Annotated in this window: 56 protein-coding genes and 2 rRNA genes (2 of these 58 only partly in view); 30 read left to right on the top strand and 28 right to left on the bottom strand. The window is 69.6% G+C overall.

What is annotated here, in order from left to right; genetic code table 11:
- The 6 genes from OG607_RS24385 to OG607_RS24360 all read right to left on the bottom strand — a co-directional run.
- Window positions 1–808: the 5' portion of a sulfurtransferase gene (locus OG607_RS24385; protein WP_405727237.1), read on the bottom strand. Its footprint begins 38 nt before the window's first position; the window shows 808 of its 846 coding nt (coding positions 1–808); its start codon is at window positions 806–808; its stop codon lies off the left edge, out of view.
- A 139-nt stretch (window positions 809–947) separates the two neighbouring features.
- On the bottom strand, window positions 948–1034 hold the full coding sequence (locus OG607_RS24380) for a putative leader peptide (RefSeq protein ID WP_405737004.1): 87 nt from the start codon (window positions 1032–1034) through the stop codon (window positions 948–950).
- 188 nt (window positions 1035–1222) lie between these two features.
- The gene (locus OG607_RS24375) at window positions 1223–1936 is read right to left on the bottom strand and encodes a DUF2993 domain-containing protein (RefSeq protein ID WP_405727234.1); all 714 of its coding nucleotides are present in this window, start codon (window positions 1934–1936) and stop codon (window positions 1223–1225) included.
- Between the two features lie 108 nt (window positions 1937–2044).
- Window positions 2045–2944, bottom strand: a complete 900-nt coding sequence (locus OG607_RS24370; RefSeq protein WP_405727231.1) for a hypothetical protein — start codon at window positions 2942–2944, stop codon at window positions 2045–2047.
- A 5-nt stretch (window positions 2945–2949) separates the two neighbouring features.
- Window positions 2950–3216 (bottom strand): MoaD/ThiS family protein, encoded by a 267-nt coding sequence (locus tag OG607_RS24365; protein WP_405727228.1) that lies wholly within the window; start codon window positions 3214–3216, stop codon window positions 2950–2952.
- Between the two features lie 43 nt (window positions 3217–3259).
- Window positions 3260–4075 (bottom strand): alpha/beta hydrolase, encoded by an 816-nt coding sequence (locus OG607_RS24360; protein ID WP_405727225.1) that lies wholly within the window; start codon window positions 4073–4075, stop codon window positions 3260–3262.
- Window positions 4076–4266: 191 nt separating this feature from the next.
- On the opposite strand from OG607_RS24360, the gene OG607_RS24355 reads away from it, so the two are divergent.
- From OG607_RS24355 to OG607_RS24315, 9 genes are all read left to right on the top strand, one after another.
- Window positions 4267–5058: a response regulator transcription factor gene (locus OG607_RS24355; protein WP_405727222.1), complete on the top strand. Its 792-nt coding sequence runs from the start codon at window positions 4267–4269 to the stop codon at window positions 5056–5058.
- Window positions 5059–5146: 88 nt separating this feature from the next.
- Complete coding sequence (locus OG607_RS24350; protein WP_405727219.1) at window positions 5147–6169, top strand: LacI family DNA-binding transcriptional regulator; 1023 nt, start codon at window positions 5147–5149, stop codon at window positions 6167–6169.
- Window positions 6170–6291: 122 nt separating this feature from the next.
- Window positions 6292–7434, top strand: coding sequence for a S1C family serine protease (locus tag OG607_RS24345; protein ID WP_405727216.1), 1143 nt, complete (start codon window positions 6292–6294; stop codon window positions 7432–7434).
- A gap of 30 nt (window positions 7435–7464) precedes the next feature.
- Window positions 7465–7668, top strand: a complete 204-nt coding sequence (locus tag OG607_RS24340; RefSeq protein WP_405727213.1) for a hypothetical protein — start codon at window positions 7465–7467, stop codon at window positions 7666–7668.
- A gap of 66 nt (window positions 7669–7734) precedes the next feature.
- On the top strand, window positions 7735–8472 hold the full coding sequence (locus OG607_RS24335) for a response regulator transcription factor (RefSeq protein ID WP_405727210.1): 738 nt from the start codon (window positions 7735–7737) through the stop codon (window positions 8470–8472).
- A 9-nt stretch (window positions 8473–8481) separates the two neighbouring features.
- Entirely contained in the window at window positions 8482–10116 is a 1635-nt protein-coding gene (locus OG607_RS24330; RefSeq protein WP_405727207.1) for a sensor histidine kinase, read from the top strand.
- Between the two features lie 166 nt (window positions 10117–10282).
- The gene (locus tag OG607_RS24325; RefSeq protein WP_405727204.1) at window positions 10283–10579 is read left to right on the top strand and encodes a cupin domain-containing protein; all 297 of its coding nucleotides are present in this window, start codon (window positions 10283–10285) and stop codon (window positions 10577–10579) included.
- Between the two features lie 95 nt (window positions 10580–10674).
- Window positions 10675–11244 (top strand): dienelactone hydrolase family protein, encoded by a 570-nt coding sequence (locus OG607_RS24320; RefSeq protein ID WP_405727201.1) that lies wholly within the window; start codon window positions 10675–10677, stop codon window positions 11242–11244.
- A 46-nt stretch (window positions 11245–11290) separates the two neighbouring features.
- A complete protein-coding gene (locus tag OG607_RS24315) occupies window positions 11291–11962 on the top strand; it encodes a PH domain-containing protein (RefSeq protein WP_405727198.1) in 672 nt (223 codons plus the stop codon).
- On the opposite strand, the gene OG607_RS24310 is transcribed toward OG607_RS24315, so the two are convergent.
- Window positions 11955–12173, bottom strand: a complete 219-nt coding sequence (locus tag OG607_RS24310; protein ID WP_405727195.1) for a DUF397 domain-containing protein — start codon at window positions 12171–12173, stop codon at window positions 11955–11957. The two genes, OG607_RS24315 and OG607_RS24310, sit on opposite strands and share 8 nt — an antisense overlap.
- 20 nt (window positions 12174–12193) lie before the next feature.
- Here OG607_RS24310 and OG607_RS24305 point away from each other — a divergent pair, with 20 nt between their 5' ends.
- Entirely contained in the window at window positions 12194–12679 is a 486-nt protein-coding gene (locus OG607_RS24305; protein ID WP_405727192.1) for a hypothetical protein, read from the top strand.
- Window positions 12680–12766: 87 nt separating this feature from the next.
- On the opposite strand, the gene OG607_RS24300 is transcribed toward OG607_RS24305, so the two are convergent.
- The 11 genes from OG607_RS24300 to OG607_RS24250 all read right to left on the bottom strand — a co-directional run bounded on the left by OG607_RS24300 (window position 12767) and on the right by OG607_RS24250 (window position 23656).
- Window positions 12767–14917 (bottom strand): ArnT family glycosyltransferase, encoded by a 2151-nt coding sequence (locus OG607_RS24300; RefSeq protein WP_405727189.1) that lies wholly within the window; start codon window positions 14915–14917, stop codon window positions 12767–12769.
- The gene (locus tag OG607_RS24295; protein ID WP_405727186.1) at window positions 14914–15360 is read right to left on the bottom strand and encodes a GtrA family protein; all 447 of its coding nucleotides are present in this window, start codon (window positions 15358–15360) and stop codon (window positions 14914–14916) included. The genes OG607_RS24300 and OG607_RS24295 overlap by 4 nt, the downstream gene beginning before the upstream one ends.
- Window positions 15357–16208 (bottom strand): dolichyl-phosphate beta-glucosyltransferase, encoded by an 852-nt coding sequence (locus OG607_RS24290; protein ID WP_405727183.1) that lies wholly within the window; start codon window positions 16206–16208, stop codon window positions 15357–15359. Before OG607_RS24290 ends, OG607_RS24295 begins: the two co-directional genes overlap by 4 nt.
- A gap of 83 nt (window positions 16209–16291) precedes the next feature.
- A complete protein-coding gene (locus OG607_RS24285) occupies window positions 16292–17701 on the bottom strand; it encodes a sensor histidine kinase (RefSeq protein WP_405727180.1) in 1410 nt (469 codons plus the stop codon).
- Between the two features lie 8 nt (window positions 17702–17709).
- The gene (gene galU / locus OG607_RS24280; protein WP_405727177.1) at window positions 17710–18645 is read right to left on the bottom strand and encodes a UTP--glucose-1-phosphate uridylyltransferase GalU; all 936 of its coding nucleotides are present in this window, start codon (window positions 18643–18645) and stop codon (window positions 17710–17712) included.
- Window positions 18646–18748: 103 nt separating this feature from the next.
- Complete coding sequence (locus OG607_RS24275) at window positions 18749–19366, bottom strand: DedA family protein (RefSeq protein ID WP_405727175.1); 618 nt, start codon at window positions 19364–19366, stop codon at window positions 18749–18751.
- Between the two features lie 3 nt (window positions 19367–19369).
- Window positions 19370–20158 (bottom strand): response regulator transcription factor, encoded by a 789-nt coding sequence (locus tag OG607_RS24270; protein WP_405727172.1) that lies wholly within the window; start codon window positions 20156–20158, stop codon window positions 19370–19372.
- A gap of 83 nt (window positions 20159–20241) precedes the next feature.
- A complete protein-coding gene (locus OG607_RS24265; RefSeq protein WP_405737001.1) occupies window positions 20242–20991 on the bottom strand; it encodes a response regulator transcription factor in 750 nt (249 codons plus the stop codon).
- Window positions 20988–22871, bottom strand: a complete 1884-nt coding sequence (locus tag OG607_RS24260; protein ID WP_405736998.1) for an ABC transporter ATP-binding protein — start codon at window positions 22869–22871, stop codon at window positions 20988–20990. Before OG607_RS24260 ends, OG607_RS24265 begins: the two co-directional genes overlap by 4 nt.
- 281 nt (window positions 22872–23152) lie before the next feature.
- Entirely contained in the window at window positions 23153–23284 is a 132-nt protein-coding gene (locus tag OG607_RS24255) for a hypothetical protein (protein ID WP_405727169.1), read from the bottom strand.
- Window positions 23285–23521: 237 nt separating this feature from the next.
- A complete protein-coding gene (locus OG607_RS24250; protein ID WP_405727166.1) occupies window positions 23522–23656 on the bottom strand; it encodes a hypothetical protein in 135 nt (44 codons plus the stop codon).
- 274 nt (window positions 23657–23930) lie between these two features.
- Here OG607_RS24250 and OG607_RS24245 point away from each other — a divergent pair, with 274 nt between their 5' ends.
- Entirely contained in the window at window positions 23931–26000 is a 2070-nt protein-coding gene (locus OG607_RS24245) for a glycosyltransferase family 39 protein (RefSeq protein ID WP_405727163.1), read from the top strand.
- A gap of 111 nt (window positions 26001–26111) precedes the next feature.
- On the opposite strand, the gene OG607_RS24240 is transcribed toward OG607_RS24245, so the two are convergent.
- Window positions 26112–27944, bottom strand: a complete 1833-nt coding sequence (locus OG607_RS24240) for a bifunctional metallophosphatase/5'-nucleotidase (protein ID WP_405727160.1) — start codon at window positions 27942–27944, stop codon at window positions 26112–26114.
- Window positions 27945–28149: 205 nt separating this feature from the next.
- On the opposite strand from OG607_RS24240, the gene OG607_RS24235 reads away from it, so the two are divergent.
- From OG607_RS24235 to pstB, 9 genes are all read left to right on the top strand, one after another.
- Window positions 28150–29286: an MFS transporter gene (locus OG607_RS24235; RefSeq protein WP_405727157.1), complete on the top strand. Its 1137-nt coding sequence runs from the start codon at window positions 28150–28152 to the stop codon at window positions 29284–29286.
- 224 nt (window positions 29287–29510) lie between these two features.
- A complete protein-coding gene (gene mshD / locus OG607_RS24230) occupies window positions 29511–30470 on the top strand; it encodes a mycothiol synthase (protein WP_405727154.1) in 960 nt (319 codons plus the stop codon).
- Between the two features lie 227 nt (window positions 30471–30697).
- Window positions 30698–32890: an RNA degradosome polyphosphate kinase gene (locus tag OG607_RS24225; protein WP_405727151.1), complete on the top strand. Its 2193-nt coding sequence runs from the start codon at window positions 30698–30700 to the stop codon at window positions 32888–32890.
- The gene (locus OG607_RS24220) at window positions 32871–33938 is read left to right on the top strand and encodes a CHAD domain-containing protein (RefSeq protein WP_405727148.1); all 1068 of its coding nucleotides are present in this window, start codon (window positions 32871–32873) and stop codon (window positions 33936–33938) included. Before OG607_RS24225 ends, OG607_RS24220 begins: the two co-directional genes overlap by 20 nt.
- 25 nt (window positions 33939–33963) lie before the next feature.
- Window positions 33964–34389 (top strand): NUDIX hydrolase, encoded by a 426-nt coding sequence (locus tag OG607_RS24215; protein ID WP_405736996.1) that lies wholly within the window; start codon window positions 33964–33966, stop codon window positions 34387–34389.
- A 196-nt stretch (window positions 34390–34585) separates the two neighbouring features.
- Complete coding sequence (gene pstS / locus OG607_RS24210; RefSeq protein WP_405727145.1) at window positions 34586–35725, top strand: phosphate ABC transporter substrate-binding protein PstS; 1140 nt, start codon at window positions 34586–34588, stop codon at window positions 35723–35725.
- Window positions 35726–35835: 110 nt separating this feature from the next.
- A complete protein-coding gene (gene pstC, locus OG607_RS24205; RefSeq protein WP_405727142.1) occupies window positions 35836–36825 on the top strand; it encodes a phosphate ABC transporter permease subunit PstC in 990 nt (329 codons plus the stop codon).
- Window positions 36822–37895 carry a phosphate ABC transporter permease PstA gene (gene pstA, locus OG607_RS24200; protein WP_405727139.1) on the top strand — a complete coding sequence of 358 codons (1074 nt, stop codon included), beginning with the start codon at window positions 36822–36824 and terminating at the stop codon, window positions 37893–37895. The genes pstC and pstA overlap by 4 nt, the downstream gene beginning before the upstream one ends.
- Window positions 37896–37937: 42 nt before the next feature.
- A complete protein-coding gene (gene pstB, locus OG607_RS24195) occupies window positions 37938–38714 on the top strand; it encodes a phosphate ABC transporter ATP-binding protein PstB (protein WP_405727136.1) in 777 nt (258 codons plus the stop codon).
- Between the two features lie 167 nt (window positions 38715–38881).
- On the opposite strand, the gene OG607_RS24190 is transcribed toward pstB, so the two are convergent.
- Both OG607_RS24190 and OG607_RS24185 read right to left on the bottom strand, forming a co-directional pair.
- Window positions 38882–39877: an anion permease gene (locus OG607_RS24190; protein ID WP_405727133.1), complete on the bottom strand. Its 996-nt coding sequence runs from the start codon at window positions 39875–39877 to the stop codon at window positions 38882–38884.
- Between the two features lie 5 nt (window positions 39878–39882).
- A complete protein-coding gene (locus tag OG607_RS24185) occupies window positions 39883–40503 on the bottom strand; it encodes a DUF47 family protein (RefSeq protein WP_329316173.1) in 621 nt (206 codons plus the stop codon).
- A gap of 188 nt (window positions 40504–40691) precedes the next feature.
- On the opposite strand from OG607_RS24185, the gene OG607_RS24180 reads away from it, so the two are divergent.
- Window positions 40692–41006 (top strand): metal-sensitive transcriptional regulator, encoded by a 315-nt coding sequence (locus OG607_RS24180; RefSeq protein WP_405727129.1) that lies wholly within the window; start codon window positions 40692–40694, stop codon window positions 41004–41006.
- Here the strand turns inward: OG607_RS24180 and OG607_RS24175 are convergent.
- Both OG607_RS24175 and OG607_RS24170 read right to left on the bottom strand, forming a co-directional pair.
- Window positions 40995–41201 carry a hypothetical protein gene (locus tag OG607_RS24175; RefSeq protein WP_405727126.1) on the bottom strand — a complete coding sequence of 69 codons (207 nt, stop codon included), beginning with the start codon at window positions 41199–41201 and terminating at the stop codon, window positions 40995–40997. The genes OG607_RS24180 and OG607_RS24175 overlap by 12 nt on opposite strands.
- 70 nt (window positions 41202–41271) lie before the next feature.
- The gene (locus OG607_RS24170) at window positions 41272–42075 is read right to left on the bottom strand and encodes a hypothetical protein (protein ID WP_405727123.1); all 804 of its coding nucleotides are present in this window, start codon (window positions 42073–42075) and stop codon (window positions 41272–41274) included.
- Window positions 42076–42166: 91 nt separating this feature from the next.
- Between OG607_RS24170 and OG607_RS24165 the strand changes: the two genes are divergently transcribed.
- Window positions 42167–42322, top strand: a complete 156-nt coding sequence (locus OG607_RS24165) for a hypothetical protein (protein WP_405727120.1) — start codon at window positions 42167–42169, stop codon at window positions 42320–42322.
- Window positions 42323–42335: 13 nt separating this feature from the next.
- Here the strand turns inward: OG607_RS24165 and OG607_RS24160 are convergent, their stop codons facing one another.
- Complete coding sequence (locus OG607_RS24160; RefSeq protein WP_405727117.1) at window positions 42336–43028, bottom strand: phosphatase PAP2 family protein; 693 nt, start codon at window positions 43026–43028, stop codon at window positions 42336–42338.
- Between the two features lie 183 nt (window positions 43029–43211).
- Window positions 43212–44225, bottom strand: coding sequence for an NlpC/P60 family protein (locus OG607_RS24155; RefSeq protein WP_405727114.1), 1014 nt, complete (start codon window positions 44223–44225; stop codon window positions 43212–43214).
- 373 nt (window positions 44226–44598) lie between these two features.
- Between OG607_RS24155 and OG607_RS24150 the strand changes: the two genes are divergently transcribed.
- From OG607_RS24150 to OG607_RS24115, 8 genes are all read left to right on the top strand, one after another.
- Entirely contained in the window at window positions 44599–44907 is a 309-nt protein-coding gene (locus tag OG607_RS24150; protein WP_018559685.1) for a hypothetical protein, read from the top strand.
- A 197-nt stretch (window positions 44908–45104) separates the two neighbouring features.
- Window positions 45105–45929 (top strand): hypothetical protein, encoded by an 825-nt coding sequence (locus OG607_RS24145; RefSeq protein ID WP_405727110.1) that lies wholly within the window; start codon window positions 45105–45107, stop codon window positions 45927–45929.
- Window positions 45919–47223, top strand: coding sequence for a hypothetical protein (locus tag OG607_RS24140; RefSeq protein ID WP_405727107.1), 1305 nt, complete (start codon window positions 45919–45921; stop codon window positions 47221–47223). Before OG607_RS24145 ends, OG607_RS24140 begins: the two co-directional genes overlap by 11 nt.
- Window positions 47220–48770, top strand: coding sequence for an SCO6880 family protein (locus OG607_RS24135; RefSeq protein WP_405727104.1), 1551 nt, complete (start codon window positions 47220–47222; stop codon window positions 48768–48770). Before OG607_RS24140 ends, OG607_RS24135 begins: the two co-directional genes overlap by 4 nt.
- 328 nt (window positions 48771–49098) lie before the next feature.
- Window positions 49099–50475, top strand: a complete 1377-nt coding sequence (locus OG607_RS24130; protein ID WP_329316154.1) for an ATP-binding protein — start codon at window positions 49099–49101, stop codon at window positions 50473–50475.
- Complete coding sequence (locus tag OG607_RS24125; RefSeq protein ID WP_405727101.1) at window positions 50475–52010, top strand: type IV secretory system conjugative DNA transfer family protein; 1536 nt, start codon at window positions 50475–50477, stop codon at window positions 52008–52010. Before OG607_RS24130 ends, OG607_RS24125 begins: the two co-directional genes overlap by 1 nt.
- Window positions 52011–52038: 28 nt before the next feature.
- Complete coding sequence (locus tag OG607_RS24120) at window positions 52039–53088, top strand: MDR family NADP-dependent oxidoreductase (RefSeq protein ID WP_405727098.1); 1050 nt, start codon at window positions 52039–52041, stop codon at window positions 53086–53088.
- Between the two features lie 11 nt (window positions 53089–53099).
- Window positions 53100–53531, top strand: a complete 432-nt coding sequence (locus tag OG607_RS24115) for a MerR family transcriptional regulator (protein WP_405727095.1) — start codon at window positions 53100–53102, stop codon at window positions 53529–53531.
- Here the strand turns inward: OG607_RS24115 and OG607_RS24110 are convergent.
- The 3 genes from OG607_RS24110 to OG607_RS24100 form a co-directional block, all read right to left on the bottom strand.
- On the bottom strand, window positions 53452–53958 hold the full coding sequence (locus OG607_RS24110) for a GNAT family N-acetyltransferase (protein ID WP_405727092.1): 507 nt from the start codon (window positions 53956–53958) through the stop codon (window positions 53452–53454). The two genes, OG607_RS24115 and OG607_RS24110, sit on opposite strands and share 80 nt — an antisense overlap.
- Before the next feature lie 91 nt (window positions 53959–54049).
- A 5S ribosomal RNA gene (gene rrf, locus OG607_RS24105) occupies window positions 54050–54166 on the bottom strand.
- A gap of 72 nt (window positions 54167–54238) precedes the next feature.
- Window positions 54239–55628, bottom strand: a 23S ribosomal RNA gene (locus OG607_RS24100) (it continues 1734 nt past the right edge of the window).

The following is a 55628-nucleotide window of genomic DNA, read 5'->3' as shown; positions in this document are numbered from 1 at the left end:
GCGAGCCGTACTCGGTCCAGGAGCCGTCGTAGTTCTTCACGTTCGGCTGGCCGAGGATCTCGTGCAGCACGAACCAGGTGTGAGCGGAGCGCTCACCGATCCGGCAGTAGGCGATGGTGTCCTTGGACAGGTCCACGCCCTCGCCCTCGTAGAGCTCCTTGAGCTCGTCGTCGGACTTGAAGGTGCCGTCGTCGTTGGCCGACTTCGACCACGGGATGTTGCGCGCGGTCGGGATGTGCCCCGGACGCTGCGACTGTTCCTGCGGAAGGTGCGCCGGCGCGAGCAGCTTGCCGGAGAACTCGTCGGGCGAGCGGACGTCGACCAGGTTCAGGCTGCCGATCGCGGCGACGGCGTCGTCACGGTAGGCGCGGATCGCGGTGTCCTGGTCCTTGGCCTTGTACTCGGTGGCGGCGCGGGACGGGACCACTGCGCCGTCGACCAGGTCGCGGGAGTCCAGCTCCCACTTCTTGCGGCCGCCGTCGAGGAGCTTGACGTCCTGGTGGCCGTAGAGCTTGAAGTACCAGTAGGCGTAGGACGCGAACCAGTTGTTGTTGCCGCCGTAGAGGACGACGGTGTCGTCGTTGGCGATGCCCTTCTCCGACAGCAGCTTCTCGAAGCCGGCCTGGTCGACGAAGTCACGGCGCACCGGGTCCTGGAGGTCCTTCTTCCAGTCGATGCGGATGGCGTTCTTGATGTGGTTCTTGTCGTACGCCGACGTGTCCTCGTCGACCTCGACGATGACCACCTTGGGGTCGTCGATCCGGGCCTCGACCCAGTCGGCGTCCACCAGGACGTCACTGCGGCTCATGCTGTTCTCCTCCGGGCAGTTGCGGCGGTAGTTCAGTTTCTGGAGCTGTGCACACGCACGGACGGGTGCGCAGGCACTTGCGCTTGCTCGCGGGGACCGCGAGAGGGGAAGGTCGGCCTGATCCCTGACAGGACGCGCGTCAGGCCTGGCGCGCGCGACAGAGCATGGCGGCGACGCGGCACAGGTCAACTGCCCGCCGCTTCGTGAGATCCGCCTGTCGCTTCATGCCCTCGATCGTAGGGACGTATCCGGGCACTGTCACCGGCAGTCCGCCATTCGAGACAGCTTTGTCCGAATAGTGGGACTCCTACGCCACGACCCGCCTCCGGCAGGGGCCCCGGCGCGATCGCCTCGCGATGCGGCTACGGGCTGGACACCCACGTCTCACCTTGCGGACACACGGTCAGCGCGATATCAGTCCGAAAGTACGACATTCGTCCCGGTCGCCGCCACTGTGATGCCGTCCGGGCCCGTGTCCACCGACTTCAGCTTGATGCCCTCCGGCAGCCCCAGCAGCTCCCGCGAGAAGTCGATCTGCTCCCTGATCAGCGTCTCCACGCTCGCCGGCAGCCCGTCGAGATCCGGGATCGAGTCCGCCTTGAGCGAGATCGTGTCGCCGCCCTTCACCGTGATCTGGCTGACCACCGACCGCTTCACCGTGCCCACCCCCGGCACATCCAGACTCGCCGTGAGCTTCACCTTCCCGGCGCCGCCGGTGCCCGCCCCGCCGTACGTCACCGTCACGCCCTGCGGCGCCGCCTTCGTCAGATCCGCGTACGTGACCAGCGCCGAGCCGTCCGCCGTGTCCGCCACGGCCGATGCGAAGCCGTCGCCGAGGCGCACCCCGTGCAGCTCGGCCGTGAAGCGCTCGATGCGAAGGGCGGCGGCGCCGGTGCCCGCCGTGATCCCGTTCGCCGTCACCTTCACGTCGTCCAGCTTCTTCGACGCCACCTGGGTCAGGAACGGGAAGCCCTCGATCGACACATCCGGCTTCTCCGACAGCCCCTGCGTCTGCTGGGCCTTGTCCGCCGCCTCCGACTCCGCGAAGTGCAGAGCGATGCGGTCGGCCGCCACGAACAGGCCCCCGAGTATCACGACGATGATCAGCAAGATCCGTAGTGCACGCATTACTTGACCCTAGCGGGACTCAGCCCGCCAGGACCCGGCCCAGCACGCTGCGATCCCCCGGGGGATAACCAACCGTACCCCCAGCAAGCCACCCGAATCCGGGCACCGTCAGCCCGCCAGGACCCGGCCCAGCACATAAACCACCGGAGCCGCCGCCGTGAGCGGCAGTGCCACGCCCGCCGTGAAGTGGACGAAGCGCGACGGGAAGTCGTAACTGGCCACCCGCAGCCCGATCAGCGCGGCCGCGCCCGCGGCGAAGCCGATGAACGCGCCGGAGGAAGCGCTCAGCTCCGTCGCCTGCGCGGTCGCGACCCCCGCGCCCGTGGCGGCGAGCAGCGCGACGACCAGCGTGGCGATGCCCCGGCCCTGCAGGCTGCGGGCAAGCGTCGCCACCGCCACGGCGATCGCGCCGGCCACGACCGGGTCGCCGCCGCCGGGATTGGCCGCCGCCGCGAGGAAGCCGCCGGCCAGCACGGTCAGCAGCGTCGAGGCGGAGGTCGCGGTCAGCGACGACAGCCGCTCGTCCGCGCTGCCGTGATGGCGCAGCTGCAGTACGAGTACGAGCAGCAGCCACACGCCGAGCGTGCCGATCAGCACGGCCGGGCCGTTCTCGCCGTCCGGCATCGCTAGCAGCGCGGCATCCGCCGTCACGCCCGCCATGAAGGCCAGCGCGATGCCCTGCCGGGCCGGCCACATGCCGTTCAGCCGGAACCAGCCGGCCGCCGTCACCGCCTGCAGCAGTACCAGCGGCACCGCCAGCGCGGGGCGGCCGATCGCCGCGCCGCCCGCGATCAGCAGCGCCAGCACCGCGGTGAGCGCGGCCGGCTGCGGCCCCGGCGGGATGATCGGCGAGCCGGTGCGCTGCGTGCCCTTGCGGCGGGCCGCGCGGCCGGCGGTCCCCTGCTCCGGGAAGTCGTCGACGGGCGTCAGCACAGCCGTGCGCTCCGCCTCAGCCGGCGCCTCAGCCTCCGGCGGCAGCGGCGGCATCGGGTCGTAGTCGTAGGTCACGCCGCTCATCCTCCCGCGAACGGGGGCAGCACTTCGACCGTCCCGCCCTCCGTCAGCCCGATGCCCGAGTGATCCCGCGTCCCCACGGGGTTTCCGTCCACCAGGAACGAGCAGCTCAGCAGCACCCGGGCGAACTCCGGCCGCTCGGCGTGCGCCGCCTGTGCGGCGGCCAACGCCTCGGCGAGCGTCTCGGCCTCGTACGGCTCCTCCGCGGTGCCGGCCGCGGCCTTGGCGGCGGCCCAGTACCGGATCGTGCCGGCTTGTCCGGCCATGACGGCGCGCTCCTTCGTCCCCGGTTGCATCCCGGGGCCCAGCCTACGCAGTGCGCGCCGCCACCCACGCGCCGATGCGCCGCAGAAGCTCCGGCTCGGCCGCGTTCTCCGCGTGCCCGAAGCCCGGCTCCAGCCAGAGGTCGGCCGCATCGCCGGCCGCGGCGGCCAGCGAGAGCGGATGGTCGACCGGGAAGTACCCGTCGCGGTCCCCGTGGACGATGAGCAGGGGCGTGGGCGCGATCAGGGGCACCGCCTCGACCGGGGACAGGGGCACCGGGTCCCAGTCCGCCGAGTGGATCCGGGTACCCAGCCCGACCCGGGAGACCAGGCGTCCGGCCGGGCGGGTGATGACCCAGTGGACGCGCCGCATCGGCGCCGTGCCCCGGTAGTACCACCTCGCGGGGGCGCTCACGGAGGCCACCGCGTCCACACGCCCGCCCACATCGCCCTCCGCACCCGCCGCGTGCCGGAGCACGACGGAGCCGCCCATGGAGAACCCGACGGTGGCCACCCGGGCGTATCCGAGCGACCGGGCCCAGCCGACCGCCGCTGTGAGGTCGAGCACTTCGCGGTCCCCGACGGTGGACCGTCCGCCGGAGCGGCCGTGTCCCCGGAAGGAGAAAGTGACGACGCCCGCGTAGCCGGAAAACACCTGTGCTGCCCGCCGCACGGCAGGCCGTTCCAGGGCGCCGGTGAAACCGTGGGCGACCACGATCGCAACGTCCCGTTCACCGTCCGGCGGGTCGTAGGCGGCGTCGATCCGCACACCGTCGGCTGTCAACAGGACCGCACGTCGGCCACCAGAAGTGGTCGGTGAAAGACACGATCGCGCAACATGGGGCTCATCAAACGACTCCATGTGGGCTATTCTCTTAGGTCAAGAGGATCCGGGCAGCGTCGCCCCCGGGTCCTTTCGCGCTTTCTGGGCCGCCAGGCAGTGCGTGGTTACGTCCTCGCATGGGACCGAGGAGGGTTCGCAATGGGCAAGCGAAGCATGCATGACCGGATGATGAACAAACTCACGACCGTTATCTACGACGGGAGCAGCCGGTGAGCTCTCTCCTCCTGCTGACCAACGCACTCCAGCCATCCACCGAAGTACTTCCCGCGCTCGGGCTGCTGCTGCACAGCGTCCGCGTGGCGCCGGCCGAGGGGCCGGCCCTGGTGGACACTCCGGGCGCGGATGTGATCCTGATCGACGGCCGCCGCGACCTGCCGCAGGTCCGCAGCCTGTGCCAGCTGCTGCGCTCGACGGGCCCCGGCTGCCCGCTCGTCCTGGTCGTCACCGAGGGCGGTCTCGCCGCCGTCACCGCGGACTGGGGCATCGACGACGTACTGCTGGACACCGCGGGCCCGGCCGAGGTCGAGGCGCGGCTGCGCCTGGCGATGGGCCGCCAGCAGATCACCGTCGACGACAGCCCGATGGAGATCCGCAACGGCGACCTCTCCGTCGACGAGGCCACGTACAGCGCGAAGCTCAAGGGCCGGGTCCTGGACCTGACCTTCAAGGAGTTCGAGCTGCTCAAGTACCTCGCGCAGCACCCGGGCCGGGTCTTCACCCGCGCCCAGCTGCTGCAGGAGGTCTGGGGCTACGACTACTTCGGCGGCACCCGCACCGTGGATGTCCACGTACGGCGGCTGCGCGCGAAGCTGGGCCCGGAGCACGAGTCCCTGATCGGGACCGTGCGCAATGTGGGCTACCGCTTCGTGACGCCGGAGAAGGTCGAGCGGGCGGCGGAGGAAGCCCTCAAGGCCCAGCAGCGGGCGGAGGCCGAAGCCGCGGCTGCGGCGGGTGCCACCGAAACCGCCGCGTCGGTCACAGCGAACTCACAAACTGACTGATCGGTAACACATCACCGCTGATCACGCCCTGGTCACGCTATCGCTCACACAGTGTTATCCGGCCGGTAGACCCGCGTAGACTCGGTTTGTGGCAAAGGTGACGCGTGACGATGTGGCAAGGCTTGCGGGGACCTCGACCGCGGTCGTCAGCTATGTCATCAACAATGGACCCCGGCCGGTCGCCCCGGCCACCCGCGAGCGGGTGCTCGCGGCCATCAAGCAGCTCGGATACCGCCCGGACCGTGTGGCCCAGGCGATGGCGAGCCGCCGTACCGACCTGATAGGCCTGATCGTCCCGGACGCTCGGCAGCCCTTCTTCGGCGAGATGTCACACGCCGTGGAGCAGGCGGCTGCCGAGCGCGGGAAGATGGTCCTGGTCGGGAATTCGGATTATCTCCAAGAGCGCGAGATTCACTATCTGCGCGCTTTTCTCGGCATGCGCGTCTCCGGGCTGATCCTGGTCAGCCAGGGTCTCGGCGAGACCGCCGCCGCCGAGATCGAGGCCTGGGACGCCCGGATCGTGCTGCTCCACGAGCGCACGGAGGCGGAGAACGAGTTCGCCGTCGTCACCGACGACATAGGCGGCGCCCAGCTCGCCGTCCGCCACCTCCTGGAGCACGGGTACACCGATGTCGCCTGCGTCGGCGGCATGGACTTCACCCCCACCATCGGCGACCCGGTCACCGACCACATCGAGGGCTGGCGCCGCGCGATGCAGGAAGCCGGCCTGCCCACCGAGGGCAAGGTGTTCCAGGCTCCGTACAACCGCTACGACGCCTACAAGGTCGGCCTTGAGCTGCTGTCCGGGCCCAACCGCCCGAGGGCGCTGTTCTGCGCGACCGACGACCAGGCGATCGGCATACTGCGGGCGGCGCGTGAGCTGCGGATCGACGTGCCCGGCGAGCTGGCCGTCGCCGGCTTCGACGACGTCAAGGAAGCCGGCCTGACCGACCCGCCGCTGACCACGGTCGCCTCCGACCGCCAGGCGATGGCCCGGGCGGCCGTTGACCTCGTCCTGGACGACGGCCTGCGGGTGGCGGGCGCGCGGCGCGAGCGGCTGCGGCAGTTCCCGTCCCGGCTGGTGCTGCGCAGGTCGTGCGGCTGCTCGTAGGACGGACGTAAGGAAACGCTCTGACCAGGGCTTTCGTTCCTTACATCGGTCATACGGAGTTCTGCTGGGCTTCTCAGCGGGCGCTCAGGAACCTCTCATAGTCGAGGTCCAGAGTCATAGCCATGAACGAGAGCACCCATCGCAGCAGCAGCGCTTACGACCCGCAGCAGCCCTACGGCAGCGGTGGGTACGACAGTTCAGCGGGCGGCGCACCCGCCGACACCTACGGCAGCTACCCGCCCCCGCCGGCATACGAGCCCGCGCAGGTCGCCCAGCCCGTCACCACGGCGGAGGGCATGACGGTCTGGCAGACCGCCCCGCAGGCCACCCAGGAGGCCCCCGGCGTCGAGGCCCCCGCCCCGAAGCCGCACAAGGCCCGGCGGCCGATCGCACTGATCGCGGCCGTGGCCCTGGTCTCCGCCCTGGTCGGCGGCGGCGCGGCGGCCCTGATCGGCCGGGCGACCACGAACGCCACCGCGGCCACCACCACGACCACCACGAAGGTGATCAACGCCAGCTCCTCCAGCTCCGGGGTGGCGGCGGTCGCCAAGGCGGTCAGCCCGAGCATCGTGGAGATCAGCGCGACCTCCTCCTCCGGTGAGGCCACCGGCTCCGGTGTGATCATCACCAGCGACGGCGAGATCATCACCAACAACCACGTCATCTCCGGCGCCACCTCGATCAAGGTCACCTTCAGCAACGGCAAGACCGCCACCGCCACGGTCGTCGGCACCGACAAGAACAAGGACCTCGCCCTCATCAAGGCCGAGAACGTCAGCGGCCTCACCACCGCCACCCTCGGCGACTCCTCGAACGTCGCCGTCGGCGACGAGGTCGTCGCCATCGGCTCCCCCGAAGGCCTGACCGGCACCGTCACCAGCGGCATCATCTCCGCGCTCAACCGTGACGTCACCGTCTCCACCGAGGACGACTCCTCGTCGAGCCAGAACCAGGGCCAGAGCCAGGGTCAGAGCGGCGGCCAGTGGCCGTTCTCCTTCGGCGGTGAGCAGTACAACGGCAGCACCGGGTCCAGCACCACCACGTACAAGGCACTGCAGACCGACGCCTCGCTCAACCCCGGCAACTCCGGCGGCGCGCTGATCAATATGAACGGCGAGATCATCGGCATCAACTCCGCGATGTACTCGGCCTCTTCCTCCTCCTCGTCCTCCAGCGCCGGCAGCGTCGGCCTCGGCTTCGCCATCCCGATCAACACCGTCAAGGCCGACCTCGCCAGCCTCCGCAAGGGCGGAAGCGACTCCTAAGACCGTCAGCCCCTGAAGGAGAACAGCACCATGAACCTCAACGCCATCACCATCCACCGCTCCCAGCACGACGCCGCCGTTCCCACCGGTCCCGCCGACCTGGCGCTTCCCTTCGCCGTCCCGGTGGCCGTGGCCATGACCGAGAACCGCGCCCCGGAACTCGTCACCAACGCACGTTCCGCCCGCAACCGCCGCCGGTCCGGCTCCGCCGCCCGCCGGCGCGCCGCGGCGTGAGACGCTGATAACAGAACACCAGCACCACCCATCCGTATCCCTCTTCCTGCGCGAGGTACAGCACCCATGAGCCCCGGCGAGAACGGCGAGGCCCCCGCTCGCATCCTGATCGTGGACGACGAGCCGGCCGTCCGCGAGGCACTCAAGCGCACCCTCGCCTTCGAGGGCTACGACACCTCGCTCGCCGAGGACGGCCTGGCCGCCATCGACCAGGTCGCCTCCTACCAGCCCGACGCCATCGTGCTGGACGTGCTCATGCCCCGCATGGACGGCCTCACCACCGCCCGCCGCCTGCGCGCGAGCGGTGTCACCGTCCCCATCCTCATGCTCACCGCCCGCGACACCGTCGGCGACCGCGTCACCGGCCTCGACGCCGGCGCCGACGACTACCTCGTCAAGCCCTTCGAGCTCGACGAGCTCCTCGCCCGCCTCCGGGCACTGCTCCGCCGCTCCTCCTACGCCGCCGTCGCGGGCGGCCCCGAGTCCGACGACAGCGTCCTGGCCTTCGCCGACCTCCGCATGGACACCACCACCCGCGAGGTCACCCGCGGCGGCCAGCCCGTCGAGCTCACCCGCACCGAGTACACCCTGCTGGAGATGTTCCTGGCCCACCCCCGCCAGGTCCTCACCCGCGAGCAGATCCTCAAGGCCGTCTGGGGCTTCGACTTCGAGCCCAGCTCCAACTCCCTCGACGTCTACGTCATGTATCTGCGCCGCAAGACCGAGATCGGCGGCCTACCGCGTCTCGTCCACACCGTCCGCGGTGTCGGTTACGTTCTCCGTTCCACCGAAGGCAAGGGCTAGGTCCGTCCGATGGCAGCACCGCACCGTCGTAACCGCAACCGCGTCCTGCGGTTCCGGTCACTGCCGCTGCGCTCACGGCTCGCGATCCTCACGGCCGCGGCGGTGGCGGTGGCGGTGGCGGCGGTCGCGGTGTCCGCGTGGTTCATCACTCGGGACCAGCTGATGCGGCAACTGGACAGTTCGCTGACTTCTTCGGAAGGGGCACCGGGGCAGGCCACTCGCAGCTTGGAGAACCCTGACATCGGATGCCGGTCCACCGGTTTCACCGGTTCAGGAACAAGCGACGGCACCAGCCCGATCAATCTGAGCAACATCGCCGTGCAAGCTGTCCTGTCCAACGGTCAGACGTGCGTGATCCTCAGCGACAAGACCTTCACCGCCACGGACGCCGACAAGACGATTGCCGCGGCCGAACTGGCCGCGGCCAAGGTCGCGATCAGCAACGGCACCTTTGACTTTGACACCGGCACCAAGAACAACAGCGGGCCCGGCCGAGGTCCCGGCGACAACATCCCGAACAGCACCGTGGCTCCCCGCACCATGACGGCGACGGACGGCACCGAGTACCGGGTCTACACCAAGGGCCAGGTCGTCGTCATGAACGGCAAGGCCTACGGCGCCGCCATCATGGTCGCCCGCCCGCTCAGCGACGTCACCAGCCCGCTCAACACCCTCGCCCTCATCCTCCTCATCGTCTCGGGCATCGGCGTCGTAGGCGCCACCGCCGCCGGCCTGTGGGTCGCCCGCGCGGGCCTGAAGCCCGTCGACCGCCTGACGGACACCGTCGAGCACATCGCCCGCACCGAGGATCTCAGCGTCCGCATCCCCGTCGACGGCGAGGACGAGATCGCCCGTCTGTCCACCTCCTTCAACTCCATGACGTCCCGTCTGGCCGCCTCCCGCGAGCTGCAGCAGCAGCTCATCGCGGACGCCGGCCACGAGCTGCGCACCCCGCTCACCTCTCTCCGTACGAACATCGAGCTGCTGGAGCGCAGCGAGGCCACCGGCCGCGCGCTCCCGCCCGAGGACCGGCGGGCGCTGCTCACCTCCGTGAAGGCGCAGATGACGGAGCTGGCCTCGCTCATCGGCGACCTGCAGGAGCTCTCCCGCCCGGACACGACCCCTGGCGGCAGCCCCCTCCAGCTCGTCGCCTTCCACGAGGTCGCGGAGACCGCCCTGTCGCGGGCCCGCCTGCGCGCCCAGGACATCAAGATCCTGTCCCAGCTCGCGCCCTGGTACGTACGGGCCGAGCCGGCCGCCCTGGAGCGGGCGATCGTCAACCTGCTGGACAACGCGGTGAAGTTCAGCCCGCCGCTCAGCTCGGTCGAGGTCAACCTCCACGGCGGCGAGCTCACCGTCCGCGACCACGGCCCCGGCATCTCCCCCGAAGACCTCCCGCACGTCTTCGAACGCTTCTGGCGCGCCACCGCCTCACGTGCCCTCCCCGGCAGCGGCCTCGGCCTGTCCATCGTCGCCCGCACCGTCCAGCAGGCGGGTGGCACGGTCGGCCTGCACCCGGCGCACGGCGGCGGCACGATCGCCGTGATGCGGCTGCCGGGGACGCCGATGCCGCCGCCCCCGGCCATGCCGGCGGGCAAGGCGGCGAACGGAATCCGGGAGCTGGGCGAGATCCGCGAGTACTGAGCCACCGGGCGCTTCGGGCCCTTCGCTCAGACGGCCGAATTACCCAAGCCCGTCCGGGACTTCATCTCTGCGGCTTCATTTCCGCACCGTGACTTCTCGATGACTTTCCGCGCCCAATACCCTTCTCTCGGCGAGCCACGCCCCGAGGTCGGCTAGCGTCCCGATCATGACTCTGGTCAACCTGATGGACGCCGTCCCCATGGGCCTGGCTCCGGGCCTGGATCCCTCCTCCGTCAAGGTCATCCGCATGCACGGCCTCCCCCTGCGCGAGGAGTCCCACCCCTCCCCCGAGGCCCTCCTCGTCCTGGACGGCCACCTAGAACTCGACGTCTGCGGCAGCCCCGTGTCCCTGTCCAAGGGCCAGCTCTACGTCCTCCCCGCCGGCACCCCCCACACCGCCCGTCGCGGCAGCCACGGCACGCTTGCCATCGTCCAGCTCCAGGAAGGCCTCACCCCGGCCTGATCTCCGGACTTCGGCCGAGAACAGCCTCGCAACGGCCAGAATGGCTGAGGCAGAAGGCAGAAGAAGGCCGGGTCCGGCCGAGGAGGAAACCGAGCATGGCCGACGTGATCCTGTTCCACCACGTCCTGGGGCTCACCCCGGGCGTGATCCGCTTCGCCGACCAGCTGCGCGCGGCCGGGCACCGGGTGACCGTGCCCGACCTGTACGAGGGCGCCACCTTCAGCAGCCTCGAGGACGGCGGGGCGTACGCGGAGGAGATCGGCTTCGACACCATCGTCGAGCGCGGGGTCGCCGCGGCGGCCGCAGTGCCGGACCGGGCGGTCTACGCCGGGTTCTCGCTCGGCGTGATGCCCGCCCAGAAGCTGGCGCAGACCCAGGCGGGGGCGCTGGCGGCGATCCTGTACCACGGCGGCGTACCGGCGAGTCTGTACGGCACCGAGTGGCCGGCGGACGTGGTGCTCCACGCCCACGTCAACGACCAGGACCCCTGGGGCGAGCTGGACGACGTGGTCGCGCCCCTGGTCAAGGGGGCCGCCGACGCGCAGCTGTTCACGTACTCCGGCACGGACCACCTGTTCACCGACGCCGGCCTCGCCGAGTACGACCCGGCATCCGCCAAGCTGGTGATGGAGCGTACGCTCAGCCTGCTCAGCCGCTGGCCCTGACGTCCCAGGGCGGCGCTACGGAGGAGGGGCCATCAGCAGCGAGGTTGTGTTCGCACACGAGTACCGCCTGCGGAAGTGGCCGTCGCTGAACAGGCTCCTCATCATCCCCTTCTGGCTGTTCATCGCGATCTTGCACGCCACAAGCCCGATGCCGCTCAGTGGGTCCGACGTGGCGATATTCGTCATCCTGCCCGTGTTCGTCGTCTACCTCGTGCTGAGGGAAGTGCGCGGCAGGACCCTCCTCGGTCCGGACGGCATCACCGCCAAAGGCGCGTTGCGCGTGCGCCGGATCGCCTGGGCCGACATCCACGACATACGGGCCGAGCCCTCCAAGGACAGGCCTCTGTGGGTCGTCCGGGTGTACGACCGCACCGGGCGTCGGTTCGCGCTTCCGCACGTCAACAACGAGCAGATCGACGACCCGGCCGAGGTCGAGACCCTCATCGACGCCTGGCGGGTGCGACGCGGACCCGACTGGGCTCCGCTGCCGGGCACGGAGGCCGCGATCCAGCTCCGGGCGGCACGCCGGAAGGCGTGGACGCGGGCGGGCATCGTGGGGGTCGTTGTCATGGTCGCCACGTTCGTCGCGTCCATCGCGCTGGTCTTCAAGGACATTGACGTCCCGGCATACGTGATGTGGGTCCTGCCGGCAGCGGTGTTCGGCGTCACGGGCGCGGCGCTCAGCCTGCGGGTCGGCAGGATCGGCGAGGTCAGCTGACCTCGCGGTCGAACTCGCCGGCCTTCACCGCGAGCAGGAGAGACCGCAGTGCGGCGGGGGTGACGGTGACTATGGTGTCGGGTTCGTCGCTCTCGCGCACGAGGATCTGGCCCGCTGCCTCGGCGACATTGAGGGGATCCGTGCGTGCCGCATGCGTACGTGCCCAGCCGCTGACAACTCGCCTTAGTCTCAGGGCAGTTGAGGACAGCACAGGGGACGAGGTGAGAATTCGTGGAGCTGGACACTCTGTTCGCCGGCCTGTCCGGGCTTACGGCGGCGGCGGGCCTGTTCTGGCTTGCCCGGCAGACGGGAGCGGACACGAAGCAGGCGGAGATAAGCAATGGGCTGGCGGGGGTGGCGGCGAACGAGACCGTGCTGACGGCTCTTCGTGAGGTGCACGTTCTGCTGATCGAGCACCCCGGCCTCAGGAAGTACTTCTACGCGGAAGAGGAGGAAGGGGAAGCCGCAGAGTGTCCCGAGGAGGAGGACGCAAAGAGCCGGGTGATGACGATCGCCGAACTGCTGCTGGATGTCCTCTGCTCAGGGGTCGACACCCATAGAAAGGTGCCGAACAGCAACAGCAAGGAGCCGTGGGAGGCCTACTGCCGCCAGATGCTGCGGGTCAGTCCGGTTGTGCGCGGACTCGTCCGACGGAATCCCGCCTTCTGGCCGCTACTTGTGGAGCTGCTTCCGCCGAGCCCACCACCGGACGCCTGAGGACATGGCGAAGGGCGGGCCGCCGGGGAGGGGGAGAGGTAACCCGGCGACCCGCCCTGTCAGGGGGGTGTGACGTCAGTCAGGGGGTCAGCTGACGTCAGAGGCGTCCAGGCGGTAGAGGCCGCTGCTGGTGCTCGTGGTGGTGCTGGTCGAAGAAGTCGAGGAGCTCGACGAGCTCGTCGTGTAGGCGGAGGTCTTGACCTCGGTGCCGACCTTCTTGACCCAGGCGGTGATCTCGGAGTTGGAGGACTGGCCGCCGGTGCTGCTGACCATGATGTAGTGCAGCTTGCCCGCCTTGACCAGGGCCTTGAGCTTGGCGAGGGTCATGGAGTTGTCGTTGCCGCTCCAGCCGCCCATGGACATCGCGGGCTGGCCGGAGGCCAGGATGATCGACGAGGCGGTCTGGTCGTTGGAGACGGCCACGAGCCAGGTGGCGCCGTCCTGGTGCTTCAGCAAGTACGTGATCATGTCGGAGCTGACGCTGCCGCCCATGCCGCCGCCACCGCCACCGGCCTGCTGCTGGGTGCTGGACGAGGTGGAGCTGGAGCTGCTGGAGCTGGACGAGCCGCCCATGCCGCCCGACGGCGGGTTGCCGGTCGGCTTCGTACCGGAGGGCATCGAGCCGGACTTGGCGCCGGTGCCGCTGGGGGCGGAGCCGCCGCCCATGCCGCCACCGCCGCCGCCCATGCCGCCGCCCGTGGAGGGGCCGGCCGTGGGGTTGGTGCCGTTGGTGGCGGAGGTGGCCGCGGAGAGGGAGTAGGCGGTGGGGCCGGCGAGGAGGGCGACCACGGCGGCCAGGGCGGCGATGCCGACCAGGCGGTTCTTGCCGAGGAAGCGGCCGGCGAGGAGGCCGAGGATGGCGAGGACGGAGCCGGCGCCGGCGACGATCTCGGCGACGGTGTACGCGGTGCCGGAGCCGGAGACGCGCTGGAGGAGGACGACGGACCAGATGCCGGAGGCGGCGATGGCGACCGGGAGGACCCAGGCCCACTTGGCGGCGTCGCCTTCACGGAAGGCCTTGTAGAGCATCACGCCGCCGGCGCCGCACAGGGCTGCGATGGCCGGGGCCATGGCGGTGACGTAGTAGGGGTGGAAGGTGCCCTCGGCGAGGGCGAAGGTCAGGTAGTGGATGGCGCCCCAGCCGCCCCACAGGAGGAGGGAGGCCCGCTTGGCGTCGGTGCGCGGGGCACGGCCGATGAGGATCAGGCCGCCGAGGACGGCGACGATGGCGAAGGGGATGAGCCAGGAGATCTGGCCGCCCATGATGCTGTTGAAGAGGCGGCCGATGCCCGCCGTGCCGCCGAAGCTGGCGCTGTTGCCCTGACTGCCGACCGAGCTGCTGGCGCCGAAGATGCGGCCGAAGCCGTTGTAGCCGATGACGAGGTCCCAGACCGTGCCGTCGGTCGAGCCGCCGATGTAGGGGCGGGAGGAGGCGGGGATCAGGTCGACGATGACCATCCACCAGGCGCTGCTGACGATCAGGGCGACCGTGCCGACGGCCAGGTTGCGGATCCGGCGGCCGATGGAGCCCTTGGCGGCCCAGAGGTAGACCAGGAAGAAGGCGGGCAGGACCACGTAGGCCTGCATCATCTTGGTGTTGAAGGCGCAGCCGATCCAGATCCCGGACCACACCAGCGGCATGATCCGGCCGGTGCGGACGGCCTTCATCAGGCTGGCCGCGCCGAGCATCATCAGGCAGACGAGGATCGGGTCGGGGTTGGTGTCACGGGTGATGGCGACGGTGATCGGGGTCAGCGTCACCACCAGGCCGGCGATGGTCGCGGCCACGTGGCCGAAGTCGCGCCGCACCAGGCGGTACGTGAGGCCCACCGTTCCGAGCCCGGCGGCGATCTGCGGGAGCATCAGCTGCCAGGTGCCGTAGCCGAAGATCCGGGCGGACAGGCCCATCATCCACAGGGCGAACGGCGGCTTGTCGACCGTCGACCAGTTGCCCGCGTCCAGGGAGCCGAAGAAGAAGGCCTTCCAGGACTTGGTGCCGGAGTAGACGGCGGCGTTGTAGAAGGAGTTGCCGCTGATCGTGGTGAGGTTCCAGGCGTACAGCGCGGTGGCGAGCAGCAGGATCGCCCAGAGGGCGGGGCGGGCCCAGCGGGGGTCTTCGGGCTTGCCGAGGAAGAGGCGGCTACCTCTGGCGGCGAGGCCGCCGTCGGCGGGCGGGGCGGCCCGGTGGGAGCGAGGATTGTCCTCGACGGGGGCCGGCGGGGCGAGTTGGGTCGTCATGACGCGTACTCCGGGGACTGTGAAGGGCGGCGCCGCGGGCTGAAGACCCAGAGCCGCATGAGGACGAAGCGGATGATGGTGGCGGCGGCGTTGGCACCGACCAGCACGGCGAGCTCGATGCCGTGGGAAGCGTTGGGGGCCAGGAGGTGCAGTCCGGCGACGGCGCCGGTGGTGAGTGCCAGCCCGATGGCGAAGGCCATGCCGCCTTCGAGCTGGTGCCGCAGGGCGTCCTTGGATCCGGAGACCCCGAAGGTGAAGCGGCGGTTGGCGGCGGTGTTGGCGATGGCGGTGACCAGCAGGGCCAGGGCGTTGGCCCAGACGGCCGGCATGACCTGCCGGGCGGCGAGGTAGAGGGCCATGTACGCGGCGGTGCTGACGGCTCCGATGATCCCGAAGCGCAGCAGCTGCCGCAGACCGGCCTTACCGCCCTGGCCCGCGCTCATCGGGCGGACCCGGCGCCGGTGAGGACCCGCTCGCGTACGACCGGCTGCTCGCTGACGACGTAGGTCTTCTTCCCGCGGCGCGGCACGGCGAACTTCGCCCGCCCCTGGAGGGACAGCTTGGCGATCCGCCACATGCCCTTCAGGTCGTCCGTCGCCGTCTTGATGATGTCGACCCGGCTGTCGGGGTCATCGGTCCAATCGACCGGCACTTCATGAATACGCAATTTGTTCCGCTCCGCGAGCACCAGCAGTTCGGTGTCGAAGAACCAGGCGTTGTCCTCGATGTGCGGGGCCATCGCCTTGAACACATCGGTGCGTACGGCCTTGAAGCCGCACTGGGCGTCGGAGAAGCGGGCCGCCAGGCCCAGCTTCAGCAGGATGTTGTAGCAGCGGGAGATGAACTCGCGCTTCGGGCCGCGTACGACCGCCGAGTGGCGGTGCAGGCGGCTGCCGATGGCCACATCGCTGTGGCCGGACAGCAGGGGGGCGACGAGCGGCAGGAAGCCTTCGAGGCCGGTGGAGAGGTCGACGTCCATGTACGCGACCACATCGGCGTTGCTCTGGCTCCAGACGGCCTTGAGGGCGCGGCCCCGGCCCTTCTGGTCCAGGTGGACGGCGTGCACGTGGGGCAGCCGGTAGGTCAGCTCGGTGGCGACCCGCCAGGTGGCGTCGGTGCTCGCGTTGTCCGCGACGGTGATCTGGAAGGGGAACGGGAAGGAGTCTTCGAGGTAGGCGTGGAGGCGGCTGATGCTGTCGGCGAGGACGTGTGCCTCGTTGTACACCGGCACGACGACCTCGACCGATCGCTGCCGGGCGCCTCCCGCGATTCCTGCTGTCGTTGCGTTCATGACCCCAACTTTTCCGTTGGGATCTGGGGCCTCAGTAAGACCGCAATTAGCGAAAGATGAGAAACAGCGTTCTCATCGAGGCCTCATAGACCGCTCACAATATGAGCCAGCTGTGCGGTTCCCGGCGCCGGAACAGCCGTCCCCGGCAGCCGCAGGGAAGCCACCGTTCCGCCCCCGTGGGCCGGCAGCAGAGCCACCTGTCCGCCTGCGCGCTGCACGGTGTGCGCGACGATCGACAGCCCCAGACCGCTGCCCGGCAGGGCCCTGGCCTGCGGGGAGCGCCAGAAGCGCTCGAAGACATGCGGGAGGTCCTCGGCCGGGATGCCCTGGCCGTGGTCGCGTACGGTCAGCTCGCCGTCCCGCAGCCGGACCTCGATCGTGCCGTCCGGCGGCGAGAACTTCACCGCGTTGTCCAGCAGATTCACCACGGCCCGCTCCAGCGAGGCCGGGTCGCCCAGGACGTGCCAGGGCTCGATGTCCGTCAGGAAGGTCACCCCCGGGCCGCGCAACTGGGCGCGCTGCAGGGCCCGTTGGACGACGAGGTGCAGGGCCGTCGGCACGGCGGACGCCTGGGCGACCTCCGGGCGGGACAGCTCCAGCAGATCCCCGATGAGGCTGGTCAGCTCCTGCGTCTGCGCCTGCAGACTGCCCAGCAGCGCGTCCCGCTTGTGCGGCGGGATGGGCCGGCCGGTCTGGTTGCTGCGGATGAGCAGGTCCACGTTGGCGCGCAGCGAGGTCAGCGGGGTGCGCAGCTCGTGCCCGGCGTCGGCGATCAGCCGCTGCTGGTGGTCGCGCGAGCTCTCCAGGGCCGCGGTCATGCTGTTGAACGACCGGCCGAGGCGGGCGATCTCGTCCTCCCCCTCCACCGGGATGCGCACCTTCAGGTCCTCGGTACGCGCGATGTGCTCCACGGCGGCGGTGAAGCGGTGCACGGGCGCCAGTGACGCCCGGGCGATGAGCAGGCCCGCGCCCAGCGCCAGCAGGACGCCGCAGCCGCCGACGATGGTGAGCAGCGCCGCGAGCCTGTTGAGCGGCTCCGACACCTCGCTGATCTCGCGGGCGATGGTCATGATGTCGCCACCGCGGGTCTTGACGGTGTAGACGCGGACGGGGGTCCCGTCGTCGCGTACGCCGTTGCGCAGTACGGAGTGGATCTTGCCGGAGGCCACGTCCTTGTCGGCCTGGGTGACGACGATCGCGGTGTCGGCGTAGTCCACGCACCGCTTGTTGCCGCTGTTCGTCAGCAGCTGGCCCGTGATGCGGGACGGCGGACCGCTCGCGTTCGTCTTGGCGGGGGTTTTGTCACACTTCTTCTCCAGCAGCTGGACCCACCCCGGCGATATGTCCACGGTGGTGAGGGAGGAGTCCAGATTGCTGCGGAGCTGTGTGGCCGTGATGTACCAGCAGGCCGCCGCCGCCACCCCGATGGCCATGGCGAAGGCCGCCGCCGTGAGGAGTGCCAGTCGGGAGCGCAGCGGCAGTCTTCGCATCATGTGAGTAATCAGGCGGCGAACCGCCCACCTTCCGGGTTGAGGTCGAGGTCGAGGTCGAGCGTGCTGACGAATTCCTTGAGCCAGGTCCGGAACTCCGGGCCGAGGTCCGGCCGGTCGCACGCCAGCCGCACGACCGTCCGCAGATAGTCCGCCTTGTCGCCGGTGTCATAGCGCCGGCCCCTGAACACCACCCCGCGCACCTCGCCCTTCGCCGCCAGCTCCTCGATCGCGTCCGTGAGCTGGATCTCGCCGCCACGGCCGGGCTCGGTGCGCTCCAGCACGTCGAACACCTGCGGGTCCAGGACATAGCGGCCGATGACGGCGTAGTTGCTCGGCGCCGCGTCCGCGGCCGGCTTCTCGACCAGGCCCGTGACCCGGACGACGCCGTCCTGCTCGCCCGGTGCGACCGCCGCGCAGCCGTAGAGGTGGATCTGCGCCGGGTCGACCTCCATGAGCGCGATCACGCTTCCGCCGTGCCGGGTGCGCACGTCGAGCATGTCCTTGAGCAGCGTCTCCCGCTCATCGATCAGGTCGTCGCCCAGCAGCACGGCGAACGGCTCGTCCCCGACGTGGCTGCGCGCGCACAGCACGGCATGGCCCAGGCCGAGCGGATCGCCCTGCCGGATGTGGTGGATGCGGGCCAGCGCGCTCGCGCTCCGGACCGCGTCGAGGCGGGCGAGGTCGCCCTTCGCCTCCAGCGCGCGTTCCAGCTCCGACGCCTGGTCGAAGTGGTCCTCGATCGCCCGCTTGTGGCGGCCGGTGACCATGAGCACGTCATCCAGCCCGGCGGCGGAGGCCTCCTCCACGACGTACTGGATGGCGGGCTTGTCGACGACCGGCAGCATTTCCTTCGGCGTCGCCTTGGTCGCGGGCAGAAAGCGGGTGCCGAGGCCGGCGGCGGGGACGACGGCTTTCCTGACGGTTTTCGTGGTGTGGGGGGTCATGAGGTCATGTTTCATCAGCGGAATGAGAGAGCGCTGAGATCAGCGTGAGGCGAACCCGAGAACGCCCTTCGGGCGTGTCCTCAAACGCCGGACGGGCTGAAATTCACGCAGCTTCCCGCGCGGAGCGCGCTGCGCTGCGCGAGCGAAGCGCCTCGATCACCGCGGGAGCCACCGACAGCACGACGATGAGCACCAGCACCACATCCACGTGGTCCCGGATGAAGCCGATCTGCCCGAGGAAGTACCCGGCCACCGTCACGCCCGCGCCCCACAGGACGCCGCCCGCGACGTTGAAGACCGTGAAGGAGCGGTGGGCCATGCCGCTGACACCGGCGAGGATCGGGGTGAAGGTGCGCACGATCGGGATGAAGCGGGCGAGGACCAGGGCGCGGGCGCCGTGGCGCTCGAAGAAGTCGTGGGCCTTGGCGACGTACTCCTGCTTGAAGAGGCGGGAGTTCGGCCGACGGAAGAGCGCGGGGCCGGCCTTGCGGCCGAAGAGGTAGCCGACCTCGTTGCCGACGATGGAGGCGGCGGCGATGAGCAGGCAGACGAGCCACAGCGGCTGGTGGATCACCTGGTGCTGGGAGATCAGCAGACCGGCGGTGAAGAGGATGGAGTCGCCGGGCAGGAAGAAGCCGATGAGGAGCCCGGACTCGGCGAAGACGATCAGGAGTACGCCGATGAGCCCGAAGGTCGAGACGAGGTGGTTGGCGTCGAACATGGGTCAGCGCGCCTCGCGGTTCTTGGGCGGACGCAGGACATAGCCGGTGCCGCGTTCGGTGTGGATGAGCCGGGGCAGGCCGCCGGCCTCCGTCTTGCGCCGCAAGTACATCACGTAGACATCGAGGGTGTTGGAGGTCGGCTCGAAATCGAAACCCCAGACCTCGCGGAGGATGGAGGCGCGGCTGAGCACCTGGCGCGGGTGGGCCATGAAGAGCTTGAGGAGCGCGTACTCGGTCTTGGTGAGGTCGAGGCGCTTGCCGTCGCGGGTGACCTCGCGGGTGCGCAGGTCCATCGCGACGTCCTCGAAGGCCAGCTGCTGCTTGGCGGCGGAACCGGCACCGAAGCCGGACCCGGAGACGGTCGGGCGGACGCCGTCGCGCTGCGGCTGCGGCGGGACTACCGGCGCGCTGCGCCGGAGCAGGGCGCGTACGCGGGCCAGCAGCTCGTCGCCGGCGAAGGGCTTGGGGAGGTAGTCGTCGGCGCCGTTGTCGAGGCCGACGATGCGGTCGCCCACGGCGTCGCGGGCGGTGAGCATGAGGATCGGCACGGTGTCGCCCTTGGCCCGGATCCGGCGGGCGGCGGCGAGGCCGTCGAGGACGGGCATCATCACGTCCAGCAGGATCAGATCGGGGTGCTCGGTCTCCAGCTGCTGGAGCGCGTCCTGGCCGTCCTTGGCGGTGTCGACCTCGTAGCCCTCGAATTCCAGGCTTCTGGTCAGCGCCTCACGGACGGCGGGCTCGTCGTCGACGATCAGGATGCGGGCCGGGTTCTCGGTCTGGGTCGACTGCATGCCGTCCACCGTCGCGGCCGGATCTGTGAATTCTCTGAGAGCAGGATGTGGGGAGTCCCAGAATCCCCTGTCGCCCCTGTCACTCATGCCACGGCTTCCAGGTCCGTGTCGAGTACGTAGCCGACCCCCCGCACCGTACGGATGAGCCGGGACAGGCCGCCGGCCTCGGTCTTGCGGCGCAGGTACATCACATAGACGTCGAGGGTGTTGGCGGTGGGCAGCCCGTGGTCGCCCCACAGCGCCTTGAGCAGCCGGTCACGCTCCAGGACCTGCCGGGGACGGGCCATGAAGAGCTCCAGCAGCGCGAACTCGGTGCGGGTGAGGCGCAGGTCGCGGCCGTCGCGGGTGACGTCCCGGCCGACGGTGTCCATGCGCAGGCCGGCGAAGCTGAAGACGGTGTCGTGGACGAGGGCGGACTCGCGCTGGCGGCGGCGCAGCAGGGCGCGGATGCGGGCGACGAGCTCGTCGGTGGCGAAGGGTTTCGCGAGGTAGTCGTCGGCGCCGGTCTCCAGGCCGGTGACGCGGTCGCCGATGGTGTCGCGGGCGGTGAGCATCATCACCGGGACCTCGTCGCCGCGGGCGCGCAGCCGGCGGCAGGCGGTGAGGCCGTCCATGAAGGGGAGAAGGACGTCCAGGATGACGAGGTCGGGGCGGGCGGACTCGACCATCTCCAGGGCCTCCTCGCCGTCGCAGGCGAGCAGGACCTCGTAACCGCGTCTGCTGAGGATCATGTGGAGGGCGTCCCGGATCGCCCGCTCGTCGTCGACCACCAGGATGCGGGGGGCTCCGGAGGCCCCGGGGGTGGTTGTCGGCTCCGTCATCGTCATCGTCATCGCCATGTCCGGTTCTCCTGGACGAGCTCGGTCGGGACCGGGACGCGGAACTGGCCTGTGTCCGACCGGTCCGCCGTCCCGTTGTTCTGCGATTGGTTCTGCGAGTTGTTCTGCGACTGGTGGAGGTGCGCGTACGCGCCTCCGTGGTCCAGCAACTGCTGGTGGGTGCCGACCTCGACGAGACGGCCGTGGTCCAGGACGAGGATCCGGTCGGCGTCGGGGGCGAGGTTCAGATCGTGGGTGATCATGATCGTGGTGCGGCCGGCCATCAGGCGGCGCAGCGGCTTGACGACCCGGCGGGCGGCGAGCGCGTCCAGGCCGGTGGTGGGCTCGTCCAGGACGAGTACGGGCGAGTCGCGGAGCATGGCGCGGGCGATCGCGATGCGCTGCAGCTGGCCGCCGGACAGCTGGGCGGTGTGCTGGTCGATCGGGGTGAGGTAGCCCTGCGGGAGCGCCGCGATGAAGTCGTGGGCCTGGGCGTCGCGGGCGGCGGAGACGATCTCCTCGTCGGTGGCGCCGGGGCGGCCGCAGGCGATGTTCTCGCGGATGGTGTCGTGCAGGATGAGGGTCTTCTGCGGCAGCAGGGTGACGTTCTCCCGCAGGTGGTCCACCGGGTAGTCGCTGAGCGGGATGCCGTCCAGGCGTACGGCGCCGGCCGACGGGTCGTAGAAGCGCAGCAGCAGCTTGGAGATGGTGGACTTGCCCGCGCCGCTCGCGCCGGTGACCAGCACCAGCTCGCCGGGGTGGGCGGAGAAGGAGATGTTGCGCAGGGAGTCCTTCTCGGCGCCGGGGTAGCGGAAGTTGGTGTACTCGAAGTCGACGTGGCCCTGGACCCGGCGGGGTACGGGGACGGGACGCTCGGGGTCGCGTACGGAGGGCTCGGCGTCCAGGATCTCGAGGAGCCGCTCGGCGCCGGCGGTGGCCGCGTTGAGGGTGAGGCCGAGGGTGCCGAGCGAGCGGATCGGCGGGTACAGGTAGCCGAGGAAGGCGGCGAAGGCGAGCAGCTTGCCGATGGTCATCCGGTCCTGGGAGATCTCCCAGGCGCCGAGGCCGATCACGACCAGGACGCAGACGGTCTCGACGACCTCCACCAGCTGGCTGTAGCGCTCGCTGAGCCGGCCGCTGGTGACCGAGGCCTTCATCCAGGCCTTGGCCTCGACCCGCAACCGCTTCTCCTCGGCCCGCTTACGGTTGTAGGCCTGGGTGAGCAGGATGTTGCCGAGCGACTCCTCGACCACCGAGGTGATCGCGCCGTCGGCGACCCGCTCGTCCCGGGAGACGTCCTTGATGCGGCTGGAGAAGAGCTTGGCGGACAGCCAGAACAGCGGGGCGAGGACAAAGGTCGCCAGCGCCAGGTCCCAGCGGATCCAGAGGGCGGCGGCGGAGAAGAAGACCACGCTGAAGACCGCGGAGATGGTGCCGACGACCCCGGAGACCACCATGTGCTCGATGGCCTCGACGTCTCCGGTGAGGCGTTCGACCAGGTCGCCGAGGCGGTGCCGCTGGAAGAAGTCCGGTGGCAGGTCCTGGATGTGGCCGAAGACCCGGGCTCGCAGGCGCATGACGAAGCGCTCGGCCGTCCACACGGCGAGCGAGTTTCCGACGTAGCCGACGATCGCGCCCAGGACCGTGACCGCGAACCACTTGCCCGCCGGGGACCAGAAGGCCGACAGCTTGCCGGCCTGGAGGGCGTTGTCGGTGAGGTCGGAGAAGAGCAGGATGGCGGCGGTCTCTCCGAGGGCGGCGATGACCACGCACACACAGATGACGACCAGCCAGATGCGGTCGCCCTTGGTCAGCGGCCAGAAGCGCTTGAAGGCGTCGCGGACCGGGAGGTTGGGGGTGTACTCCTCCTCCGCCTCCTCGGTCTCCGCCTCGATCGCCGGTCCGCCGTCGTAGATGATCTCGAACTCGCCGGTGTGGCGGTGGCGTCCGTACGGGCGGGCGCGCATCGGCTGCCTGCGGTGCCGGCCGGCGGCGCGGGCGGCGGCCTCGTCCGGGTCAATGACCCGCAGCTGCATGGTCGCCTGGTCTTGATACGCGGACAACGGTCTCTCCCACCTCTTGTGCGTACGGACGGACGGACGGTTCGGGATCGGGGGCACGACCGAGGCGGGCCGCGGCTCTTCCTGCCGCCGGCCCGCCTCCGGATGGACCTCGGTCAGTTGCCGATCGGACGCGGGCGCACCTTCTTGACGACCTTCCTGGCGACCGGCTTCACCGGGGCGGCCTTCTTGTGCACGTGGTGCTTGGGGGCCGGCTTGGCGACGGGGGCGATCTTGTTGAAGGCCATTGTTTTCTCCTATTCGAGTTCCTGCTTCGACGTGGAAAACATTACGCGAAGAAATGCGCCGGACAAGAGAATTCCGGTGAGATGCCTATGAAATGAGTGTGAGGCCGGTTCTCACCCGCACCCTGGAACCGCAGGGCGCCGGACGGGCGTCCCACACAGACCGCCGACAACGCGAAGAGGGCCGGTGATCATGGTCACCGGCCCTCTTTCAGGCTCTGAACTGCAGTGCTGCCAAGCTTACTTGGCCGCCGAGCCGTCCGCGTTGATCGGCCTGGGAGCCGGCGCGGCCTTCTTCTTGGCCTTCGGCTTCGGGGGCGGGGGGAGGAGCTTCTTCTTCGGCTTGGGCAGCGGGGCAGGGGCCTTGAAAGCCATCTCAATTACCTCTTCGTTGTGTGCTGTCGGCGTCCGTTCGACGCCGACAGAGAGGACAGTACAGAGATCAACAGCGGCGATCACCCCTATTTGATTAAGCCACCGTGAGCAGTCCATTAGGTTTCCTCATGCAGGGTTGAGAATCCTCAGAGGGGGCACTCATAGGCCCGTGGTCGGTAGAGAAACGGCAAGCGGGAAGTAAATTATCGATTTCTCACCGGGCCTTCATTGACATCTCACGAGGCGCCCATACCCCGCCATGAGGGTGGCTCTCATGTCCGTCCTGACTCCCCCCGCCCCCAGCGCCGCTGCCACCGCCGCCGTGCGCGCCAGAGAACTGGCCCTCGGCAGCCCCCGCGCACCCCGCTGGGCCCGCCCCGCCCTCTGGGCCGTCCTCGCGCTCGCCGCCGGGCTGGCCCTGTGGAACGTCTCCTCCATAGGCAACGCCAACTCCTTCTACGCCGCCTCCGTCCTCAGCGGCACCCAGAGCTGGAAGGCGCTCTTCTTCGGCTCCCTCGACGCCGGCAACTTCATCACCGTCGACAAGCCGCCGCTGGCCGAGTGGGTGATGGGGCTCTTCTGCCGCGTCTTCGGCTTCGGTACCTGGCAGATGATGCTGCCGGTAGCCGCCGCCGGCACCGCCTCCGTGGCCCTGCTCTACACCATGGTCCGGCGCAGCTTCGGCTATGTGGCCGCCACGATCGCCGCCCTGGTGCTCGCCCTCACCCCGATCACCGTCGCCATCAACCGCGACAACAACCCCGACCCCTTCCTCGTCCTGCTGATGCTGCTCGGCGCCGCCGGCTGCCTGCGGGCGATCCGTACCGGCCGCCTCGCGCCGCTGGTGTGGTGCGGGGTCGCGGTGGGCTTCGCCTTCGACGCCAAGATGCTGCAGGGCTACATGTGCCTGCCCGCCTTCTTCCTCGCGTACGGCTTCGCCGCGAAGACGGGGATCTGGAAGCGGGTGCGCAACCTCGCGGTGGCGGGTGTCGCTCTGGCCGCCTCAACCGGCTGGTTCGTGGTCGTGGCCGACTTCATGGTGTCCAGGGACTCCCGCCCCTACATCGGCGGCTCCACCGACAACACCGTCTGGAACCTGGTCATCGGCTACAACGGCCTCGGCCGGGTCTTCGGCGCCAGCGCCGGGGTCGGCAGCGCGGGCAACGGCGCGTCCTTCGGCGGCGCCGCCGGTGCCGGGCGGCTGTTCAACAGCATCATGGGCGGCCAGATCTCCTGGCTGATCCCCTTCGCCACGATCGCCCTGCTGGCCGGACTGATCCTGCGCGGGCGGCGGCCCCGCCACGACATGCAGCGGGCCTCCTATCTGCTGTGGGGCGGCTGGTTCGGCGTCCACTACGTCATCTTCAGCTTCGCCGAGGGCACCTTCCACCCCTACTACACGACCGCCATGGCCCCCGGCATCGCCGCGCTCACCGGCGCGGGCGGCGTCGCCATGTACCGGGCCTTCCGGCGCGACCTGAAGTGGGTGTGGGTACTGCCCGCCGCGATCGCCGCGAGCGCGGTGTGGGCGTACGTCCTGCTCAGCCGTACGACCAGCTGGAACGCCTGGCTCGGTCCCGTGGTGGCCGTCGTCGCGGCCCTCTCGGTCATCGGGCTGCTCCTCTCCCGCTTCGCCCCCAAGCTCCCCTCCCCGCGCCGGCTGGGCGCGGCGGCCGCAGGCGCCGGGCTCATCGCCCTGCTCGCCGGCCCGGCCGCGTACGCCTTCGACACCGCCACCGGCGGGTCGGTCAACGGCACCAACCCGACGGCCGGGCCCTCCACGGGCGGCGGGATGGGCGGAGGCGGCTTCGGCGGCGGAGGCGGCGGCGGTCGTAACGGTGGCATGGGCGGCCCTGGCGGGCAGCAGCCCGGCGGCCAGCAGGGCGGCCAGCCCAGCGGGCAGACGAGCAGCCAGGCTCCTGGCGGCCAGCAGGGTGGGGCGCCCTCCGGCGGCGGTGCGCCCACGGGCGGCGGGGGCGGCGGCATGGGCGGCGGCGGCATGGGCGGCGCCAGCTCCGAGCTGGCGTCGTATCTGCTGAAGCACCAGGACGGCGCCACCTGGATCCTGGCGGTCTCCAACGACCAGAGCGCCGCGCAGCTCATCCTGCAGACCAAGAAGCCCGTCGCCTCGATGGGCGGCTGGTCCGGCTCGGACAACGCGATGACCCTGGACAAGCTCAAGAAGCTGGTCAAGGCGGGCAAGCTGCACTACGTACAGACCGGCAGCAGCGGCGGCGGCCCCGGCGGTGGCGGCAACTCCGAGGTGACGGCCTGGGTCCAGAAGCACGGCACGGCGCTGAAGATCGACAGCTCCGTCTACCGCCTGGATCCGTCGGACGTGTAGAGCCGGGCCCCGAAGGGGCGCGGGGAACTGCGCGACCAGCCCACCACTACGCGCACAGGAAGGGGCGGCCCGCCACAACGGACCGCCCCTTCAAGCTGCTTCAGCAGAACATCACTTCACGACCGTGATCCGGTCCGCCGCCGGAGGCACAAGCGGGGCCGCCGCCGAGGAGTTCGCGGTCAGGTAGGCCGTGAGAGCGGCGAGGTCGTCGCCGCCGACGAGCTGGTTGGTGCCGTTGGCCAGTTCGGTGAAGCCGTCGCCGCCGCCCGCGAGGAAGGAGTTCATCGCGACGCGGTAGGTGGCGGTGGTGTCGATCGCGACGCCGTTGAGCTTGACGGAGTCCACCACGATCCGGTCCGCACCGGTCTTGGTCAGGTCCAGGGTGTAGGTGAGCCCGCTGGAGATCTGAAGGATCTTCGGCGACGCCAGGTTCGTCCCGCTGACCTGCTGCTGCAGCACCGTGATCAGCTGTGCGCCGGTGAGGTCCTTCAGGTTGACCGTGTTGCTGAAGGGCTGGACCGCGAAGCCCTCCCCGTACGTCACGACGCCGTCGCCCTCGGTCCCGGAGGCCGTGTAGACGAGGTCGGCACGGATGCCGCCGGGGTTCATGACGGCGAGGTCGGCGCCGCTGTCGAGGGTCTTGGCGTACGCGAGCTGCGCGTCGCCGATGACATCGCCCAGCGGTGTTTCGAGGGAGTCGGCGTCGGTGCGGCTGATGTCACCGGAGATGTGACCGACGGTCGTGTTGGCGACCGGGGCGGCCAGCGCCTTCCAGTAGTTCAGCAGCTCGGTGATGTCCGGGGCCTTGTCGACCGTCCGGGTGACGACCTTGTTGGAGGCGTCGACCGAGGTGCGCACGATCTCGCCGGTCTTGCGGTCGTAGACCATGTTCAGCTCGGTGAAGAGCTTGCCGTAGGACGAGGCACTGGTGACCAGGCGCGGGTTGCCGGACGGGTCCGGGATGGTGCAGACGTACGCCTGGTGGGTGTGGCCGGTGACGATCGCGTCGACCTCGGAGTCGATGCCCTTGGCGATGGTGGCGATCGGGTCGGAGATGCCGGAGCCGTTGCCGCCCGCGTCGCAGTCGTAGTTGTACGCGGTCGAGGTCGGGGTGCCGCCCTCGTGGATGAGGGCGACGACGGCGTCGACGCCCTCCTTCTTCTTGAGGATCTTGGTGTACTTGTTGACCGTCTCGACCTCGTCGGCGAACTTCAGGCCCTTGACGCCCTCGGCGGTCACGACGTTCGGGGTGCCCTCCAGGGTCACGCCGATGAAGCCGACCTTGACGCCGTTGACCTTCTTGATGGTGTACGGCTTGAGGATCGTCTTGCCGTTCTTCTCCCAGGTCACGTTGGCCGCGAGGATGGGGAAGTCGGCTCCTGCGTACGTGCGGTCGTCCGCGTAGCAGCCGTCGGTGGGGTGGCAGCCGCCCTTCTGCAGGCGGATCAGTTCCTTGGCGCCCTCGTCGAACTCGTGGTTGCCGACGCCGGTCACGTCCAGGCCCATCGCGTTCATGGCCTCGATGGTCGGCTCGTCGTGGAACAGCCCCGACAGCAGCGGGCTCGCGCCGACGATGTCGCCGGCCGCGACGGTGAAGGAGTACGGGTGGTTCGCGCGCGCCGTGCGCAGCGCGGTCGCCAGGTACTCGGCGCCGCCCGCGTCGATCGTCTTCGTCGTGCCGTCCGCCTGCAGCTCGGTGACGCGGCCGCTGGACCCGGACGGGGCCTCCAGGTTGCCGTGGAAGTCGTTCAGCGCCAGCAACTGGAGGTCCACGAAGCGCTTCTTGGCCTTGTCGACCTTCTTGGCGAGTGCGGCCCGCTCGACGTCGCGGGTCGTCTGCCCGCCGTCGGTGCCGGCACCTGCCTGCGCCGTCGACACGAACGCGAGCGCGCCGGCGGCCGCGAGGGCCGCGGCGGCCACGGTGATTCTGCGCGTCTTGCGCATGAGCCCCCCAGAGGTAAGGAGAAGGTAAAGAGGCGAGATTGGCGCAGCCTATGGTCAACGCGCGTAGTTGTCATGGCCTTTGCGGTTACAAGCAGGTTTCAATACCTTGGCCGCGAAATGGCCGTCTCACATACCGAAATAAATAGTCTCACCATGCGATCGCGCGGCATAGTTGGCCCCACCACCGACCGAGGAGGTGCACGCCATGCCACGCCGCTGGCTGATGCTCGCCCTGGGCACCGCGGCACAGACCGCCGCCTGTGCCTTCGTCTACGGAATCCCTTATCTGGCCGCCGGGTTGAGGACCACTCAGCACCTCACCCTCACCCAGGTCGGTGTCCTCGTCGCCTGCCCGGCGCTCGGCCTCGTGCTCGCCCTGGTCGCCTGGGGCGCGGCCGCGGACCGCTACGGCGAGCGTGTCGTCATCGCCATCGGCCTGGGTCTGGCAGCGCTGCTGCTGGCTGTCGCGTACATGGCTCACGGCATGGTCCTCCTCGGTGTCCTCCTCGCCCTCGCCGGCGCTGCCGGCGCCTCGGTCTACTCCGCGAGCGGCCGCCTGGTCATGGGCTGGTTCACCGCCGCCGACCGCGGCCTCGCGATGGGCATCCGCCAGACCTCCACCCCGCTGGGCATGGCCGTGGCCGCCCTGACCATGCCGGCGCTGGGCGTCCACGCCGGGCTGGCCTTCCTGGCCGGCCTGTGCGGTGTGATCGCCCTGCTCATCGCCCTGTACGCGGCCGATCCGCCGCGCGCCGCCGCCGCCAACGAGGCATCCGGTGCCCCAGCCAACCCCTACCGGGGGTCGGCCTTCCTGTGGCGCATCCACTCCGCCGGCGCGCTGCTGGTCGTCCCCCAGTTCACCGCCGGTGCCTTCGCCCTCGTCCTTCTCGTCGACGTCCGCGGCTGGTCCCCCGTCCATGCCGGCCAGCTGCTCGCCTTCGCCCAGGCCCTCGGCGCCCTCTCCCGCATCGCCGCCGGCCGCTGGTCCGACCGCGTCGGCTCCCGGCTGCGCCCCATGCGCCACCTCGCCGTCGCCACCGCCGCCGTCGTCACCGCCTGCGCCCTCACCGCCGCCTTCCCCTCCCCCCTCACCGACCTCGCCCTCGTCGTCGCCGTGGCCATAACCTCCAGCACGAACGGGCTCTCCTTCACCGCCACCGCCGAGCGGGCCGGTCCCGCCTGGTCCGGCCGCGCCCTCGGCATCCACAACACGGGGCAGAACCTGACGGCGGCCGTCGTCCCGCCGCTCGTGGGCGCGGTCATCTCGACCGCCGGTTACTGGCCGGCCTTCGCCGCCGCGGCAGGCATCGCGTGTGCGGCGGCGGCGCTCGTCCCCTCTTGACGGGTCCGCCTTAGGAGGGCGCGCGCATGGGTGGGGCGGCGTCGCGGGGCGATGGGCGGCGCCTGGCGGCGTTGTCGTCGGTCAACGACTCCCCCAAGCTCTCGGCTCCGCTCGAGCAGGGGGTACCCCCATCGCGTCGCTTCCCTCCTCCGCCTTGCCATGCTTGCCCCTCACCCCGCTCCTTCACCCGCCCCACCCATGCGCGCGCCCTCTAAGCTCTGCCCATGACGGACGACCCCTCGCACACCGCCGCCGCTGCCGACCCGCAAACGCACCCCCACCCGCGCCGGATCGACGTACTGGACGAGCCGACGCCCGCACAGGCGCAAGCCGTGCTCGCCCTCATCGAGGAGGCCGCCGCCGTGGACGGCCAGGCGGCGGTGTCGGAGCAGGGACGCCTGAATCTGCGTGGCGGGGCCCGGGCGGGCGTACGCCATCTGCTGGTGCACGGTGAGGACGAGACCCTGGTCGGCTATGCGCAGCTGGAGGACACCGACCCCGTGGAGGCTCCGGCCGCCGAGCTGGTGGTCCACCCGGCGCACCGGGTGAAGGGCCACGGCCGGGCGCTGGGCCACGCGCTGCTGGAGGCGTCGGACCGCCGGCTGCGCGTGTGGGCACACGGGGGCCACCCGGCCGCCCGTCACCTCGCCGGGCTGCTGGGGCTCGCGCTGTTCCGGGAGCTGCGCCAGATGCGGCGTCCCCTCGAAAAGGGCGACCCCCTCCCCGAGCCGGTGCTGCCGGAGGGGATCGCGGTCCGCACCTTCGTCCCCGGCCAGGACGACGCCGCCTGGCTCGCGGTGAACGCGGCCGCGTTCGCGCACCACCCGGAGCAGGGCAACCTGACCCAGCGGGACCTGGACGACCGCAAGGCGGAGCCGTGGTTCGACCCGGCCGGGTTCTTCCTGGCCTTCCGCGGCGGCAAGCTCGCCGGCTTCCACTGGACGAAGGTGCATGCCGCCGAGCGGCTCGGCGAGGTCTACGTCCTGGGCATCGACCCCGGTGAACAGGGCAGCGGCCTGGGCAAGGCCCTCACGGCGACCGGCCTGCGCCACCTCGCGTACGACCGCGGGCTGCCCACCGCCATGCTCTACGTGGACGCCGACAACATCCCGGCCGTCACCGTCTACGAACGGCTCGGTTTCCGTACACACGAGGTCGACCTCATGTACCGCACGGAGACATGACAACGAGGTAGCGGGGTGGGCAGGGGCGGTCCGGCCCCTGCCCACAACCCCCTGGGCCCCTGACCGCCACCTGCTCGTTACCGGCGATTCAACGTGGCTTGCGAGCATCTGTGAATGCAGCCCGACATCCGCACGACCCTCCAGTGGCCCGACCTGCCCGAACGGCAGCGGACACGGGAGAATGGAAGACGGAATGCCGTGCCGTATCCGGAGAAGGGCTCGCACCCATGGCCTCGATGAATCACCCCGAAGCAGCCAGCACGTCCGGGGGCTCCGTGGCCGCCTACCGTCCACGCGTGGTACCGGACCTGCCGCCGGAGATCACCGGCCCGGCCGAGGAGGACGCGGCCGAGCTGCCCCAGGGCCGTTTCCTGGACCGTGAGCAGAGCTGGCTGGCGTTCAACGAGCGCGTCCTGGAGCTGGCCGAGGACCCGACCACCCCGCTCCTCGAACGGGCCAACTTCCTCGCGATCTTCGCGAGCAATCTGGACGAGTTCTTCATGGTCCGCGTCGCGGGCCTGAAGCGCCGCATCGCGACCGGGGTGGCCACCCGCTCGGCCTCCGGTCAGCAGCCGCGCGAGGTGCTGTCCAACATCCTGAGCCGCTCCCGCGAGCTCATGGCCCGCCATGCCGCCTGCTTCCAGAACGACGTGGCCCCCCAGCTGGCCGAAGAGGGCATCCACATCATCCGGTGGGCCGAGCTCACCGAAAAGGAGCAGGCCCGCCTGTTCACCCTCTTCCGGCACCAGATCTTCCCGGTCCTGACCCCGCTGGCGGTGGACCCGGCGCACCCCTTCCCGTACATCTCGGGCCTGTCGCTGAACCTGGCGGTGACCGTACGCAACCCGGTCTCCGGCCATGATCACTTCGCCCGTGTGAAGGTCCCGCCGATCCTCTCCCGCTTCCTGGAGGCCAGCCCGCAGCGGTACGTCCCCTTGGAGGACGTCATAGCCGCGCACCTGGAGGAGCTGTTCCCGGGCATGGAGGTCATGGACTTCCACATGTTCCGGGTCACCCGCAACGAGGACCTGGAAGTGGAGGAGGACGACGCCGAGAACCTGCTCCAGGCCCTGGAGAAGGAGCTGCTGCGCCGCCGCTTCGGCCCGCCCGTACGGCTGGAGGTCGAGGAGTCGATCTCGCCGAAGGCCCTGGACACCCTGGTCCACGAGCTGAAGATCGAGGACGCCGAGGTCTACCCGCTGCCCGGCCCGCTGGACCTCACCGGGCTGTTCGCGGTGGGCTCGCAGGACCGGCCGGAGCTGAAGTACCAGAAGTTCGTGGCGGGCACCCACCGCGATCTGGCGGAGGTGGAGTCCTCGCACGCGGCGGACGTCTTCGCGGCGATGCGCGAGCGCGACATCCTGCTGCACCACCCGTACGACAGCTTCTCCACCTCCGTGCAGGCCTTCCTGGAGCAGGCCGCCGCCGACCCCAACGTCCTGGCGATCAAGCAGACCCTGTACCGCACCTCGGGCGACTCGCCGATCGTCGACGCCCTCGTGGACGCCGCCGAGTCCGGCAAGCAGGTGCTGGTCCTGGTGGAGATCAAGGCCCGCTTCGACGAGCAGGCCAACATCAAGTGGGCCCGCAAGCTGGAGGAGGCCGGCTGCCATGTCGTCTACGGCCTGGTCGGCCTGAAGACGCACTGCAAGCTGTCGCTGGTGGTCCGCCAGGAGGGCGACACCCTGCGCCGCTACAGCCATGTCGGCACCGGCAACTACCACCCCAAGACCGCCCGCCTCTACGAGGACCTGGGCCTGCTCACCGCCGACCCGCAGGTCGGCGCGGACCTGTCGCACCTGTTCAACCGGCTGTCGGGCTACTCGCGCCGGGAGTCGTACAACCGGCTGCTGGTCGCCCCGCGCAATCTCCGGGACGGGCTGATCGCCCGGATCATGAAGGAGATCGAGCACCACCGGGCCGGCCGGACCGCGTACGTCCGGATCAAGGTCAACTCGATCGTCGACGAGGCGCTCATCGACGCGCTGTACCGGGCCTCGCAGGCCGGGGTGGCCGTCGACATCTGGGTGCGCGGCATCTGCGCGGTGCGCCCGGGTGTGGTCGGCCTGTCGGAGAACGTCCGGGTGCGCAGTGTGCTGGGCCGGTTCCTGGAGCACTCGCGGATCTTCGTCTTCGGCAACGGAGGCGAGCCGGAGGTCTGGTTCGGCAGCGCCGACATGATGCACCGCAACCTGGACCGCCGTATCGAGGCGATGGTCCGGGTCGCCGACCCCGCTCACCGTACGACCCTCAACCGGCTGCTGGAGATCGGGACTTCGGATACCACCTCGTCCTGGCACCTCGGCCCGGACGGAAACTGGACGCGGCACAGCACCGACGCCGACGGACGTCCGCTGCAAAACGTCCAGGAGATGCTCATCGACGCCCGGAGGCGCCGGCGTGGCCCAGCGACACCGTGACACTGCGTTCGCCCAGGCAACGGACCTGCGTGCCGAGCCGCCGGTAACCGGCGGCGACGGCACGGCCGGGGACGTGCTGGCCGGCTATCTGCGCGGGCAGGCGACCACCTTCCTGCGCGCCCTCACCCAGGGCGAGAGCGACGGGGGCAACGGGGGCGCGGCCGGCACCGCTGACGCGGCCCACCAGCTGCGCCGGTCCGCCCGCCGGATCGGCTCCGCCCTGCACACGTACGGCCCGCTCACCGACACCGCGTGGTCGGAGCCGCTGCGGGCCGAGCTGGGCTGGCTGGCCTCCTCGCTGGCCCGCGAGTACCAGCACTCGGCGCGGCTGGCCCGCCTGCTGTCGGCCCTGCACCGGCTCTCCTCCGCCGAGGTGGAGGACGAGCCGGCCCTGGTACCCGCCCAGCAGAGCCCGCCCGCGCCGGGCGGCGGCCCGCTCGCCGTGGGCGGCGCCCGCGCCGGGGCGCTGCTGGAGCGCCAGCTGACCCTGGCCCGTACCCGGGCGCACTCCGCCGCCCTGCAGGCGATGGGCTCCTCCCGCTTCCACGCGGTCGCCGACGCCGTCGCGGTGCTGGCCTCCGAGGTGTCCCTGACGGCCGCCGCCGAAGCCCCGGCGGACAAGACGCTGCCCGCACTGACCGAGCGCGCCCACACCCGGCTCGCCGAGGCGGCCGGGGCACTGCCGCTGGCCCGGGCCGGCCAGCCGTACAACGGCGACACCCTGCGGGCCGCGCTCGCCGCCGACCTGCCCGCCGAGCGGCAGGACGCCCCCTGGCACCGGGTACGGATCCTGCTGCGGCTGAGCCGTTACGCCCGCGAGGTGTTCCCGTACGACGACGGGGAACCCGAAACCCGTCCGGCCGCCCTCGCCCGCGTACTGGAGCAGCACCGCGAGGCCGCCGAGGCCGCCGAGGCGGTGACCGCCGCCGCCCGCACCCCGCGGATCGCCCCGGCCACCGCCTACGCGCTCGGCGTGCTCCACGCGGACCAGCGGCAGGAGGTCGAGCAGGCCCGTTTCGCCTTCGTCCGTCTGTGGATGCGCGCGTAGCACCTATCCGAGGGGAGATGCCGTCATCGACACCAGGATCACCCCCATCCTCGCCGCGGGCGCCGTCCTGTGGCGCCGCTCGCCCGTGGACGGCGAGGTGGAGCTCGCACTGGTCCACCGCCCGCGCTACGACGACTGGTCGCTGCCCAAGGGCAAGCTGAAACGCGGCGAGGACGCGGCCGCCGCCGCGGTGCGCGAGGTGAAGGAGGAGACCGGCCAGACCTGCGTCCTCGGCCCGCGGCTCCCCTCCTCGTACTACGTGGTCGACGGACGGCCGAAACACGTCCGCTACTGGGCGGCCGAGGCGACCGGCGGTTTCTTCGTCCCGAACGACGAGGTCGACCGGGTCATCTGGCTGCCGGTGACCGCCGCACGACACCGGCTGACACATGAACGCGATCGTCCGCTGATCGACGCGTTTGTCCGGCATTCTGGACATTCCACCCGCTGAGGCGGTCCTTCCAGCTGCGCCACCGCACTGATATGCGAGGTTCACCTTCCGTTAACCCCGATCCGTCGGTCGCTTCACCTCATCTGCCTAATTTCGGCCGTACCGGTGGGTGAGCAACGCGGCCTCCGGGTGGATGCAGAACCCCTTATACCTCCGCTTCGCCATCCCGGCGGGCTTCAGGAAGGAAACACCGAAGGTGAAGCTTCAGCGTAAGAGTGGCGTACGTGCCCTGACCGTCGGCGCGGTCGCGATCTCCGGCGCGCTGCTCCTCACGGCGTGTGGCTCGGACGACAACGCGAGCAGTGGCGCGAGCAGCTCGTCCTCCGCCTCGTCCTCCGGCAGCATCAAGTGTGCGGACAAGGCCGGCCAGATCCTCGCCTCCGGTTCCTCCGCCCAGCAGAACGCGATCGACCTGTGGGTGCAGAAGTACCAGGCCGCCTGCTCCGGCACGACGATCAACTACAAGGCCTCGTCCTCCGGTGAAGGCATCATCGACTTCAACCAGGGCACCGACGCCTTCGCCGGCTCCGACTCCCCGCTGAAGCCCGAAGAGGTCACCGCGTCCAAGGCCGTCTGCACCGGCGGCACCGGCATCTCCATCCCGATGGTCGGTGGCCCGATCGCGATCGGCTACAACCTCTCCGGTGTGGACAACCTGGTCCTGGACGCCGCCACGATCGGCAACATCTTCAACTCGAAGATCACCTACTGGGACGACGCGGCCATCAAGGCGCTGAACTCCGGCGTCACCCTGCCGCACACCAAGATCCAGGCCTTCCACCGCCAGGACGAGTCCGGCACCACGGACAACCTCACCAAGTACCTGAGCGGCGCCGCCCCCAAGGCCTGGCCGTACGAGCACGCCAAGGCCTTCGCGGGCAAGGGCGGCCAGTCCGCCGCCAAGTCCGCCGGTGTCGCGGCCCAGGTCAAGCAGACCAACGGCTCGATCGGCTACTTCGAGGTCTCCTACGCGACCGCGAACAGCATCAAGACCGCCAAGATCAACACCGGCGCCTCCGCCCCGGTCGAGGCCACCGCCGCCAACGCCTCCGCGGGCATCGCCCAGGGCAAGGTCGTCGGCACCGGCGCGGACCTGTCCCTGGACCTGTCCTCCGCGTACGTCACCAAGGCCGACAACGCCTACCCGATCGTCCTGGTGACCTACGAGATCGCCTGCGACAAGGGCAACAAGGCCGCCACCCTCCCGGTCACGAAGTCCTTCCTGACCTACATCGCCAGCGAGGAGGGCCAGGCGCTGCTCCCCGACGCCGGCTACGCCCCGCTGCCGGCCGAGATCGCCACGAAGGTCCGCGCCAGCGTCGCGGCCCTCGCCTGATCCAGTAAGCGGCGGGGGCCCCGTAACACCAACCGTTACGGGGCCCCCGCCACCATCCGGTGCACCGCCGCCGGGGGAGCCATCCCCCACCCAGACCGGAGAAACCCCCCATGGACATAACCACACAGTCTCCAGCCCCCCCGCCACCGGCAGAGAAGACCGCCGGGGGCACTGTCACGCGCCCGGGTGACAAGATCTTCTCGGGCCTCTCCCGTGGATCCGGCATCCTGCTGCTGGTGATCATGGCCGCCATAGCGCTCTTCCTCACCGTGCGCGCGGTCAACGCCATCTCCAAGGACCACGGCAACTTCCTGACCACCTTCGAGTGGAACGCCAGCGCCACCCCGCCGGTCTTCGGCATCGCCGTCCTTGCCTACGGCACCGTGGTCAGCTCGATCATCGCGCTGATCCTCGCGGTCCCGGTCTCGGTCGGCATCGCGCTGTTCATCTCGCACTACGCACCGCGCAAGCTCGCCACCCCGATCTCCTTCGTGATCGACCTGCTCGCGGCCGTCCCCAGCATCATCTACGGCCTGTGGGGCGCCCTGTTCCTGGTGCCGCACCTGGTCGGCCTCAACAAGTGGCTGAACGAGTACCTCGGCTGGACCGTGGTCTTCAAGTCCTCCAACCCCGAAGCCGCGCGGTCGCTGTTCACCGTGGGCATCCTGCTGGCCATCATGATCCTGCCGATCATCACCAACGTCAGCCGCGAGGTCTTCAACCAGGTCCCGCGGATGCACGAGGAGGCCGCCCTGGCGCTGGGCGCCACCCGCTGGGAGACCATCCGGCTGTCGGTGCTGCCCTTCGCCCGCTCCGGCATCATCTCCGCCACGATGCTCGGCCTCGGCCGCGCCCTCGGCGAGACGATGGCCGTCGCCACCGTGCTGTCCGCCTCGCCGATCCTGTCCATCCACATCCTGGACCCGGTCGGCGGCACCTTCTCGCAGAACATCGTCGCCAAGTTCGGCGAGGCCGACGAGTTCGGCCGTGACGCGCTGATCGCCTCCGGTCTCGTCCTGTTCGTCATCACCCTGCTGGTGAACGGCGCCGCTCGCGCGATCATCGCCCGCCGCAAGGAGTACTCGGGGGCCAACGCATGAGCAACCTCGTCGTGGACAAGGCTCCGGCCGCCTCCGTACCGCAGCGGCCCCTGGCCCAGGCCCGGCTGCCCCGCTGGGCGCCGGCCGGCATCGCCGCCGCCTCGATCGCAGTCGGCGCCGGCATCGGCCTGGGCGCCGGCCTGGACAGCAAGATCCAGTGGGGCCTGATCGCCCTCATCGTCTTCATCGTCGGCACATTCGCGCTCGCCGCCCGTGTCGAAGGCACCCGCCAGGCCAAGGACCGGACCGCCACCAGCCTGGTCTGGTCGTGCTTCGTGCTGGCGGCACTGCCGCTCTACTCGCTGCTCGTCACCACGATCGGCAAGGGCCTCACGGTCCTCGACGGCAACTTCCTGAGCCACTCGATGAACGGGGTGCTGACCCTCTACCCCGGCGGCGGTGTCTACCACGCCATCATCGGCACCCTGGAGCAGGTTCTCATCGCCACGCTCATCGCCGCCCCGATCGGCCTGCTCACCGCGGTCTATCTGGTCGAGTACGGCAAGGGCAGGCTCGCCAAGGTCGTCACCTTCTTCGTCGACGTCATGACGGGCATCCCGTCGATCGTCGCCGGTCTGTTCATCCTGACGCTGTGGATCCTCATGCTCGGCTTCGGCTACTCCGGCTTCGCCGGCTCGCTGGCCCTGGCGATCCTGATGATGCCGGTCGTCGTGCGCTCGACCGAGGAAATGCTCAAGCTCGTCCCCAACGAGCTGCGCGAGGCCTCACTGGCGCTCGGCGTCCCCAAATGGCGCACAATCATGAAGGTGGTCCTCCCCACCGCGATCGGCGGCATCACGACGGGCGTCATGCTCGCCGTCGCCCGTATCGCGGGCGAGAGCGCCCCCATCGCGCTGCTGGTCTTCGGCAGCGCTCAGATCAACAGCAACCCGTTCGACGGCCCGCAGGCCTCACTGCCGTTCTACATCTTCCAGCAGTACCAGAACGGCAACCAGCCGAGCTACGACCGGGCGTGGGCGGCAGCCCTCGTACTGATCGCCTTCGTGATGATCCTGAACATGGCGGCCCGCGGCATCGCCCGCTGGAAGGCCCCCAAGACCGGTCGCTGACGCGACCTCCTCAGCAGCAGCGACCCGATTGAGAGCAACACCATGGCCAAGCGAATCGACGTAAGCGGACTGTCCGCCTACTACAGCGCCCACAAAGCGATCGACGACATCTCCATGACCGTCGAGCCCCGCACCGTCACCGCCTTCATCGGCCCCTCCGGCTGCGGCAAGTCCACCTTCCTGCGGACTCTGAACCGCATGCACGAGGTCACCCCGGGCGGCCGCGTCGAGGGCAAGGTCCTCCTCGACGACGAGAACCTCTACGGCGCCGGCATCGACCCCGTAGCGGTGCGCCGCACCGTCGGCATGGTCTTCCAGCGCCCGAACCCCTTCCCCACGATGTCGATCTACGACAACGTGGCGGCCGGCCTCAAGCTCAACGGCGTCAAGAAGAAGCGCGACCTCGACACCATCGTCGAGAAGTCCCTCCAGGGCGCCAACCTCTGGAACGAGGTCAAGGACCGCCTCAACAAGCCCGGCTCCGGCCTCTCCGGCGGCCAGCAGCAGCGTCTGTGCATCGCCCGCGCGATCGCGGTCGAGCCGCAGGTGCTCCTGATGGACGAGCCCTGCTCAGCCCTCGACCCGATCTCCACCCTCGCCATCGAGGACCTGATCGGTGAGCTCAAGGAGCGCTTCACGATCGTCATCGTGACGCACAACATGCAGCAGGCCGCGCGCGTCTCCGACCGCACCGCCTTCTTCAACCTCTCCGCCGTCGGCCAGCCCGGCAAGCTCATCGAGATCGACGACACCGAGCGGATATTCTCCAACCCCTCCGTCCAGGCCACCGAGGACTACATCTCCGGCCGCTTCGGCTGAGAGGCCGCAGCCCCAGGACGTCCTGCGGTGCTGCATGGCGGTGCCACCGCAAGGCGAAGGGCCCGCCCCCGGGAAGGGGGCGGGCCCACTTTGCGCAGCCGCCGGTTCCGGCCACCGGACGGACCCGGTGAGCCCACCACCCACTGGCCGGATGCCGCCAACGCGCCTCAGCCGAACACGAGGTGCGTGATGCCATAAACCGCGGCGGCCACACACCCCGCCGCCGGCATCGTGATGAACCACCCCATGACGATGTTCTTGGCGACCCCCCACCGCACCGCGTTCACGCGCTTCGTCGCACCCACGCCCATGATCGCCGACGTGATGACATGCGTCGTCGAGATCGGCGCCTTGAAGACGTAGGACGTCACGTAGAGGATCGAGGACGCCGTCGCCTCCGCCGCGAACCCCTGCGGAGGGTCGAGCTCGATGATCTTGCGCCCCAGCGTCCGCATGATCCGCCAGCCGCCCGCGTACGTACCCAGCGACAGCATCGCCGCACACGCGAACCTGACCCAGACCGGAATGCCGTCGCCCTGCTGGACGCCGCCGATGGTGAGCGCCATGACCACGATGCCCATCGTCTTCTGCGCGTCCTGCAGACCGTGTCCGAGGGCCATCGCCGCCGCCGAGACGGTCTGGGCGATACGGAAGCCGCGCTTGGCCTTGTGCGGGTTGGAACGGCGGAAGATCCACATCACCGCGACCATCACCAGATAGCCGACGACCAGGCCGACGACCGGCGAGATGATCATCGGGAGCACGATCTTGTCCAGGACGCCGTGCCAGAAGACCGTGCTGGAGCCGGCCAGTGCCGCGCCGACCATGCCGCCGAAGAGCGCGTGGCTGGAAGACGATGGTAGACCGAAGTACCAGGTCGTCAGATTCCAGACAATTGCCCCGATAAGCGCGGAGAACAGGATGATCATGCCCTGCTTGCCGTCCGGGGTCTCGATGATCCCCTTGCTGACGGTGTGCGCGACCCCGCCGCCGGCGAAGGCGCCTATCAGGTTCATCACCGCGGCCATGGCGAGCGCGGCGCGCGGGGTGAGCGCGCGGGTGGACACCGAGGTCGCGATCGCGTTCGCGGAGTCGTGGAAGCCGTTGGTGTACGTGAAGAAGAGCGCGACGCCGATGACGACGACGAGTGCGAAGGTGTCCACCTGGGTCAGGACTCCTTGACCGCGATGGTCTCCACCGTGTTGGCGACCTTCTCGAAGGCGTCGGCGGCCTCTTCCAGCACATCCACGATCTGCTTCAGCTTGAGCACTTCCATGGCGTCGTACTTGCCGTTGAACAGGTGCGCGAGCAGCTTGCGGTGGATCTGGTCCGCCTGGTTCTCCAGCCGGTTGACCTCGATCCAGTACTCGGTGAGGTCGGTCATCGTGCGCAGATTGGGCATCGCCTCGGCGGTCAGCTCCGCCGCCCGCGCCAGCACCTCGATCTGCTGCTCGACGCCCTTGGGCAGTTCCTCGACCTGGTACAGCACCACCAGGTCGACGGCCTCCTCCATGAAGTCCATGATGTCGTCGAGGTTGGAGGCGAGGGAGTAGATGTCCTCGCGGTCGAACGGCGTGATGAAGGAGGAGTTCAGCTGGTGGAAGATCGCATGTGTCGCGTCGTCCCCCGCGTGCTCCGCCGCCCGCATCCTCTCCGCGATCTCGGTACGCGTGGCAGAGTCGGCGCCGAGCAGTTCCATGAGGAGCTTCGACCCTGTGACGATGTTGTCCGCGGATGCGGCGAACATGTCATAGAAGCTCGTCTCCCTGGGGGTCAGACGAAAGCGCACGTGAGGTCCTCGGCTACATCGGTTTTCGGTCGCATTGATGCTAAGTGCATCATCCGGCCATATCTAACCGGCGTCCACAGTGTCGCTCATCGCCCGACGGGTCCCCCACCGGGGCCGCCTCGCACAATGGGCCGAATTCGGTACGATATACCCGGCAGGGGTATACCGGGGCAGGAAGGGCGGGCACCATGACGGTCACCGACCATGGAACCGACCATGGACCGCACGGTTACAGCAAGCAGAAGGACCAGCACCTGAAGCGGCTTCGCCGCATCGAGGGGCAGATCCGCGGCCTCCAGCGCATGGTCGAGGAGGACGTCTACTGCATCGACATCCTTACCCAGGTATCCGCCGGCACAAAGGCCCTGCAGTCCTTCGCTCTCCAGCTTCTGGAGGAACACCTGCGGCACTGCGTCGCCGACGCGGCCAGCCAGGGCGGCCCGGACGCGGACGACAAAGTGGCCGAGGCCACAGCCGCGATAGCCCGGCTGCTACGAACCTGACACGCTCTCCGGCAGGCGCTCCGGCAGGTGCTCCACCTTGAGCACCTCGTCGATGCGGGCGGCGCTGAGCCGCTCCTCGACCGCGGCGGAAGCCGCGATCATCAGCTCGCCGCACAACTCGATCTCCGCGAGGGCCACGTGGTCCTGATCCCGGTCCAGGTCCCGTTCCTGCTCCAGCAACGCCACGTGCACCACCTCCTCCCAGCCCAGAGTAGGCAGCGCGGCACAATCCGTGCATGACACGGACGGGCCATTTCCGGGTGGTCTACGCCTGCGGGGTGGGCGCAGAAACGATCTTTCCGCGGTAGATGTCGTCGGCGTCCGGCAGCACGACGCGCACCGGTGACCCGAAGCCGTGGAAGGAGACCACCGACACCACCTCCGCGTTGTTCGTGAAGGTGAAGCACTGCCGCAGCCGGCGGAGCCGCCCCTCCTCGTCCACATACGCCTCGAACGGCACCCGCGTCACGGAGAACCCTTTCGCCGCCGCCCCCAGCGACCCCCGCGAGGCCGCCGAAGCGGCCTTCGCCGCCCGCACGATGTCCGTCACCCCCCGGTAGTGCCGCACCCTGACGCCGGCGATCGTCTCCTGGCCCGCATACGTCACCCCGCGCGCCCCCCGCAGCAGCTCGGCCGCCGCCAGCGGGTCCGTGACCCCGCCCGTCACCAGATTCCCGTCGGCCAGGCGGGCCGTGTCCAGCCGCACCCACTTGTCGGCGGGCACCCCCTCGCCACGGTTCTTCATGTACAGCGCCCCCGGCGTCAGCAGCTCCGTGATCGGCTGGTGCTCCGGCTCCCCGGCCGCGTCCGCCGGCAGCGTCACCTCCAGGCTTCCCCGCCGCCGCGCGAAGTCATAGCCCCCGGTCCCGGTGATCGAGACCTTTGTCCCGCCGCTGGCCGTCTCCATCGACGTCACGACCTGCGAGCTGCCGTAACGCACCAGCACATCCGACGCCCGTCGCATCGTCTCCGCCCCGTCCGGCTCCGCCGCCTGCCCGCTCCCGGAACACCCCGCCAGGCCGAGAACCAGCGCCGCGGCGGCTGCGGCCGCGCCTCCCCGCTGCCCCATCTCCGCCAACCCCCTGCACCTTGAGCCTCGTTCGGCATAACGACGCTCCCCCGGCCTCCGTCACGCTGCCGCCTTCGGTACCGTTGAACCCGTGCTCGACCAGCCCACCGCAGCCCACCGCACGACGACCGTCGAAAAGGGCCCCTTCACCCACGCCACCTGCACCTGCGGCTGGCGGGGCCCCGCCCGCCGCGCGCGCGACCGGGCAAGGCGCGACGCGGCCGAGCACAGCCCGGCCGGCGCTTAGAGGGGGAAAGGCCCTACGCGGCCAGGTCCTTGTCGTAGGACGTCGGCTCCGGGTAGGGCTCACCCTGCGGCCGCCCGACCGCAGGGCCCTGCGGGCGCCGTACGAGCCAGCCCGCCCGCGAGCCGCCTACGGCGGTCACCAGCGGCGTGAGGAGGGCCATCGCCAGCGGAGCCAGCAGCAGGGCCACAGCCGTGCCGAGGGCGAATCCGCCCACCACATCGGTCGGGTAGTGCACGCCCATGTATACGCGGCAGAAACCCTCCGCCACAGCGATCACCACCGCCACAGCACCCACGCGCCGGCTGACCAGAAACAGCCCTACGGCGACCGCCATCGTCAGGGTCGCGTGGTCGCTGACGAACGAGAAGTCCGTCTTGCCCTTGATCAGGACATCGAGCCCGTCATGGTCGACGAAGGGCCTCGGCCGCTCCACGAAGCCCCGCAGCGGAATGTTCAGCAGCAGGGCGATCCCGGCCGCGAGGCCGGACCACAAAACGCCGGCAACGGCCGCCGGGGCCTCCGGGGAGCGCCGGGCGACCCGCCACCAGCACCACCCGACGAGCAGGACCAGCAGTACGACGAGCCCGTACTCACCGACGAACTCCATGGTCCGGTCGAACCAGCCGGGGGCATCCTTGGCGAGGTTGTTGATGTCGCGGAGCAGGCTGACATCAGGATTCGAGCCGTCAAGGGCGAGCTCTGCCATCGGTGATGCCCCTCACTGTCGCGCGGCAACCCCCGTCGCAGTCCGCATGGTCATACGCGTGAGGCCATTCTGACCCGTACAACGGCGTGCACGGTACGTAGCGTTCCGGTCTCTACCAGATGATCACCGAGAAGTTACCGAAGGGAAATCAGAACCCCTCTCGCGCGCTGTTTCGCGCGCCGCTCACGCCCCCGCGGTGGGCAGCGCGGCCGCGCCGTCCTGCGTCACCCGGGTCGCGCCGATGTAGTCCGCCGTGTCGATCTTGTCGAAGCGGATCACAGCACCTGTGTGCGGCGCGTTGATCATATAGCCGCCGCCCACGTACAGGCCCACATGGTGAATGGTCCTCGGATCGTTCAGGTCGTACGCGAAGAACACCAGGTCCCCCGGGATCAGCTCGCTGCGCGCCGGGTGCTGCCCTGCGTTCCACTGGTCCGCCGCCACCCTCGGCAGCTCGATGCCCACCGAGTGGTAAGCCGCCTGCGTCAGGCCGGAGCAGTCGAACCGCCCGCCCTGCGAGTCCGTGCCGGTGCCGCCCCACAGATAGGGCGTGCCGAGCTTGCCCTGCGCGTAGTAGATCGCGCCGGCCGCCTGCTGCGAGGCCGCGACCGTCCCGACCGGGGCTGCGAAGCTCTTCGCCAGAGTCGTGATGGACTTGACGTAGTTCTGCGTCTCCCGGATCGCCGGGACCCCGCCCGCCTGGATCACCCGGTACGCGCCCGCGTTGTACGCCGCCAGCATGTTCTCGGTGGGATTCCCGGGCACGTCCTTCACATAGCCGGCCAGCTCGCAGTCGTACGTCGCCGCCGACGGGATCGCGTCCGCCGGGTCCCACACATCGCGGTCCCCGTCACCGTCCCCGTCGATGCCGTGCGTGGCCCAGGTGCCGGGGATGAACTGCGCTATGCCCTGCGCGTTGGCCCCGCTCTGCGCATCCGCCTTCCAGCCGCTCTCCTGGTAGAGCTGAGCGGCCAGCAGCGCCGGGTTGATGGCGTCGCAGAGGTTGCCCCACCTCTGCACGAGGCCGGTGTACGCGGCCGGAACGGCGCCCTTGGCCAGGGTCACGGTGCCGTTGCCGGCGAGGCTGGCGGCAGCCGAGTACGTACCGACCAGGAGGAGCGCGAGGAAGGAGAAGCAGAGCCCGCCGGCGATGCCGGCCATGAGCCAGACCTTGCGCGCCGTCGCCGCCGCCTTCATCCCGCGATCCGCCCCTTCGTACGTGTGCCGTGCCGCGCGTCCTTCCGCGCTTCCTTCTGCGTGTCCTTCTGCGCTTCCGGACACACGTGGTGACGGTGAGCCGGACCTGAAGAAGCATCACCGCTCATCGCCGCCCCCAATCGTTGCCCTGCGCTCACTCGCGTGATACACAGAGTAGTCATCTGTGTCCCATCGAACACCGGTCCGCCAGCCAATCCGACCAGTCTGACGGCTGCGGCCGGGATCACACAGGGGAATCGGCTGAGAAAGTCGCTGAGTCGACATACGACAGCGGCATCCTCCGTCAAGATAGACCCTGGCTCCTTGCGCCCCGGCGAGGAGACCAACTGATCTAGCGTGGTGGTGAGTTCTCATGTTCCTGGCAGCCGAGAAGGGCGATATCAACACCATCATCGGTGGAATCGCCCCGGACTGGGGGCCTTTCGGCTCCCTCGGGAACGAAGCGCGCGTGATGATCGAGGTGGTCATGGCAGTGGCGATCCTGCTGTGCCTGGCCATCGCGATCTGGGGCGCGGCGAAGCAGCGGATCGGCGCGACGGCGCTCCGCGACACGTTCAGCGCCGAGCAGGGCAAGGGGTTGATCATCGCCGGACTGACCGGCGTGTTCATCATCGGCTCTCTCGGCACGCTGTTCACCATCGTCTACGGGATGGCGGTCTAGCAACGATCCCGCCCCCGACAACGATTTCCTCCGTATCCGTCCCATCCATCCATATCCCCTACTTATGTCCCCTGGGGCTCGTCCCGGCCCCATGTTCCAACCCGAGGCTGCGTGCTGATGCCCACTCACCCGAGCAGCGATGCCGGACCCCACAACGGTTCCGCCCTGCCCTCCTCGCGTGAGGGGGCGGGCGCCCCATGAGCCTCGGCCAGGACGGCCCGCCGACCACCCGCACCCGGCTCCCGGAAGGCCAGCCCGGCCCCGGCGGCACCGCCGGGCGCCGGGCGGCCCCCCGCTCCGGCCGCAGCCTGGTCTCGGTCGTCGGCGTCATCGTGCTGCTCATCGCCGCGATCGCCTTCGCCAACCGCGGCGGCGACTCGGACAGTTCCTCCTCCGGCAGCGGCAGCGGCGGCAGCAAGGGCACCGCCCAGTCCCAGCCGACCTCCGCGACCGGCGAGAAGCCGGTGTCCGGCTCCGCCGAGGGCATCGCCACCGGCTTCGCCCAGACCTCGCAGGGCGCCCAGTCCGCGGCGGCCAACTACGCGGTCGCGCTGGGCGGTGACGGCATGCTCGACACCACACGCCGGCACGCCATCGTCGCCGCGATCCACGACCCGGCGGTCGTGGCCGGCCTCCAGGCCAAGCTCGACAAGGCGTACTCCGCGAGCCTGTTCACCAGCCTGGGCCTCAACGAGGACGGCTCCACGCCCAGCGGCTTCACCTTTGTCTCCCGCACCATCCCCGTCGGCACAAAGACCACCGCGCACAGCGGCGCCACCGCGACCGTCGAGGTGTGGTGCACCGGCCTGATCGGCCTGGCTGGCGAAGGCTCGACGAAACCGGTCAGCCAGAGTTGGTTGACCATCACTGAGAAGCTCAAATGGGTCGACGGCGACTGGAAGATCGAGTCGTCCAGCCAGAAGCAGGGCCCGGCCCCCGTCAGTGGCGACGACCTGGCCGCGAGCGCTGACGAGATCGCGAACGCAGTCGAGGGATTCGGAGGGTTCACCTATGCTAGGTAGCCGCCACCACCGCGCGCTGTCACTCACCGCGGTCCTCATGGGAGCACAGGCACTCGTCGTCCTCGCCGCCTCGCGGGCCACCGCCGCGCCCTCACCGACCCCCACTCCCAGCCCCAGCTCATCGACGGACTGCAGCGGATTCATCGGCGTCGCCAAGGACTACTGCGAAAGTGGGAGCGGCGGCGGAAGCAACTCCGTCACCGACACCCTCGACCCCCTCACCTCCCTCGCCAAGGGCTGCGCCAAGGCCGCCTCCGCCGTCATCGACAAGCTCTCCGAGGCGGTCACCCACACCACCCAGGTCGACTTCACCAACGGCGCGTTCCTCCGCCAGTACGCCGTCGTCTTCGCCGCCTCGACCATCCTCACCCTCGTCCTGTGGCTGCTGGCCGTCGCCAAGCGCGCCGTGCGCGGCGTCCCCCTGACCGAGGCCCTCACCGAGGCCGTCGGCTTCCTCTGGCTGACCGTCATCGCCTCGGCCTTCACGCCGCTGATCCTCTACACCCTGGTCTCGGCGACCGACGCGGTCACCGACGTCATCGCGGCCGGCACCGGCTCCAACACGGACATGTTCTTCGGCTCGTTCTCCGACGCCCTGACCAAGGGCACCGACATCGGCGGCGGCCCGATCATGCTGATCATCGTCTCCCTGATCTCCGTGCTCGCAGCCGGCGTGCTGTACCTGGAGCTGGTGATCCGGGCCGCCCTGCTCTACGTCGGCGCGCTGCTCGGCACCGCCGTGTACTCCGGCATGGTCGACAAGAACATGTGGCACCACGTCCGCCGCTGGGCCGGCATCATGATCGCGATCATCCTGGTCAAGCCCGTCATCGTGATCGTCCTCGGCCTCGCCGGCGCCCTGTCCACCTCCGCCGACGGCCCGAACTCCTTCAGCGCCGTCGTCTCCGGCCTCTCGATCATCCTGCTGGCCATCTTCGCCAGCGCCATGATCTACCGCTTCGTCCCCGGCTTCGGCGACGACGTACAGAGCCTGCGCAGCAACCGCAAGATCAGCGGCGAGGGCGCAGCCGCCGCCGTCATCTCCTCCCCCGCCGCCCTGGTCAAGCAGGGCATCAAGACGCACAGCTCCCGCGGCCCCCAGGAGCAGGCGGCGTCCGGCGGAGGCGGCGGCAGCAGCCCCGCCAACGGAGTCTCCGGCGGCGTCGCCGCCCACAGCACCCGCGGCGGCGGCTCGGGCGCACCCGCCGCCCCGGCCCCGCGTACGGCGCCACCATCGGCCGGCCGCAACAACGGCACCAGCAGCAGTAGCAAGTCCGGAGGTAACAGCCGGTGACGTCCCAGCCATACGCCGTCCAGCAGCCACGTCGTACGTATCTGATCGGCAAGGCCCGCCCCAACGCGATCGTCGGCAAGAACCGGGAGACCGGCGAGATCGCCCTGATCATCGCCGGGGCCTTCCTCGGCATGATGTGCGGGCTCCTCATCCCGGTCCTCCCCCTCCGGATCCTGGGGCTCGTCGGCTGGCCACTGCTGGCCTTCGCCGCCGTCTACATGCCCTACCGCCGCCGCACCTTCTACAGGTGGTTCGAGATCAACCGCACCTACCGCCGCACCCTGCGCAACACCGCCACCTACCGCTCCGCCGCCGCCGAGGCCGGCATCCGCCTCGACGGCCGCGAGATCGAGATCGGCCCGCCGCCCGGCATCGGCCGCATCACCTGGCTCTCCGCCCCCTTCGGCCCCGACGAGATCGCCGTCCTCCTCCACGTCGACCGCCGCACCGTCACCGCCGCCATCGAGATCGAGGGCCCCGGCGTCGGCCTGCGCGACAGCGAGGACCAGGAAGCCCTCGTCGAACGCTTCGGCACCCTCCTCAAGCACGTGGCCAACGGCGACGGCTTCGTCACCCGCCTCCAGATGCTCGCCCGCACCCTCCCCGCCGACCCCGACGCCCACGCCAAGGACGTCGCCGTACGCGGGGACGACAGCGCCGAGCGCTGGCTCAAGGACTCCTACGACCAGCTCCAGTCGATGGTCTCCACCTCCAGCGAGCAGCACCGCGCCTACCTCGTCGCCTGCATGCACTACAGCCGCGAACTCGCCGCCGAGGGCACCGCCATCTCCCGCGCCACCGGCGCCCGCGGCAAGGCCGTCGACAAGGACGCCGGCATCGCCGCCGTCATGGCCCGCGAGCTCACCGACATCTGCGCCCGCCTCGCCGAGGCCGACATCCGCGTCCGCCAGCCCCTCGGCCAGGCCCGGCTGTCCTCCCTGGTCCACTCCATGTACGACCCGGACCACCCCATAGACCACATCCAGGCCATGACCCGCCGCAACGCCTGGCCCGCCGAGCTCGACGCCACCGAGCCCACCTTCCTCCAGGCCAAGACCCGCGAGTCCTCCACCCGCGCCCCCTGGTGCCACTCCACGGCCTGGGTGAAGGAATGGCCCATGACCCCCGTCGGCGTCAACTTCCTCGCCCCCCTCCTGGTCCACACCCCCGACGTCATCCGCACCGTCGCCGTCTGCATGGACCTCGAGCCCACCGACGTCGCCATCGAGCGCATGCTCACCGAGAAGACCAACGACGACGCCGACGCCTCCCGCGCCGCCAAGATGAACCGCGTCATCGACCCCCGCGACGTCGCCCACCACGGCCGCATCGACCAGCGCGGCGAAGACCTCGCCTCCGGCGCCGCCGGCGTCAACCTCGTCGGCTACATCACGGTCTCCTCCCGTAACCCCGAGGCCCTCAACCGCGACAAGCGCACAATCCGGGCCTCCGCCGGCAAGTCGTACCTGAAGCTGGAGTGGTGCGACCGCGAACACCACCGCGCCTTCGTGAACACGCTGCCGTTCGCGACGGGAATCCGCCGGTGACTACTCAGCCCGTCCGGCGGCCCCTCCCTATGGCGTCCCTCGCGGGCGCTCCGCTGGCTTCGGACCGCTGCGCCGGCCGTCTTCAGCCCGTCCGGCGTTTGAGGACACGGCCGAAGGCCGTTCGGGGGCCTGGGGGCGAAGCCCCCAGCGGGGTCCGGGGCGGAGCCCCGGTTTCGGGAAGGGGCGGGGTGGGGGAGCCCCCTGCGCCGCCGACGCGCCCCCGTGCGCACCGCCATGCGCACGCGCGTACGACGCCGACCGCCCCGCACCATGGTCTCCGGCAGCCACCAACCCTGCCAACGCCACCGCCAACGAGGAGGTCCATCTGATGGCCATGCTCGACCCCCTCGCGGCCCTCACCGACGCCTTCACCAGCTTCCTCTTCGGCAAGGTCGAATCCACCCGCCTCCCCGTCCGCACCTCCACCGGACAGGCCCAGGCCGTCTACCTCCCCACCGCCGCCCCCGGCCTCGGCGACTCCGGCGTGATCATCGGCCGCGAGGTCTACAGCGGCAAGGGCTACATCTACGACCCGTTCCAGATGTACGGACAGCAGCTCCCCGCCCCCCACTGGCTGGTCCTCGGCGAGTCCGGCAACGGCAAGTCCGCCCTGGAAAAGACCTACGTCCTGCGCCAGTTGCGCTTCCGCGACCGCCAGGTCGTCGTCCTCGACGCCCAGGGCGAGGACGGCGCCGGCGAGTGGAACCTCATCGCCAAAGCCCTCGGAATACAACCCATCCGCCTGGACCCGACCGCCGCCCTCGACGGCGGCATCAAGCTCAACCCCCTCGACCCGGCCATCACCCTCACCGGCCAGCTCGCCCTGCTCCGCACCATCATCGAAGTCGCCATGGGCCACGGCCTCGACGAACGCGCCGGCTTCGCCCTCAAGGTCGCCCACGCCTACGTCATCGAGACCATCACCGACCGCCAGCCCATCCTCACCGACATCGTCGAACGCCTCCGCCACCCCTTGGAGGACGCCGCCGAGTCGATGAACGTGGACCTCGACGACGTACGCGCCTGGGGCCTCGACGTGGCCCTCGTCCTCGACCGCCTCGTCGACGGCGACCTGCGCGGCATGTTCGACGGCCCCACCACCGTGGGCATCGACCTCGACGCCCCGCTCATCGTCTTCGACCTCTCCCACATCGACCGCAACTCCATCGCCATGCCCATCCTCATGGCGATCGTCGGCGTCTGGCTCGAACACACCTGGATCCGCCCCGACCGGAAGAAACGCATCTTCCTCGTCGAGGAGGCCTGGCACATCATCAACAGCCCCTTCGTGGCCCAGCTCTTCCAGCGCCTCCTGAAGTTCGGCCGACGCCTCGGCCTGTCCTTCGTAGCCGTCGTCCACCACCTCTCGGACGTTGTGGACGGCGCAGCCGCGAAGGAAGCGGCGGCCATCCTCAAAATGGCCTCGACCCGGACGATCTACGCCCAGAAGGCCGACGAGGCCCGCGCCACCGGCCGCGTCCTGGGCCTGCCCCGCTGGGCGGTGGAAATCATCCCCACCCTCACCCCCGGCATCGCCGTCTGGGACGTCAACGGCAACGTCCAGGTCGTCAAACACCTCATCACCGACACCGAGCGCCCCCTCGTCTACACCGACCGCGCCATGACCGAGTCCTCCGTCCGAGAGGAAGACGAGCCGGAACGGGTCTCCCTGGACAAGCAGTTGGCCGACGACGCGGTGGCGTAATGACAACCCAAAGACAGCAGCGCACGGAAGGCGGCATCCCCGACGGCCTCATCCTCGGCGTCATCGGCTTCCTCCTCGGCATGACCGTCCTCCTCTGGACGGCCACCGGCATAGCCGGCCTCCTCTCCCACGGCTCCTGGCCCGCCGGGGTCCACTTCACCCGCACCCCCATCGCCATGCGCCACCTCATCGGCCACCCACACGACCTGGCCGCCGCCTGGCCCGAGGCCTCACCGGAAGCCCTGCCCAGCTCGGGCCTGTTCTGGGGCATCTTCATAGGACAGCTGATGGTGCTGTTCGTCGTGACGGTGTTCGTGATCGGCGTGGTGGCCCGTACGCGGCTGCGCAGGGCAAAATCAGCCCGTCCGGCCACTCCAGCCCCTCCGGCCCACTCAGCCCCTCCGGCGTTTGAGGAGCGGGGTCCAGGGGCGGAGCCCCTGGTTTCGGGAAGGGGCGGGGTGGGGGAGAAACCCGCCGCACCGGCCCCCGCACCCCCCGCCCCCACCGAGGACGAACTCACCCGCACCTACGCCGCCTTCGCGGCAACCCCCACCGCCGACAAGGGCAAACGCCTCGTCCAACCGGCCATCCTCAACGCCGCCGGCGCAGCCATCGTCACCACCGCCGACCCCGAGACCTTCCACCAGACCGTCGGCAACCGTGCCAAGCTCGGCCCCGTCCACATCTACGACCCGGCCCACCTCGTGGACACCCCCGGCCGCCTCCGCTGGGCCCCGCACACCGGCTGCGAAGACGTCCCCACCGCCCTCACCCGAGCCAGGGCACTCCTCTTCCCCTGCCGCCCCCACGCCGCCGCGGACGCCGCGATGTTCGACGCCGCCGAGACCCTGCTCCGCTGCTGGCTCCACGCCGCCGCCATAGACGGCCTGCCCTTCCGCCAGGTACACCGCTGGGCCGGCGTCAGCGGCGCCTCAGGCGCCCAGGACGCCGTACGCATCCTGCGCACCCACCCCAAGGCCGCACCCGGCTGGAGCGGTGAGCTCGAGTCCGTACTGCACGCCCACACGGACCGCCGCGACGCCGCCCAGGCCCTCGTCCACCGGACCCTGGAGTCCCTCGGCTCCGTCCACATCCGCGACGCCTGCAATCCCGGCCGCACCGACGCCCTCGACCTGGAATCGTTCATCCGCGATCGGGGAACGATGTATGTGGTGGGCGAGACCAACGAGGACCCACGGACCCACCCGGGTGTGATGCCCCTGCTCACCGCACTCGTATCCAGCGTGGTCGAGCACGGCCGGCGCATGGCCGCACGGTCACCCGCCGGTCGGCTCGACCCACCACTCACCCTCGTCCTCGACGACGTCGCCGCGCTGGCCCCGCTCCCCGACCTCCCCGATCTCCTCGCCACCGGCGCCTCCACCGGCCTCCCCGCCCTCGCCGTCCTCCGCTCCCCCGAACAGGCCCGCGCCCACTGGCGCACCCCCCTCTGGCACCGCGCCGACGCCCGCCTCATCCTCGGCCCCGTCGCCCCCGGCCTCCTCGACGAGGTCCCGGACGCCACTTGCCTCTGACCCGTACGTCAAGGGTTAGCGTCCCGCCATGCCGACTCCAGTCCCAGCCCCAGCCCCAGCAGCGACCGTTTCCCGTGAAGTCCGCCTCGCCACCCTCCCGGAGGGCCTGCCGGGACCCGAACACTTCACCGTCGTCGAAACCCCGCTTCCCGTCCCAGCAGAGGGCGAAGCCCTCATCCGCAACCGCTGGTTCCAGGTCCTCCCCGCCCTCCGCACCCTCATCGGCGGCGGCCTGGAAGGCTCCACCCCCTTCCCGGCCCTCCACCCCGGCGACACGCTCTTCGGCCCAGCCGTCGGTGAGGTCGTCTCAGCCCCCTCCGGCAGCGATCTGCGAGCCGGCGACCTGGTCCTCCACTTCCAGGGCTGGCGCGAGTACGCGGCCCTGCCCGCCGCCGAATGCACCCCTCTCGCCGACACCCTCCCGGACCCCGTCGCCCACCTGGCAATGGGCTCGACCGCCTATGGCGCCCTCACCCGGGCCGCCCAGGTCCGGCCCGGCGACACCGTCCTCGTCACCGGCGGCGCCGGTTCCGTCGGCTCCCTCGCCGGCCAGATCGCCCGCCTGCTCGGCGCCGGCCGCGTCATCGGCAGCACCGGTTCACCCGCGAAGGCCGACCGTATGGTCTCCGAACTGGGCTACGACGCCGCCGTACTCCGGGCGTCCGGCCCCACCATCGCCGAGCAGCTCGCAAAGGCCGCCCCCGACGGCATCGACGTCCTGCTGGACAACGTCGGTGGCGAACAGCTCCAGGCCGCCGTGACAGCCGCTCGTCCCGGGGCCCGCTTCGCCCTCGTCGGCGCTCTCGCCGGCCAGCTGTCGCCGGACGGCGACGGCACGACCGGACCGGTCGAGATCGACTCGTTCCAGGTCATCCTCAAGCGCATCACCATCCGGGGCTTCAGCGGCCAGGAGGACCCGACAGTCCTCCCCGAATGGAACGAGCGCTTCGGCGACTGGCTCCGCTCGGGCCGGATCACCTTCCCCCACGTCCGCATCCCGGGCATCGAAAACGCCCCGCGAGCGTTGCACGAAGTCATCGGCGGGCACCATCTGGGCGCCGTCATCGTGGAGTTGTAGGAGGAGTACGCATGCGGATCGGCGACGCAGCAGCCGCAGCCGGCACAACACCCCGCGCCCTGCGCTTCTACGAACAGCGCGGGCTGCTCCCCCCGCCGACCCGCACCGCGACCGGCCAACGCCAGTACAGCCCCGGTGACGTGGCCCGGATCCGCCTCATCCGCGAACTGCTCTCCGTCGGCCTCACCATCGGCGACATCCACAGCTGCGTCGACCACCTCCACCTCATCGAAGCCGACCCGACCCGCCCCTGCGGCGCCGCCCAGGCCACTCCCGGCCCCGGCATCGCCGCCCGCCGCCTCGCCGCCCTCAACGACGAAATCGCCCGCCTCACAAGGCTCCGAGACCAACTGGCGGCCCGGGTCAGGGCCGGGGCAGCTCCATCTCGTACTCCGTCTTCGTCTCATCAAGCGGAAACGCCATCGCCCCGCCGGTCCGCGTAAAGCCCAGCCGCCCATAGAACGCCTGCGCCCGCGCATTCTCCTCGTGCACCCACAGCCGTACCCGATCCACCTTCTCCGGCAGCTCGAACGACCAGTCAACCGCCGCCCGCAGCAAATCCTCCGCCAACCCGCTCCCCCGGAACTCCGGCCGCACAAACACCCCGACCAAATGCGTCTGCGGCACCGGATACTCCTCGCCGACCTCCACCAGGACAGTCACCGTCCCCACCCACACCCCCGCCTCATCCACCGCGACGAACGCCGGTGTCTCGCCGCGGCTCCGCCACACCTCCTCCGTGAACGCCGCTTCTGTCTCATAGGTGTTGACGAACGCCACACTGCTGGCAGGGTCCTTCAGTCCCGCCAGCCGCAGTTCCCTGTTCAGCTCCCACTCATCGGGGCGCTTCGCCCGTATCTCATATCGCATACGGCGATGGTGGCAGCCGGCCGAACGCAGCCGCAACGCAAAAATGCCTCAGTCCCCGAGCACAAGGCTCGGGGACTGAGGCTGAAAGATTGTTCGGCGGCGTCCTACTCTCCCACAGGGTCCCCCCTGCAGTACCATCGGCGCTGAAAGGCTTAGCTTCCGGGTTCGGAATGTAACCGGGCGTTTCCCTAACGCAATGACCACCGAAACACTATGAAGACAACTGAACCGGAACAACACAGTTCGTTACTTCAGAACTACACAGTGGACGCGAGCAACTGAGGACAAGCCCTCGGCCTATTAGTACCGGTCAGCTCCACCCCTTACAGGGCTTCCACATCCGGCCTATCAACCCAGTCGTCTACTGGGAGCCTTAACCCCTCAAAGGGGGTGGGAATACTCATCTCGAAGCAGGCTTCCCGCTTAGATGCTTTCAGCGGTTATCCCTCCCGAACGTAGCCAACCAGCCATGCCCTTGGCAGGACAACTGGCACACCAGAGGTTCGTCCGTCCCGGTCCTCTCGTACTAGGGACAGCCCTTCTCAATATTCCTACGCGCACAGCGGATAGGGACCGAACTGTCTCACGACGTTCTAAACCCAGCTCGCGTACCGCTTTAATGGGCGAACAGCCCAACCCTTGGGACCGACTCCAGCCCCAGGATGCGACGAGCCGACATCGAGGTGCCAAACCATCCCGTCGATATGGACTCTTGGGGAAGATCAGCCTGTTATCCCCGGGGTACCTTTTATCCGTTGAGCGACGGCGCTTCCACAAGCCACCGCCGGATCACTAGTCCCGACTTTCGTCCCTGCTCGACCCGTCAGTCTCACAGTCAAGCTCCCTTGTGCACTTACACTCAACACCTGATTGCCAACCAGGCTGAGGGAACCTTTGGGCGCCTCCGTTACTCTTTAGGAGGCAACCGCCCCAGTTAAACTACCCACCAGACACTGTCCCTGATCCGGATCACGGACCGAGGTTAGACATCCAGCACGACCAGAGTGGTATTTCAACGACGACTCCACCACGGCTGGCGCCATAGCTTCACAGTCTCCCACCTATCCTACACAAGCCGAACCGAACACCAATATCAAGCTATAGTAAAGGTCCCGGGGTCTTTCCGTCCTGCTGCGCGAAACGAGCATCTTTACTCGTAGTGCAATTTCACCGGGCCTATGGTTGAGACAGTCGAGAAGTCGTTACGCCATTCGTGCAGGTCGGAACTTACCCGACAAGGAATTTCGCTACCTTAGGATGGTTATAGTTACCACCGCCGTTTACTGGCGCTTAAGTTCTCAGCTTCGCCACACCGAAATGTGACTAACCGGTCCCCTTAACGTTCCAGCACCGGGCAGGCGTCAGTCCGTATACATCGCCTTACGGCTTCGCACGGACCTGTGTTTTTAGTAAACAGTCGCTTCTCGCTGGTCTCTGCGGCCACCCCCAGCTCAAGCAGCAAATGCTATCACCAGTGATGGCCCCCCTTCTCCCGAAGTTACGGGGGCATTTTGCCGAGTTCCTTAACCATAGTTCACCCGAACGCCTCGGTATTCTCTACCTGACCACCTGAGTCGGTTTAGGGTACGGGCCGCCATGAAACTCGCTAGAGGCTTTTCTCGACAGCATAGGATCATCCACTTCACCACAATCGGCTCGGCATCAGGTCT

This window comes from Streptomyces sp. NBC_01537, from assembly GCF_045040445.1.
Lineage (GTDB): Bacteria > Actinomycetota > Actinomycetes > Streptomycetales > Streptomycetaceae > Actinacidiphila.
The sequence above is the reverse complement of the archived record's forward strand: the minus strand, read 5'-3'. Positions and strand labels throughout refer to the sequence as shown.

Coding starts and splice junctions, on each gene's coding strand:
- OG607_RS24380 (WP_405737004.1), bottom strand. CDS start 1,034: ATGAAGCGACAGGCGGATCTCACGAAGCGGCGGGCAGTTGACCTGTGC.
- OG607_RS24375 (WP_405727234.1), bottom strand. CDS start 1,936: ATGCGTGCACTACGGATCTTGCTGATCATCGTCGTGATACTCGGGGGC.
- OG607_RS24365 (WP_405727228.1), bottom strand. CDS start 3,216: ATGGCCGGACAAGCCGGCACGATCCGGTACTGGGCCGCCGCCAAGGCC.
- OG607_RS24360 (WP_405727225.1), bottom strand. CDS start 4,075: ATGGAGTCGTTTGATGAGCCCCATGTTGCGCGATCGTGTCTTTCACCG.
- OG607_RS24345 (WP_405727216.1), top strand. CDS start 6,292: ATGAACGAGAGCACCCATCGCAGCAGCAGCGCTTACGACCCGCAGCAG.
- OG607_RS24340 (WP_405727213.1), top strand. CDS start 7,465: ATGAACCTCAACGCCATCACCATCCACCGCTCCCAGCACGACGCCGCC.
- OG607_RS24335 (WP_405727210.1), top strand. CDS start 7,735: ATGAGCCCCGGCGAGAACGGCGAGGCCCCCGCTCGCATCCTGATCGTG.
- OG607_RS24330 (WP_405727207.1), top strand. CDS start 8,482: ATGGCAGCACCGCACCGTCGTAACCGCAACCGCGTCCTGCGGTTCCGG.
- OG607_RS24325 (WP_405727204.1), top strand. CDS start 10,283: ATGACTCTGGTCAACCTGATGGACGCCGTCCCCATGGGCCTGGCTCCG.
- OG607_RS24320 (WP_405727201.1), top strand. CDS start 10,675: ATGGCCGACGTGATCCTGTTCCACCACGTCCTGGGGCTCACCCCGGGC.
- OG607_RS24300 (WP_405727189.1), bottom strand. CDS start 14,917: ATGACGACCCAACTCGCCCCGCCGGCCCCCGTCGAGGACAATCCTCGC.
- OG607_RS24295 (WP_405727186.1), bottom strand. CDS start 15,360: ATGAGCGCGGGCCAGGGCGGTAAGGCCGGTCTGCGGCAGCTGCTGCGC.
- OG607_RS24290 (WP_405727183.1), bottom strand. CDS start 16,208: ATGAACGCAACGACAGCAGGAATCGCGGGAGGCGCCCGGCAGCGATCG.
- OG607_RS24285 (WP_405727180.1), bottom strand. CDS start 17,701: ATGATGCGAAGACTGCCGCTGCGCTCCCGACTGGCACTCCTCACGGCG.
- galU (WP_405727177.1), bottom strand. CDS start 18,645: ATGACCCCCCACACCACGAAAACCGTCAGGAAAGCCGTCGTCCCCGCC.
- OG607_RS24275 (WP_405727175.1), bottom strand. CDS start 19,366: ATGTTCGACGCCAACCACCTCGTCTCGACCTTCGGGCTCATCGGCGTA.
- OG607_RS24270 (WP_405727172.1), bottom strand. CDS start 20,158: ATGCAGTCGACCCAGACCGAGAACCCGGCCCGCATCCTGATCGTCGAC.
- OG607_RS24265 (WP_405737001.1), bottom strand. CDS start 20,991: ATGACGATGACGATGACGGAGCCGACAACCACCCCCGGGGCCTCCGGA.
- OG607_RS24255 (WP_405727169.1), bottom strand. CDS start 23,284: ATGGCCTTCAACAAGATCGCCCCCGTCGCCAAGCCGGCCCCCAAGCAC.
- OG607_RS24250 (WP_405727166.1), bottom strand. CDS start 23,656: ATGGCTTTCAAGGCCCCTGCCCCGCTGCCCAAGCCGAAGAAGAAGCTC.
- OG607_RS24245 (WP_405727163.1), top strand. CDS start 23,931: ATGTCCGTCCTGACTCCCCCCGCCCCCAGCGCCGCTGCCACCGCCGCC.
- OG607_RS24240 (WP_405727160.1), bottom strand. CDS start 27,944: ATGCGCAAGACGCGCAGAATCACCGTGGCCGCCGCGGCCCTCGCGGCC.
- OG607_RS24235 (WP_405727157.1), top strand. CDS start 28,150: ATGCCACGCCGCTGGCTGATGCTCGCCCTGGGCACCGCGGCACAGACC.
- mshD (WP_405727154.1), top strand. CDS start 29,511: ATGACGGACGACCCCTCGCACACCGCCGCCGCTGCCGACCCGCAAACG.
- OG607_RS24225 (WP_405727151.1), top strand. CDS start 30,698: ATGGCCTCGATGAATCACCCCGAAGCAGCCAGCACGTCCGGGGGCTCC.
- pstC (WP_405727142.1), top strand. CDS start 35,836: ATGGACATAACCACACAGTCTCCAGCCCCCCCGCCACCGGCAGAGAAG.
- pstA (WP_405727139.1), top strand. CDS start 36,822: ATGAGCAACCTCGTCGTGGACAAGGCTCCGGCCGCCTCCGTACCGCAG.
- pstB (WP_405727136.1), top strand. CDS start 37,938: ATGGCCAAGCGAATCGACGTAAGCGGACTGTCCGCCTACTACAGCGCC.
- OG607_RS24180 (WP_405727129.1), top strand. CDS start 40,692: ATGACGGTCACCGACCATGGAACCGACCATGGACCGCACGGTTACAGC.
- OG607_RS24170 (WP_405727123.1), bottom strand. CDS start 42,075: ATGGGGCAGCGGGGAGGCGCGGCCGCAGCCGCCGCGGCGCTGGTTCTC.
- OG607_RS24160 (WP_405727117.1), bottom strand. CDS start 43,028: ATGGCAGAGCTCGCCCTTGACGGCTCGAATCCTGATGTCAGCCTGCTC.
- OG607_RS24155 (WP_405727114.1), bottom strand. CDS start 44,225: ATGAAGGCGGCGGCGACGGCGCGCAAGGTCTGGCTCATGGCCGGCATC.
- OG607_RS24150 (WP_018559685.1), top strand. CDS start 44,599: ATGTTCCTGGCAGCCGAGAAGGGCGATATCAACACCATCATCGGTGGA.
- OG607_RS24145 (WP_405727110.1), top strand. CDS start 45,105: ATGAGCCTCGGCCAGGACGGCCCGCCGACCACCCGCACCCGGCTCCCG.
- OG607_RS24140 (WP_405727107.1), top strand. CDS start 45,919: ATGCTAGGTAGCCGCCACCACCGCGCGCTGTCACTCACCGCGGTCCTC.
- OG607_RS24130 (WP_329316154.1), top strand. CDS start 49,099: ATGGCCATGCTCGACCCCCTCGCGGCCCTCACCGACGCCTTCACCAGC.
- OG607_RS24125 (WP_405727101.1), top strand. CDS start 50,475: ATGACAACCCAAAGACAGCAGCGCACGGAAGGCGGCATCCCCGACGGC.
- OG607_RS24120 (WP_405727098.1), top strand. CDS start 52,039: ATGCCGACTCCAGTCCCAGCCCCAGCCCCAGCAGCGACCGTTTCCCGT.
- OG607_RS24115 (WP_405727095.1), top strand. CDS start 53,100: ATGCGGATCGGCGACGCAGCAGCCGCAGCCGGCACAACACCCCGCGCC.
- OG607_RS24110 (WP_405727092.1), bottom strand. CDS start 53,958: ATGCGATATGAGATACGGGCGAAGCGCCCCGATGAGTGGGAGCTGAAC.